At 65.3% G+C, this 57,671-nt stretch carries 47 protein-coding genes and 1 pseudogene (2 of these 48 cut by a window edge); 19 read left to right on the plus strand and 29 right to left on the minus strand.

Annotated elements, in window-relative coordinates:
* The 5 genes from GGR61_RS02210 to GGR61_RS02230 form a co-directional block, all read left to right on the plus strand.
* Positions 1–705: the 3' portion of a metal ABC transporter substrate-binding protein gene (locus GGR61_RS02210; protein ID WP_184620313.1), read on the plus strand. Its footprint begins 255 nt before the window's first position; only the last 705 of its 960 coding nucleotides appear in the window; the start codon falls outside the window, past its left edge; it ends in the stop codon at positions 703–705.
* Positions 702–1,667, plus strand: coding sequence for a GTP-binding protein (locus tag GGR61_RS02215; RefSeq protein ID WP_184620314.1), 966 nt, complete (start codon positions 702–704; stop codon positions 1,665–1,667). Before GGR61_RS02210 ends, GGR61_RS02215 begins: the two co-directional genes overlap by 4 nt.
* Positions 1,664–2,701 carry a WD40 repeat domain-containing protein gene (locus GGR61_RS02220; RefSeq protein ID WP_184620315.1) on the plus strand — a complete coding sequence of 346 codons (1,038 nt, stop codon included), beginning with the start codon at positions 1,664–1,666 and terminating at the stop codon, positions 2,699–2,701. Before GGR61_RS02215 ends, GGR61_RS02220 begins: the two co-directional genes overlap by 4 nt.
* A 110-nt stretch (positions 2,702–2,811) precedes the next feature.
* A complete protein-coding gene (locus GGR61_RS02225; RefSeq protein ID WP_184620316.1) occupies positions 2,812–5,007 on the plus strand; it encodes a TonB-dependent receptor in 2,196 nt (731 codons plus the stop codon).
* Positions 4,994–6,508: a hypothetical protein gene (locus tag GGR61_RS02230; protein ID WP_326520606.1), complete on the plus strand. Its 1,515-nt coding sequence runs from the start codon at positions 4,994–4,996 to the stop codon at positions 6,506–6,508. The genes GGR61_RS02225 and GGR61_RS02230 overlap by 14 nt, the downstream gene beginning before the upstream one ends.
* Here the strand turns inward: GGR61_RS02230 and GGR61_RS02235 are convergent, their stop codons facing one another.
* The gene (locus GGR61_RS02235; protein WP_184405688.1) at positions 6,509–6,958 is read right to left on the minus strand and encodes a nuclear transport factor 2 family protein; all 450 of its coding nucleotides are present in this window, start codon (positions 6,956–6,958) and stop codon (positions 6,509–6,511) included.
* Between the two features lie 575 nt (positions 6,959–7,533).
* On the opposite strand from GGR61_RS02235, the gene katG reads away from it, so the two are divergent.
* Complete coding sequence (gene katG / locus GGR61_RS02240; RefSeq protein ID WP_184405684.1) at positions 7,534–9,780, plus strand: catalase/peroxidase HPI; 2,247 nt, start codon at positions 7,534–7,536, stop codon at positions 9,778–9,780.
* A 965-nt stretch (positions 9,781–10,745) separates the two neighbouring features.
* On the opposite strand, the gene GGR61_RS02245 is transcribed toward katG, so the two are convergent.
* Entirely contained in the window at positions 10,746–11,153 is a 408-nt protein-coding gene (locus tag GGR61_RS02245; protein WP_184620317.1) for an RNA-binding S4 domain-containing protein, read from the minus strand.
* Between the two features lie 320 nt (positions 11,154–11,473).
* Here GGR61_RS02245 and GGR61_RS02250 point away from each other — a divergent pair, with 320 nt between their 5' ends.
* The gene (locus GGR61_RS02250) at positions 11,474–12,949 is read left to right on the plus strand and encodes an MATE family efflux transporter (protein ID WP_184620318.1); all 1,476 of its coding nucleotides are present in this window, start codon (positions 11,474–11,476) and stop codon (positions 12,947–12,949) included.
* A 336-nt stretch (positions 12,950–13,285) separates the two neighbouring features.
* Here the strand turns inward: GGR61_RS02250 and rplS are convergent, their stop codons facing one another.
* The 7 genes from rplS to ffh form a co-directional block, all read right to left on the minus strand.
* Positions 13,286–13,693: a 50S ribosomal protein L19 gene (gene rplS, locus GGR61_RS02255; protein ID WP_011036399.1), complete on the minus strand. Its 408-nt coding sequence runs from the start codon at positions 13,691–13,693 to the stop codon at positions 13,286–13,288.
* Between the two features lie 144 nt (positions 13,694–13,837).
* Complete coding sequence (trmD, locus tag GGR61_RS02260; protein WP_184620319.1) at positions 13,838–14,596, minus strand: tRNA (guanosine(37)-N1)-methyltransferase TrmD; 759 nt, start codon at positions 14,594–14,596, stop codon at positions 13,838–13,840.
* 65 nt (positions 14,597–14,661) lie between these two features.
* Positions 14,662–15,174, minus strand: coding sequence for a ribosome maturation factor RimM (rimM, locus tag GGR61_RS02265; protein ID WP_184408682.1), 513 nt, complete (start codon positions 15,172–15,174; stop codon positions 14,662–14,664).
* A gap of 43 nt (positions 15,175–15,217) precedes the next feature.
* Complete coding sequence (rpsP, locus tag GGR61_RS02270; protein WP_011036396.1) at positions 15,218–15,478, minus strand: 30S ribosomal protein S16; 261 nt, start codon at positions 15,476–15,478, stop codon at positions 15,218–15,220.
* A 110-nt stretch (positions 15,479–15,588) separates the two neighbouring features.
* The gene (locus tag GGR61_RS02275; protein WP_184620320.1) at positions 15,589–16,386 is read right to left on the minus strand and encodes an aminotransferase class IV family protein; all 798 of its coding nucleotides are present in this window, start codon (positions 16,384–16,386) and stop codon (positions 15,589–15,591) included.
* Positions 16,377–17,447 (minus strand): nitronate monooxygenase, encoded by a 1,071-nt coding sequence (locus tag GGR61_RS02280; protein WP_184620536.1) that lies wholly within the window; start codon positions 17,445–17,447, stop codon positions 16,377–16,379. The genes GGR61_RS02275 and GGR61_RS02280 overlap by 10 nt, the downstream gene beginning before the upstream one ends.
* A 324-nt stretch (positions 17,448–17,771) precedes the next feature.
* A complete protein-coding gene (gene ffh, locus GGR61_RS02285; RefSeq protein WP_184408686.1) occupies positions 17,772–19,148 on the minus strand; it encodes a signal recognition particle protein in 1,377 nt (458 codons plus the stop codon).
* A 291-nt stretch (positions 19,149–19,439) separates the two neighbouring features.
* Here ffh and ccsA point away from each other — a divergent pair, with 291 nt between their 5' ends.
* On the plus strand, positions 19,440–20,231 hold the full coding sequence (gene ccsA / locus GGR61_RS02290; RefSeq protein ID WP_184408687.1) for a cytochrome c biogenesis protein CcsA: 792 nt from the start codon (positions 19,440–19,442) through the stop codon (positions 20,229–20,231).
* A 183-nt stretch (positions 20,232–20,414) separates the two neighbouring features.
* Here ccsA and GGR61_RS02295 read toward each other — a convergent pair whose 3' ends face one another.
* Positions 20,415–21,464 carry an aldose epimerase family protein gene (locus GGR61_RS02295; RefSeq protein ID WP_184620321.1) on the minus strand — a complete coding sequence of 350 codons (1,050 nt, stop codon included), beginning with the start codon at positions 21,462–21,464 and terminating at the stop codon, positions 20,415–20,417.
* 247 nt (positions 21,465–21,711) lie between these two features.
* Between GGR61_RS02295 and GGR61_RS02300 the strand changes: the two genes are divergently transcribed.
* The gene (locus GGR61_RS02300) at positions 21,712–23,295 is read left to right on the plus strand and encodes an alpha-L-arabinofuranosidase C-terminal domain-containing protein (protein WP_184620322.1); all 1,584 of its coding nucleotides are present in this window, start codon (positions 21,712–21,714) and stop codon (positions 23,293–23,295) included.
* A 183-nt stretch (positions 23,296–23,478) separates the two neighbouring features.
* On the opposite strand, the gene GGR61_RS02305 is transcribed toward GGR61_RS02300, so the two are convergent.
* A complete protein-coding gene (locus tag GGR61_RS02305) occupies positions 23,479–24,450 on the minus strand; it encodes a LysR family transcriptional regulator (RefSeq protein WP_184620323.1) in 972 nt (323 codons plus the stop codon).
* A gap of 137 nt (positions 24,451–24,587) precedes the next feature.
* On the opposite strand from GGR61_RS02305, the gene GGR61_RS02310 reads away from it, so the two are divergent.
* Entirely contained in the window at positions 24,588–24,863 is a 276-nt protein-coding gene (locus GGR61_RS02310) for a DUF2798 domain-containing protein (RefSeq protein ID WP_184408691.1), read from the plus strand.
* Between the two features lie 638 nt (positions 24,864–25,501).
* Entirely contained in the window at positions 25,502–26,851 is a 1,350-nt protein-coding gene (locus GGR61_RS02315; RefSeq protein WP_184620324.1) for a glycoside hydrolase family 16 protein, read from the plus strand.
* Between the two features lie 29 nt (positions 26,852–26,880).
* Here GGR61_RS02315 and GGR61_RS02320 read toward each other — a convergent pair whose 3' ends face one another.
* A complete protein-coding gene (locus GGR61_RS02320) occupies positions 26,881–27,249 on the minus strand; it encodes a response regulator (protein WP_184408693.1) in 369 nt (122 codons plus the stop codon).
* On the minus strand, positions 27,242–28,405 hold the full coding sequence (locus tag GGR61_RS02325; protein ID WP_184620325.1) for a PAS domain-containing sensor histidine kinase: 1,164 nt from the start codon (positions 28,403–28,405) through the stop codon (positions 27,242–27,244). The genes GGR61_RS02320 and GGR61_RS02325 overlap by 8 nt, the downstream gene beginning before the upstream one ends.
* Positions 28,406–28,560: 155 nt before the next feature.
* Here GGR61_RS02325 and GGR61_RS02330 point away from each other — a divergent pair, with 155 nt between their 5' ends.
* The 6 genes from GGR61_RS02330 to trxC all read left to right on the plus strand — a co-directional run bounded on the left by GGR61_RS02330 (position 28,561) and on the right by trxC (position 35,468).
* The gene (locus tag GGR61_RS02330; RefSeq protein ID WP_184620326.1) at positions 28,561–31,695 is read left to right on the plus strand and encodes a response regulator; all 3,135 of its coding nucleotides are present in this window, start codon (positions 28,561–28,563) and stop codon (positions 31,693–31,695) included.
* Positions 31,668–32,519 (plus strand): CheR family methyltransferase, encoded by an 852-nt coding sequence (locus GGR61_RS02335; RefSeq protein WP_184408696.1) that lies wholly within the window; start codon positions 31,668–31,670, stop codon positions 32,517–32,519. The genes GGR61_RS02330 and GGR61_RS02335 overlap by 28 nt, the downstream gene beginning before the upstream one ends.
* Positions 32,516–33,103, plus strand: coding sequence for a chemotaxis protein CheB (locus tag GGR61_RS02340; protein ID WP_184620327.1), 588 nt, complete (start codon positions 32,516–32,518; stop codon positions 33,101–33,103). The genes GGR61_RS02335 and GGR61_RS02340 overlap by 4 nt, the downstream gene beginning before the upstream one ends.
* Positions 33,100–34,233, plus strand: a complete 1,134-nt coding sequence (locus GGR61_RS02345; RefSeq protein WP_184408698.1) for a hybrid sensor histidine kinase/response regulator — start codon at positions 33,100–33,102, stop codon at positions 34,231–34,233. Before GGR61_RS02340 ends, GGR61_RS02345 begins: the two co-directional genes overlap by 4 nt.
* Positions 34,234–34,474: 241 nt before the next feature.
* Positions 34,475–34,840, plus strand: a complete 366-nt coding sequence (locus tag GGR61_RS02350) for a DUF1428 domain-containing protein (protein ID WP_184620328.1) — start codon at positions 34,475–34,477, stop codon at positions 34,838–34,840.
* Positions 34,841–35,021: 181 nt separating this feature from the next.
* The gene (gene trxC / locus GGR61_RS02355) at positions 35,022–35,468 is read left to right on the plus strand and encodes a thioredoxin TrxC (RefSeq protein WP_184408699.1); all 447 of its coding nucleotides are present in this window, start codon (positions 35,022–35,024) and stop codon (positions 35,466–35,468) included.
* A 100-nt stretch (positions 35,469–35,568) separates the two neighbouring features.
* On the opposite strand, the gene GGR61_RS02360 is transcribed toward trxC, so the two are convergent.
* A complete protein-coding gene (locus tag GGR61_RS02360) occupies positions 35,569–37,938 on the minus strand; it encodes a TonB-dependent receptor (protein ID WP_184620329.1) in 2,370 nt (789 codons plus the stop codon).
* 265 nt (positions 37,939–38,203) lie between these two features.
* On the opposite strand from GGR61_RS02360, the pseudogene GGR61_RS02365 reads away from it, so the two are divergent.
* Positions 38,204–38,534: pseudogene (locus GGR61_RS02365) on the plus strand (family 43 glycosylhydrolase); the annotation flags it as partial.
* On the opposite strand, the gene GGR61_RS02370 reads toward GGR61_RS02365, so the two are convergent.
* The 10 genes from GGR61_RS02370 to GGR61_RS02415 form a co-directional block, all read right to left on the minus strand.
* Positions 38,512–38,742 carry a hypothetical protein gene (locus GGR61_RS02370; RefSeq protein WP_184620560.1) on the minus strand — a complete coding sequence of 77 codons (231 nt, stop codon included), beginning with the start codon at positions 38,740–38,742 and terminating at the stop codon, positions 38,512–38,514. The pseudogene GGR61_RS02365 and the gene GGR61_RS02370 overlap by 23 nt on opposite strands.
* Positions 38,743–38,819: 77 nt before the next feature.
* Positions 38,820–40,778, minus strand: coding sequence for a response regulator (locus GGR61_RS02375; RefSeq protein WP_184620330.1), 1,959 nt, complete (start codon positions 40,776–40,778; stop codon positions 38,820–38,822).
* A complete protein-coding gene (locus tag GGR61_RS02380) occupies positions 40,768–41,643 on the minus strand; it encodes an ATP-binding protein (protein ID WP_184620331.1) in 876 nt (291 codons plus the stop codon). The genes GGR61_RS02375 and GGR61_RS02380 overlap by 11 nt, the downstream gene beginning before the upstream one ends.
* Positions 41,640–42,650 carry an ATP-binding protein gene (locus GGR61_RS02385; protein WP_184620332.1) on the minus strand — a complete coding sequence of 337 codons (1,011 nt, stop codon included), beginning with the start codon at positions 42,648–42,650 and terminating at the stop codon, positions 41,640–41,642. The genes GGR61_RS02380 and GGR61_RS02385 overlap by 4 nt, the downstream gene beginning before the upstream one ends.
* Positions 42,641–43,036, minus strand: a complete 396-nt coding sequence (locus GGR61_RS02390) for an ATP-binding protein (RefSeq protein WP_184408704.1) — start codon at positions 43,034–43,036, stop codon at positions 42,641–42,643. Before GGR61_RS02390 ends, GGR61_RS02385 begins: the two co-directional genes overlap by 10 nt.
* Positions 43,033–43,395 carry an STAS domain-containing protein gene (locus tag GGR61_RS02395; RefSeq protein ID WP_184408705.1) on the minus strand — a complete coding sequence of 121 codons (363 nt, stop codon included), beginning with the start codon at positions 43,393–43,395 and terminating at the stop codon, positions 43,033–43,035. Before GGR61_RS02395 ends, GGR61_RS02390 begins: the two co-directional genes overlap by 4 nt.
* A gap of 1 nt (position 43,396) precedes the next feature.
* Entirely contained in the window at positions 43,397–44,239 is an 843-nt protein-coding gene (locus GGR61_RS02400) for an STAS domain-containing protein (protein WP_184620333.1), read from the minus strand.
* A gap of 721 nt (positions 44,240–44,960) precedes the next feature.
* The gene (locus GGR61_RS02405; RefSeq protein ID WP_184620334.1) at positions 44,961–47,285 is read right to left on the minus strand and encodes a hypothetical protein; all 2,325 of its coding nucleotides are present in this window, start codon (positions 47,283–47,285) and stop codon (positions 44,961–44,963) included.
* A 24-nt stretch (positions 47,286–47,309) separates the two neighbouring features.
* Positions 47,310–49,178 (minus strand): ATP-binding protein, encoded by a 1,869-nt coding sequence (locus GGR61_RS02410; RefSeq protein WP_184620335.1) that lies wholly within the window; start codon positions 49,176–49,178, stop codon positions 47,310–47,312.
* A 215-nt stretch (positions 49,179–49,393) separates the two neighbouring features.
* Positions 49,394–50,749, minus strand: coding sequence for a helix-turn-helix transcriptional regulator (locus tag GGR61_RS02415; protein ID WP_184408761.1), 1,356 nt, complete (start codon positions 50,747–50,749; stop codon positions 49,394–49,396).
* Positions 50,750–51,635: 886 nt separating this feature from the next.
* On the opposite strand from GGR61_RS02415, the gene GGR61_RS02420 reads away from it, so the two are divergent.
* On the plus strand, positions 51,636–52,421 hold the full coding sequence (locus tag GGR61_RS02420; protein WP_184408709.1) for a response regulator transcription factor: 786 nt from the start codon (positions 51,636–51,638) through the stop codon (positions 52,419–52,421).
* A 232-nt stretch (positions 52,422–52,653) separates the two neighbouring features.
* Here the strand turns inward: GGR61_RS02420 and GGR61_RS02425 are convergent, their stop codons facing one another.
* The 5 genes from GGR61_RS02425 to cyoC all read right to left on the minus strand — a co-directional run.
* Positions 52,654–53,040, minus strand: a complete 387-nt coding sequence (locus GGR61_RS02425) for a DUF805 domain-containing protein (RefSeq protein ID WP_184620336.1) — start codon at positions 53,038–53,040, stop codon at positions 52,654–52,656.
* Between the two features lie 273 nt (positions 53,041–53,313).
* Positions 53,314–54,705, minus strand: coding sequence for a DNA repair protein RadA (gene radA / locus GGR61_RS02430; RefSeq protein ID WP_184408762.1), 1,392 nt, complete (start codon positions 54,703–54,705; stop codon positions 53,314–53,316).
* 426 nt (positions 54,706–55,131) lie between these two features.
* Positions 55,132–57,012: a tetratricopeptide repeat protein gene (locus tag GGR61_RS02435; RefSeq protein WP_184620337.1), complete on the minus strand. Its 1,881-nt coding sequence runs from the start codon at positions 57,010–57,012 to the stop codon at positions 55,132–55,134.
* Positions 57,013–57,198: 186 nt separating this feature from the next.
* On the minus strand, positions 57,199–57,534 hold the full coding sequence (gene cyoD / locus GGR61_RS02440) for a cytochrome o ubiquinol oxidase subunit IV (protein ID WP_184408712.1): 336 nt from the start codon (positions 57,532–57,534) through the stop codon (positions 57,199–57,201).
* On the minus strand, positions 57,534–57,671 hold the 3' portion of the coding sequence (gene cyoC / locus GGR61_RS02445; RefSeq protein ID WP_184408713.1) for a cytochrome o ubiquinol oxidase subunit III. The gene runs 492 nt beyond the window's last position; 138 of the gene's 630 nt are visible here — the last part of the coding sequence; the start codon falls outside the window, past its right edge — the gene reads right to left on this strand; its stop codon occupies positions 57,534–57,536. Before cyoC ends, cyoD begins: the two co-directional genes overlap by 1 nt.

Below are 57,671 nucleotides of genomic sequence, written 5' to 3' on the forward strand. Positions count from 1 at the left end.
GGAACCAGCGACCTGGTCTTCGTCAACGGGCTCGGCTTCGAAGGGTGGCTGGACCGACTGGTCCACGCCTCCGGTTACCACGGCACCATTGTGGTGGCCAGCGACGGCGTGGCGCCGCGCCGGCTCGACACCAGTGGCGCGCACGCCGGTCATGCGCATTCCGCACTCGACCCGCACGCCTGGCAGAGCGTGCCCAACGTGGAGCGCTACGTGACCAACATCGCCGACGCACTGTCCAGGGCCGACCCCGGCGGTGCCCGGATTTACCGCGCCAATGCTGCCGCCTACCAGCTGCGCCTGCGTGCACTGCATGCGCAGATCCTGCGCAGCATCGCGGCGCTGCCGCCGCAGCGGCGCACCATCGTCACCTCGCACGATGCCTTCGGCTATTTCGCTGCCACCTACGGACTGCGTTTCGAGGCACCGCAGGGCGTGTCCACCGAGGCCGAGGCGTCCGCCCACGACGTGGCTCGATTGATCACGCAGATTCGGCGCGACGGCGCGGCGGCCTTGTTCGTCGAAGACATCACCGATCCACGGCTCTTGCAGCAGATCGCGCGCGAAACCGGCATCCGTATCGGCGGCACCTTGTATTCGGATGCGCTATCGCATCCGGGCGGGCCGGCGAGCACCTATCTGGACTTGATGCATCACAACCTCACCGCGCTGCTGCAAGCGCTCGATCCTTCCAGGAGTTCGCCATGACTGCCCCGCAGATTCCCGTCACCGTGCTGACCGGCTTCCTCGGCGCCGGCAAGACCACGTTGTTGAACCGCATCCTCACCGAGCCGCACGGACACCGCTACGCAGTCATCATCAACGAATTCGGCGAGACCGGCATCGACAACGATCTGGTGGTCAATGCCGACGAAGAAATCTTCGAAATGAACAACGGTTGCATCTGCTGCACCGTGCGCGGCGACCTGATCCGCATTCTCGATGGATTGATGAAGCGCCGCGACTTCGATGCGATCCTGATCGAAACCACCGGCATGGCCGATCCCGCGCCGGTGGCGCAGACCTTCTACGTCGACCCGGACGTCGCTGCCAGGACCCGACTGGACGCAATCGTGACGGTCGTCGATGCAGTCAATCTCGCCACCCACCTGGACGAGGCGCACGAGACCGCCGAGCAGATCGCCTTCGCCGATGTCGTATTGCTCAACAAGATCGATCTGGTCCAGCCCGCGCAACTGGAGACGGTCGAGGCGCGCATCCGCGGCATCAATCCCTATGCGCGCATCGTGCGCAGCCAGCGCTGCGACGTCCCGCTGGACGAGGTGCTCGGGCTGGCCGCGTTCACCCTCGAACGCGTACTGGAGCTCGAACCGGATTTTCTCGACGAAGCGAAGACCCACGCGCACGAAGACGACATCGGCTCGGTTTCGCTGCAACTGCAGCAACCGCTGGACCCGATGCGTTTCCAGCAATGGTTTGGTGCCCTGCTGCGCGACCACGGCACCGATATCCTGCGCTCCAAGGGCATCCTGGATCTTGCCGGCGAGCCGCGCCGCTACGTCATCCAGGGCGTGCACATGCTGACCGATGGCGACTTTCTCGATGCCTGGCCGCCGGGACAAGCGCGCGTGTCCAAGCTCGTGTTCATCGGCCGTGACCTGGAACGCATGCGCCTGCGCGAAGGATTCAGCGCCTGCGTGGCGGCATGAGCGCGCCGCTGCAACCGCAGGTCGCCGATCAGGAAGCACGGACATCGGCGTCCGGTCTGTCCTTGCGCATCTCCGCGGTCCCGGTTGCCGTTGCCGTCAGCGGTGGACGCCTGGCGACGGCCTGGGGTGACGGCTGTATCCGCAGCTTCGCCAGGCAGCAGGCACCGGACTGCGTGCAGGTGCACGACGGCGCGATCCTGGCCTTGGCCGCAGACGACGCGGGCGGCCTGCTGAGCGGTGGCGACGATGGCGTGTTCGCACGCACGGATGCCGCCGGCATGCAGGTGCTGGCGCGTTTTCCCGGCCAGTGGGTCGAGCATGTCGGCACCAGCGCCGATGGCGGGCATGCGTGCGCGGTCGGTCGCCGCGTGCATCTGTGGGACGCCGCCGGCGACACCCAGGTGCTGGAGCATCCCTCCACGGTAGGCGGCATGGCCTTCGATCGCAGCGGCCGACGCCTGGCGGTCGCCCATTACGGTGGGCTCACGCTGTGGACGCGCAATGCCACCGGCTGGAGCGCATCGTCGTTGCCGTGCCGTGGCAGCCACCTCGGAGTGATCTGGTCGCCGGACGACAGGTACGTGCTGAGCAGCATGCAGGAGCAGGCCGTGCATGGGTGGCGCGTCGCAGATCGGATGCAGCTGCATATCGCCGGCTACCCCGGCAAGGTCAGGCAGTGGAGTTGGGTCGAGCCCGCACCATGGTTGGCCAGCGGCAGCGCAACCGCCGCCTTGCTGTGGCCCTTCGACGGCAAGCACGGGCCGCTGCAGCGCACGCCCCTGGCGCTGTTCCAGGACGACGGCCAGGCCCTGGTGAGCGCCTTGTGCACGCTCCCAGGCCGGCCCACGGTGCTCGCCGGCAAGAGCGACGGCAGCATACTGATCGGCGAGGCGACCACACCGCAGCAATGGCATGTGCTCCGCCATGCCGGCGGCACCGCGCTGGCGCTGCTGGCGGTCCTCCCGCAGCCGTACTGGCTGCTGGCTGCACACGCCGACGGCTCGGTGCTGTGGATGCCCTTGCTGCCGCCATGAGCGCCATCTGCAGATCAACGGTGCCATGGCACGCCTTCCCGCTCGCTCCGCCTTGGCCCCGCGCAATCGCCTGGCCCATTCATCCCCTCGCTCCCATGCCTAGCTCCCCTATGACGCCCCGTTCCCGCCGCGCACACGCCTCGGCGCTGCCCGCCGCCTGGATTGTCTGCTTCGCCGTTGCAATCGCCCTGCCGCCCTGCACTGCCATCGCGGCACAGGGGCCCGATACCACTGCGCGTACGCTGGATGCGATCACGGTCCAGGCCGATGCTCCAGCCATGCCGTTTTTGCCCACTGCCGGGAGACTCGGCCTTTCGCCTGCGCAGACGCCGGCCACACTCGACGCGATCGATGCCGAGGCGATGCAGGCGCGCGGACTGCAAAGCGTCGAACAGGCGGTGACCACCCTGCCCGGCATCACCAGCGGCGGTTCGCCCGGCAACCTGTCCAGCCTGTCGATGCGTGGCTTCAGCGGCGGCCAGATCACGATGCTGCACAACGGCCTGTACCTGGGACCATCAAGCATGACCACGCGCCCGCAGAACAGTTTCAACCTGCAAAGCGTGGAAGTGCTCAAGGGGCCGGCGTCGGTGATCTACGGCCAGGGCGCGATCGGCGGTGCGGTCAACGTGATCGACAAGCAACCGGTCTTCGATACGCCCCGCTACGATCTGCTCGCCGGCGTCTCGCGCTTCGGTGGCCGCGAGGCCGGCCTTGGCGGCGGCGGCCGGCTCGACGATACATTGGCCTATCGCGCCGATATCAGCCGCGTGTCCTCGGACGGCTTCGTGCACGCCGCCGGCTCGGACACGCTCGATCTCAGCGCCGCACTGCTTTGGCGGCCCAGCGCCACGCTGCGCGCGCAGCTGTCGGTGGATTACGCCAACGACCATCCCAGCACCTATTTCGGAACGCCATTGCTGCCCGCCGATGCTGCGCGCGCACCGCTGCACGATGCGCTGCGCAGCGCCGACGGCCGGGTCGTGGACGCAGCCCTGCGCCGCAACAACTACAACGTCGTGGATGCCGACATCGCCTCGCGCCAACTCTGGCCGCAGGCCTGGCTGGAATGGTCGCCGAGCCAGGCCATCCGCGTACGCAGTCTGCTCTATGCCTTCGACGCCTCGCGCCGTTGGATCAACGCGGAGAACTATGCCTACAACGCCAGCAGCGGGCGGATCGACCGCGACCGCTTCTTCGTCTTCCATCGCCAACACCTGTGGGGCAACCAGACCAGCGCGACCATCGACCAGCCGGTGGGCGGTCACGCCAATCGCCTGGTGGTCGGGCTGGACTACAACCGCATGCACTTCGTCCGCGAGCGCGGCTTTCCCGATGGCGACAGCGTCGATGCCGATACGCTGGGGCCGAGCGGTCTCTTCGGCGAGCGCCAGCCGCGGCGCAGTCCGACCCGCTGGACCAACACCGCGCTGTTCGTGGAGGACGCGCTGGACCTGGACGCCCAGCTGAAACTGGTGCTGGGCGGACGCTGGGAATCGCTGGATCTGGACCGTCGCAACTTCACCGCCGACGGTCAGTTCCAGGCCGCCACCAGCTTTTCGCGGCGCTACCGCCCCAACAATGCCCGCGTCGGGCTGGTGTACGCGCTGACCCCGGCGTTGACCCCCTACCTCTCCTACACCACCGGCAGCGATCCGCCCGGTTCCAATATCCTGCTGGTCAATGCCGGCGAAGATTTCGGACTCAGCACCTCGCGCCAGTACGAAGCCGGCGTCAAGGCCGCGCGCAGCGATCAACGCGCCAGCGCCACCCTGGCGCTGTACGACATTCGCCGCGACAACATCCTGAGCCTGACCGCCCAGGACGTGCTCAGCAACATCGGCAGCCAGACCTCGCGCGGCGTGGAGCTTTCGGCGTCGGCCAAACTCACTGAGCAATGGGCAGTGGACGCCAACGTTGCCTATACCGATGCCCGCTACCGCGACTTCATCGACAGCAGTACCGGCACCGACGTCTCCGGCAATCGTCCGCCCAATGTCCCACGCACCGTGTTCAACCTGTGGACCCATCTGGACGCGGTCGGCGCGTTGCCGCTGGAACTCGGGCTGGGCCTGCATGGCGTGGGCACACGCTATGGCGATAACGCCAATACATTGCAGTTGGAGCGCTACGTACTGACCGATGTTTACGCCACCTATCGGCTGACGCCAGCGCTGGCGCTGAGCCTGCGAGCGGACAATCTGTTCGACAAGCGCTACGTGCAGTGGGCCGACATCTCCTATCCGCAGCAGGTGATGCTGGGCCAGCCGCGCAGTTACGCGCTCAGCCTGCGTGGCACGTTCTAGCCGGCGCCTGTGGGCGTGGCTGGCATGGCTGCACCGTTGGTTCGGCGTCGCACTGTGCCTGGCGTTTGCGGTGTGGTTCAGCAGCGGCATCGTGATGCTGTTCGTGCCGTTCCCCGCCCTGCCCGATAGCGCCCGTCGCGCCGGCAGCGACCCATTGGCGCTGGCGCGGGTGCATATCGCGCCGGCCACGGCCCTGTCCATCGGAGGCGGTGGCGACGGCATGCGCTTGATCTCGGTCGCCGGACGGCCGCGCTATGTAATCGATCAGGCCACACTGGTGCGCAGCATCGATGCGCGCAGCGGCGCCCTGCTCGGCATGCTGGACAGCGCGCAGGCACGCACCGTGGCCGCGCGCTTCGCCCATGCGCGGGTCCGCCGGCTGGTCGGCCCGCTGCAGGTGGATCAATGGAGCGTGCACCAGCATTTCGATGCCTGGCGTCCGTTCTACCGCGCAGAACTGGACGATGCCGCAGGCACCGAGCTGTACGTGTCCGCACGCAGCGGCGAGGTGATGCAGCGTACCCGCGCCAGCGAACGTCGCTGGAACTGGCTGGGCGCCATTCCGCACTGGCTGTATTTCACCGTGCTGCGCCACGACTTCGGTGCCTGGGATCGCACGGTCTGGTGGGTGGCATTGGCCGCACTGATCGGCGCGGCGTCCGGCACGCTGCTCGGCCTGTACCGGACATGGCAGATCCGGATGCGGCGGCGCGCGGGCTGGTCGGCCTTCGGTGGCGTGCTGCGCTGGCACCACGGCCTGGGCCTGGGCGGTGCGGCGATCGTGCTGGTGTGGATCTTCAGCGGCTGGCTGTCGATGGACCACGGCAGGCTGTTCTCGCGCGGTCAACCGTCACCGCAAGCAGTGAGGCGCTATGCGGCCGACTCGTTGCAACACGCACTGGCCGGCGTCGCGCCTGACGCACTGCAACCGCTGGACGGCAGCGGCGAGATCGCTTTCAGCGTCGTCGGCGGGCATGCATGGGCAAGCGGCCGTGGTGGAGCCGGCGACAACGCCACCCTGGGACTCGCCTCTGCCCCGGCGGCCACGTACCGCCTGTCGTCGCAGGCACGGCGCGCGGCGATTGTTGCCGCAGCGGCCCAAACATGGCCGCTGACGGCCGATCCAGGCGGCAGGCAGCCACGGCCCAACGAGACGCTCTATCGGGAGGCCGATGCCATTGCTGACGATGCCGTGCGCGTGGCACTGGCCTCGCCGCAGGGCGCCGCGCTGTACTTCGATTCGCAGACAGGCCGACCGCTGCTGCAACTGGACGCAAGCCGCAAGGCGTATGCATGGCTGTACTTCGCGCTGCACACCACCCGGGTACCTGGACTGATCGCCTATCCACGCTTGCGCCTGGCGTTGCAACTCACGTTGCTGGCAATCGGCTGGTGCCTGAGCATCACCGGCATCGTGCTGGCCTGCAAAAGGCTGCGTTTGTGTGCACAGCAGCGGTCGTCCACTGCCCCGAACGATCGTCGGGGACAGCAAGGGAACTGACTAGACGCCTTCGGACGCACGCGACGAGTGGTGACCGGTGATCAGCCACTGGCCATCGATCTCCTCGAAGGTAAACAGAAAGCGGGCATTGACCGGTTCGGACACGCCATTGCGTTCGAACACGAAGGTATACAGGCCGCCGATCACCACCGTGCCCAATCTGGCGCTGACCCGCTTCTTCTGCACGGTAATGCCACAGCTCAAGCCATCGACGGCCAGGAAGGATTCGAAATAGGCGCGGCGGTCCTCGTAACGACCGCGGATATCGTCGGACAGCGTCGGGACCAGGATGGCGTCGTCCGCGTAGAGCGCGAGCAATGCATCGATATCGCGCCTGCCCACGGTTTCCGCCCAACGCAGCAGCACCTTTCCGGCCTCGGTCAGGCAAAAGGCGGCAGTGCGTGCGGCAACGGCGGGTTGGAAGTCGGCAACGGCGGCATCGGTGGTCATCGGTGGTTCCTTTCGCAGCAAGGGCAGGGGCGGCCGGCAGTCGCCGGATACAATTGTTACATTATAACAATTTGACGTGAGCGCGATGCGAGGAACCGTGTCGTCTCGGCCGTACTCGTTCTATCCCCGCCTTTGCGACGCGCCAGACAGCTTTCCCCACCGAACCGGCGCCATGCTCCATCACGCAGCCGCCCTGAAGGGAGAGGCCCATTCCTTGCTGCAGATCGTCGCCGGTGTGCGGATTCGTGAAGGCATGCAGTGGATCGAACCAAATCGACGTGCTGCAATATGCAACGTCGATGCTGCGAATGCGCCGCGCCAAGCAGGCAGATCCATAGCTAGAAACTATCGAAGCAGTAATATCATTCTAATTCCGCAAATCGAGGCGACGTTTTATGGTGACCAGATGGACTAGAAGAGCCCGCCAGATGCGCCAACCCGCCCGATCGCTGCCCTTCCCGTCTTCACCACATCGCCGCTGATCTCGATCCATTCGTCCAGCGCTCTCTTCGCCCGCATGCGCCAGCCGCCTCGGCGCGCCACTCCCCAAGTGCACACGCACACAGGTAACCGCCATGACCACCGAAGCAAAGTGCCCCTTCAACCACGCCGTCGTCGGCACCGGCACCACCAACCGCGATTGGTGGCCCAAGCAGCTGCGCGTGGACCTGCTCAGCCAGCATTCGAGCAAGTCCAACCCGCTGGGCCAAACCTTCAACTACGCCGAAGCGTTCAAGCGCATCGATCTGGCAGCACTCAAGCAGGAACTGCGTGCGCTGATGACCGACTCGCAGGACTGGTGGCCGGCCGACTTCGGCCATTACGGCCCGCTGTTCGTGCGCATGGCCTGGCATAGCGCCGGCACCTACCGCATCGGCGACGGGCGTGGCGGTGGCGGTCGCGGCCAGCAGCGTTTCGCGCCGCTCAACAGCTGGCCGGACAACGTCAGCCTGGACAAGGCGCGCCGCCTGTTGTGGCCGATCAAGCAGAAATACGGCCAGGCGATTTCCTGGGCCGACCTGATGATCCTCACCGGCAACGTCGCGCTGGAAAGCATGGGCTTCAAGACCTTCGGCTTTGCCGGCGGCCGCGAAGACACCTGGGAACCGGATCAGGACCTGTACTGGGGCCGCGAAACCAAGTGGTTGGGCGGCGACGATCGCTACGCGCACGGCTCGCCCGGTGTGGACGAAGCGCATGGCGTGCTGGTGAAGGACGACGACAGCGAAGTGCCGCACACCCGCGATCTGGAAAACCCGCTGGCCGCCGTGCAGATGGGCCTGATCTACGTCAATCCGGAAGGCCCGGACGGCAAGCCCGACCCGATCGCGGCCGCGCGCGACATCCGTGACACCTTCGCGCGCATGGCGATGAACGACGAAGAGACCGTGGCGCTGATCGCCGGCGGCCACACCTTCGGCAAGACCCACGGCGCAGGCCCGGCCGACAACGTCGGCGCCGAGCCGGAAGCCGGCGAGCTGGAAAGCCAGGGCCTGGGCTGGCACAACCGCTACGGCAGCGGCAAGGGCGCCGACACCATCACCAGCGGCCTGGAAGTCACCTGGACCACCACGCCCGCGCAGTGGAGCAACGACTTCTTCGACCACCTGTTCAAGTTCGAGTGGGAGCTGAGCAAGAGCCCGGCCGGCGCGCACCAGTGGGTGGCCAAGAACGCCGACGCCATCATTCCCGATGCGCACGACGCGTCGAAGAAGCATCGCCCGACCATGCTGACCACCGATCTGGCGCTGCGTTTCGATCCCGCCTACGAGGCGATCTCGCGTCGCTTCCACCAACACCCCGACCAGTTCGCCGATGCCTTCGCCCGCGCCTGGTTCAAGCTCACTCACCGCGACATGGGCCCGCGCTCACGTTATCTGGGCGCGGATGTACCGAGCGAAGAACTGCTGTGGCAGGACCCGGTGCCGGCCGTCGACCACGCTCTGATCGATGCGCAGGACGCAGCCGCACTCAAGCAGGCCATCCTCGCCTCCGGCTTGAGCGTGGCGCAATTGGTGTCCACTGCATGGGCCTCGGCGTCGACCTTCCGTGGCTCGGACAAGCGCGGCGGTGCCAACGGGGCACGCATCCGCCTGGCACCGCAAAAGGATTGGCAGGCCAACCAGCCCGAGCAGCTCGCCAAGGTGTTGGCCGCGTTGGAACGCATCCAGGCCGATTTCAACGGCAGCCAATCCGGCGGCAAGAAGGTCTCGCTCGCCGACCTGATCGTGCTGGCCGGCAATGCCGCGGTCGAACAGGCTGCACACGCCGCCGGCCACAGCGTGACCGTGCCGTTCGCGCCAGGCCGCACCGATGCCTCGCAGGAACAGACCGATGTCGACTCCTTCGCCGTACTCGAACCGGTGGCCGACGGCTTCCGCAACTTCGCCAAGCGCCGCTACGCCGTGCCAGCGGAAGCCTTGTTGATCGACAAGGCGCAGCTGCTGACCTTGACCGCACCGGAGCTGACCGTACTGGTCGGCGGCCTGCGCGTGCTCGGCGCCAATGTAGGCGACTCCACGCATGGCGTGTTCACCACCCGCCCCGGCGTGCTGAGCAACGACTTCTTCGCCAACCTGCTCGACATGCGCACCGAGTGGAAGGCCACTTCCGAAGCGAAGGATCTTTACGAAGGCCGCGACCGCAGCACCGGCGAACAGAAGTGGACCGGCACGCGTGTGGACCTGGTGTTCGGCTCCAACTCGATCCTGCGCGCCGTTGCCGAGGTCTATGCAAGCGCCGACGCACAGGAGAAGTTCGTCCACGACTTCGTCGCGGCCTGGACCAAGGTGATGCAGCTGGATCGTTTCGATCTGGCGTGAGTCGCAAGGTGCGCGCTTTCATGCGTGCGCCTGCAGCTTTGGTGAACCACGCAAAGACATCGACTCAGCGCACTGAAAAACGCCCCGGAGCGCTGGGCAATGCTGATCACGGGGGAGCGGCTGACGAAACCATCTCGTGACCATCCGGCGGGCGCCGCCATCGCTAGATGCAGCGTGTGCAACGCGCACATGCCGCCTCTGTGTATGCCGGCGGCACCTATCTGTCCATTGTTCGCAACACATTGTCAGGCACTGCCACTTCAAGATCGTGAGATCTCGCGGGTCTTGAAGAGATTGGTCGGTGCGGAGAGTTCAATGGTAGAGCCGCTGATCTGCGGCTTGGCTGCATGGCTCTTGCGCCCGCCTACCATCGCGGGACACGCCGCCAGTACGTCTCTGTGGGCTCTTATGCGGCATCCATGCCGCATAAGAGCCCGCAACGGTAGGCGGGCAAGGACCGGCCTTGATGGTCGGTGCGCATCTGCAAGCAATGCAGCAACGGCTTTTATTCGCTTGCACTCATGGAGTTGTAGGCCTGCACATCAGGTCGAAGCAACCGCCAGATGCCGCTTTCCGCCCAGCAATCGACCACCTCTCTGGTGCGGTGTCCTCGCCGCTTGCGGGACCCTGTGGCGGCATGGATGCCGCCACGGAGCCTCCACGGACGGATTCACGGCGTGTCCCGCGAGCGGTGAGGACACCGCGCCCTCGACCAACGCGGCTTGGCCCCCCAGCCGGCACTAAACGTGGCCAACAAAACCTGCGTGACTGCTCGCCAGGTTTTGTTGGCAGCACTCAAGCATCTGATCGATGGTTTTCGCAACTGCATGCATTCGCAGAGCGCAATACAAATCGGCGCTTCCCATCGCGCTAGGGAAGCGCGATTTTTTCTTCAGTGAACAGCATGACCAGCACCCAAGATTTTTGTTTCTCTCATCCAATCGCAGCAAAACAACCACGCACCGCTACAGCGCGTCGATATCGCCCAGCGCGTTGATCAGCCGGCGGGCACGCTTGTCCGGCTTGCCCTCGGGTGCGCGATAGCCGGTGCGTTCGGCGGCGCGCTGCAGCCGCCATTGCGAGCGGGCTTCTCGGGAGGCATCGCTTTCCACGTACAGCGCCTGTGCGACCGGTGCAGAGCCGCGCACATCGCTCAACGCCGCGACGGTGATCTCGAAGATCTCGCCGCCACGGTCGATGCGCAATTGCTCGCCGCTGCGCAACGTACGCGAGGGCTTGGGTCGCTGGCCGGCGACATCCACCTTGCCGTTGTCCACCGCCGTCTTGGCCAGGCTGCGCGTCTTGAAGAAGCGTGCCGCCCACAGCCAGACATCCAGCCTGACCGTCGTCGCTTGTTCCACCAGTTGAGTCATCGGGTTGTGCTTGCCGTGGGTTCAATGGGCTGCAGGCCGGTGTGGTCATCGCCGCTGCATCGGCGCGTCATAACGGGCTGCACTGAGCGAAAAATATTTGGGCAACCTCGTCGAAACTCAAGCGCCACCGCCAGCCAGACCAAGCCTGCCTGCCACACACTGGCTGACCGATACAGGCAGAGCTGCATAGCGCGTGTGGTGCCCGTGGCATCGGCCTAGCGAGCTCGCTCTTCCATGGCTGTTGAGATTCGCAAGGCGACCGCACACCTCGCACATGCCAATGCTAGTGTTCGCAGCTTCCGCACCACGGCGTGTCTGCGATGCCCAAATCCGCTGTCCTGACCGAAGGCCCGATCGGCAAGAATCTGCTGCTGTTCGCGATGCCGATCCTGGCGGGAAACATCGCCCAATCGCTCAACGGTTCGATCAATGCGATCTGGGTGGGCCGCTACCTCGGCGAGGCGGCGCTGACTGCGGCCGCCAATGCCAACAGCATCATGTTCTTCCTGATCGGCTCGGTGTTCGGTATCGGCATGGCCTCGACCATCCTGATCGGCCAGGCGATGGGCGCGCGCGACATCGCCCAGGCGCGCAAGGTCATGGGCACCAGCGCCAGTTTCTTCGGCGGGCTGTCGGCAGTGATCGCGGTGCTCGGCTGGTTTCTGGCGCCGCATCTGTTGACCGCGATGGGCACGCCGGCGGCATCGCAAACGCTGGCCGAGGCGTACCTGCGGGTGATCTTCCTGGCCATGCCGCTGATCTATGTGTTCGCGTTCCTGTCGGCGGCGCTGCGCGGCACCGGCGATGCCCGCACGCCGTTCCGCTTTTTGTTGGTGTCGGTGGTGCTGGACATCGTATTCAACCCGCTGCTGATCTTCGGCCTGGGCCCGTTTCCGGCGCTGGGCATCGCCGGTGCGGCCTGGGCCACGTTGCTGGCGCAGGCGGTGGCGCTGGGCGGTTTGCTGCTGTATCTGCGCAGCAAACGTCATGTCCTGTGGCTGGGGCGCGGCGATCTGCGCCTGTTCCGCATCGCGCCGACGATCCTACGCGCGCTCATCGTCAAAGGCGTGCCGATGGGCCTGCAGATGGTGCTGATTTCCTTGGCCATGATCGCGATGATGACGCTGGTCAATGGCTTCGGTACCGACACCGCAGCCGCTTACGGCGCGGCGCTGCAGCTATGGACCTATGTGCAGATGCCGGCGATGGCGCTGGGCGCTGCGTGCTCGACGATGGCCGCGCAGAACGTGGGCGCCGGTCTCTGGAACCGTGTCGATGCGACCGCGCGTACCGGTATCGTCGCCAACGTCCTGATGACCGGCGTGCTGATCGGACTGTTGATCCTGTTCGACCGCTGGACGCTGGCGCTATTCCTGCCCGCCGACAGCCCGACGCTGGAGGTCGCGCGGCATCTCAATCACATCGGTATCTGGTCGTTCCTGCTGTTCGGCGTGAGCTTTGTGATTTCCGGCGTGGTGCGCGCCACCGGTGCGGTGATCCCGCCACTGCTGATTCTGGCGTTCGGCCTGTGGGGAGTGCGCGTACCGCTGGCGAACGTCTTGATTCCGCATCTGGGAGCCGATGGCATCTGGTGGAGCCTTCCGATCAGCTCGGTGTGCTCGATGCTGCTGTCGCTGGCGTATTACCGCTGGGGCGGCTGGCGCAAGGCACGCATGCTGGCCACGCCTGCAGATCCTTCGGCACTGGCTGCCGCCGCCGAAGTGCCGGCGCATCCGGCGTCACCGATTGCAGATACGGCGCCAATCACGGATGTGCCGCAGCCGCGCCAGCGCTGACGTCGGCTGGCAGCACGAGCGTGGCGCTGCCACAACGGCTGACATCACGCCTGGTCGAAAGCAGCAGGAGGATGCCCTGTTGAGATGATCGATGCAGCGTACAGGCGCTTGGTGGTTCATCGACGACCTGCCAGACCCAGGTAACGCTAGCGGGCAGCTGCCAGGAGGTCTTTCCCACTAGCAACAACCACGCGCTCGCCTACCCCGCGCACCTCACGCACGCACCACCGTCAAATCCCCAATCCCCAATCTCGATTCCCTAATCCCGATTCCCACAACGCAAACGGCCGCCCGAAGGCGGCCGTTTGGCAATGGCAGGACAAGCCTGCCAGTGACTTACTCAGCCTTGGCAGCAGCCTGGCGAGCGGCCTTGGCCTGTGCAGCGGCGGCCAGATCTTCCTTGATGCGGGCAGCCTTGCCTTCCAGACCACGCAGGTAGTACAGCTTGCCGGCGCGCACCTTACCGCGACGCTTCACTTCGACCGAGTCGATGATGGCGCTGTGGGTCTGGAACACGCGCTCGACGCCAAAGCCGTGCGAAATCTTGCGCACGGTGAATGCGGAGTTCAGGCCGGCATTCTTGGTACCGATCACCACGCCCTCATAGGCCTGCACGCGCTCGCGGTTGCCTTCCTTCACCTTGACGTTCACCACGACGGTGTCGCCCTGGTTGAACTCCGGCAGCTGGCGCTGGATCTGGGCGGCTTCGAAGTCAGCCAGGATGGTCTTGTTGAGTTTGCTCATGGTGGGCACCGCGTGTCTGGTGATATTGGACCGGCAGTCGCCGCACGGCGATTGCTCGAGGTTCGTAGGAGGGCCAAGCGCAGGGCTGGCCAGCAAGCCGCATATTGTACCCCAATCAATCTTGCAAGAGCTAGGGGTGAGCCCTTATTTCTCGTCGTCCGGGGCGAGTTCGCGGCGAAACTCGTCCAGCAGACGGCGATCGTTCTTGTCCAACCCGGCCTCATCGAACAGGTCCGGGCGACGCAGCCAGGTCCGGCCCAGCGACTGCTGCCGGCGCCAGCGCGCAATCGCGCCGTGGTTGCCCGAGCGCAGCACGTCCGGCACATCGCCCCAGTCGTGGGTCGACGGATGGCTGTAGTGCGGGCAGTCGAGCAGCCCTTGCGGGCCTTCGAAACTGTCCTGGGCTGCGGATTCGGCGTCGTTCAACACCCCCTCCTGCAACCGCGTCACCACATCCACCAGCACCGCTGCGCCCAATTCGCCGCCGGACAACACGTAGTCGCCGATGGAGATTTCCATATCCACCGCCTGCGCCAGAAACCGCTCGTCCACGCCTTCGTAGCGCCCGCACAGCAACACCATGCGTGGCAACTGCGCCAGCTCGCGAGCGAGCGGCTGGGTCAACGGCCGCCCCTGCGGGCTGAGATAGATCACCGGCGCCGGACGCGCGTCTGCCGCCTGCACCGCGTCCAGACAGGCCCGCAGCGGCTCGATCAACATCACCATGCCGGGCCCGCCACCGAACGGACGATCGTCCACCCGGCGGTAATTGCCCTGCGCATGATCGCGCGGATTCCAGCCCTGCAAGTCCAGCAAGCCACGCTCCTGCGCCCGCCCGACCACGCCGAACGCCGCGCATTGCGCGATGAACTCGGGGAACAGGCTGATGACGTCGATGCGCACTGGAGAATCGGGAATCGGGATTGGGGAATGGGTAGAGCAAGAGCGGAGCCGGGGCACCGCTTTGATCAGAAATCCGGGTCCCAATCCACCACGATCAAGTTGGCGTCGAAGTCGACCGACTTGACGAAATCCGGCAGCACGAACGGCACCAGCCGCTCGCGATCGCCGCGCACCACCATCACGTCGTTGGAGCCGGTGGAGAACAGATGCGAGACCGTACCGAGCTTGACGCCCTCGACGGTTTCCACCTGCAGCTCTTCCAGATCCACCCAATAATATTCATCGGGCTTGGGCGGCGGCAGCACGCTGCGCGAGACGTAAATCTCGGTTCCGTGCATGGCTTCGACGGTGTCACGGTCACTGACGTCGGGGAACACCGCAATCAGATTCTTGCCCTGATCGCGTCCACGTACGCCACTGACGACCGACTCCTGCCCCGAGGGCGTCCGCACGATCCACGGTTGGTACCGGAAGATCGCGCTACGCGGCTCGGTCCAGGATTCGAGCTTGAGCTCGCCCTTGACACCAAAAGCGCCGACAACCCTGCCCAGCAGGATACGGCGCTCGGTCGGTTTCATCTGCGTCAACTAGGCCGGGCGATACATGCCCGGCCCTCCCGGATCAGGCCGCAGCGGCCTGGGACTTGGATGCTTCGCGATACAGGTTACGCACCTTGTCGGTCAGCTGTGCACCCTGGCCGACCCAATGGTCGACGCGTGCGACGTCCAGCACGACGCGCGGTTCTGCGCCCTGTGCAACCGGGTTGTAGTAACCCAGACGCTCGATGTTGCGGCCGTCGCGCGCGCTGCGCACGTCGGTCACGATGATGTGGTAGAACGGACGCTTCTTGGCGCCGCCGCGGGTCAGTCGAATCTTGACCATGGTGTCGTTTTCCTGAGTTGCCCAGTCGCCAGAAGTGGCGCGGTAAGCCGGCGATTATAGCGGGCTCCGGCGGCGAAGCCAAGCCACCCGGCGCCCGCACGGCAGATCGCTCAGATCGCTTGCCAGGCATGGGTCTGCAGGGCCCGCTCCAGCAACGGCAACTGCGCGGCATGCGGCCCCCAACGCGCCGGCCCCAGCGCCACGATGGCCTGCTGCCCCCGTGCATTGCAGGCGAATGCGCCATCGAAACGCTCCAGCTCGCCCAGCTCCACCGGGCGGCTGATCTGGGCGATACCCAGCGTGTTCAGCCCGGACTGCAGCAACTGCTGCCGGGTCCCCAGCAGTGCCGGCCCCTGCGGCCAGACCAGCCCGCCGCGCTCCCACAGGCCCAGATTCCAGAACGCGCCCTCCAGCACCCTGCCCTGCCGGTCCTGCAGCGCCACATCGTCGTGGTCGGCCTGCATGGCCAGCCGGCGCAGATGCAGCAGCGGAAACGTGCCGACATGCTTGAGTTCCGGCCGCTCGCGTACGTAATCGGTCACCTGCACGCGCAGCCCGGTGTCGGGCATATCCGCCGGCGGCGAGATGGCGACCAGCACATCCAGTGCGACCTCGCGCAATGGGTCGCGGAAATCGTAGTCGGGCGCGAACACGGTGACGCGCAGGCTGGCATCGGCCATGGCCGATGCCAGCAGCGCGGCGTGCAACTGCACCCGCAGCTGGTCCGTTTCCAGTTCCTGGCCGAACAGCGCGCGGCTATCTTCCTGCAGGCGATGCAGATGCAGGTGCAGCCCCAGCGTGGCACCGTCGCGCACCTGCAGCGTGGTGAAGTGGCCGTAGTTGATCAGCGCGGCAGCGCCCAATTGCTGTGCCGTCGCCGGAGCGCCGTTGCAGAAGATCAGCGACATGACAGCACCTGTGCTTCCGCCCACCACTGGGCGACCAATTGCGCGGCCGGCTGTGCAGGCGCCATCCAGGCCGATTGCCCGGCCCAGGCCTGCATGGCGTCCAGGCGGTTGTCGCGCGTCGCGGCCTGACGCATCGGCGCGGTCACTGCGCGCTGTACCGGATACGGGGCTGGTGGCGGCGAATCCGCAGCAGCGGCAGCACGCACATACGGGGTGGCGAGCGCACGCCCCAGCCGGCCGGAAAATGCGCGGGTCGGCTGGGTCTGTTCCGGTTCGGCCTGGGCCAGGGCGTCGGCCCAGGCGCTCGGCAGCGCCGCCTCGGGGGTGCGCAGCAAGCCGGTGCCGATCTGTACGGCGCTTGCACCCAGCATCAGCGCTGCGGCAATGCCGCGCGCATCGGCGATGCCGCCTGCGGCGATCACCGGGATATCCAGGTGATCGACCAATCGCGGCAACAAGGCAAACAGCCCGGTCATCTGCCGCTCGGCACGACCGGCGTCGAACGCACCGCGATGCCCGCCGGCTTCGGCGCCCTGCGCGACCACCGCATCGGCACCGGCCGCCTGAGCCGCACGCGCTTCGTCCAGCGTCGTCGCGCAAGCGAACCAGGCGATGCCGGCGCGCTTCAGGCGTGTCACCTGATCGGGCCGAAAGACGCCCATGATCGAAGATGCGACCGCAGGACGAGCGGCGAGCAAGGCCTCGAACTGGGCATCGAAGTCGGCCGGTGTTGCATCGCCCGCCGCCTCGGGAACCGGCGGCCCCCACTGCGATAGAAACTCGCGCACGCGCGCCTCGGCATCGGCATCGCGTACAGGTGCCGGATCGGGAATCCACAGATTGATCTGTGCAGGCCCCGCACTCGCGTCACGAAACGCCGCCATCCACGCCACGATGTCCTGCGGCTGCGACAGCACCGCGCCCATGGCGCCCATGCCGCCAGCGTTGGCGACAGCGACCGACAACGGCACCGGGCAGGCGCCGGCCATGGGGCTGAGCAGGATCGGCAGGCCTAAACCGAAACGCTGCTGGAAGGCGTCGATATGCGAAAACGAACCCATCGTGCGCGGCCTGGAATGATGAGACGTCATGGTAACCGCCGGTGCATCCGGCGCGCGCGCAGCATGGCGATCGACCAACGTCCGTCAGTTACCGCAGTGGCAACGGCAGGACGCGACATAGCTTGATCGACAGCGTGTTGATCGACGACGCTTGCGCGTGCGTCGGCACGCTGATCGATCCGACCATCCGCATCATCACCAGCCACGCCACCGACACTGCCGGCAGCAGCACGATCTAGCCAGTGGTCGACTGCAGCGCCCGCATGATTGCCAGCGCGTGCGACGCAACGCGTGCCTGTCGAGGCACGCGTTGCCGCTTGAAACTCAACGGAACGGCATGCCGCCACGGCCGCCCATGGCGCCCATCATGCCCTTCATGTTGCGCATCAGGCCCTTCATGCCGCCGCCGGCCAGCTTGCCCATCATCTTTTCCATCTGCTGGTACTGCTTCATCAGCTTGTTGACGTCGGCCGGCTGCATGCCCGAGCCGCGTGCGATGCGGGCGCGGCGCGAACCGTTGAGCAATGTCGGGTTGCGGCGCTCTTTCTTGGTCATCGAATTGATGATGGCGATCATGCGCGGCACTTCCTTGCCGGTGACCTGCTGCTTGACGTTGTCCGGGATCTGGCCCATGCCCGGCAGCTTGTCCATCAGCCCATGGATGCCGCCCATGTTCTGCATTTGTTCGAGCTGCTCCTTCATGTCGTTGAGGTCGAACTTCTTGCCCTTGGCGACCTTGGCGGCGAGCTTGGCAGCCTTTTCCTGGTCGACGCTGTGCTCGACCTGCTCCACCAGCGACAGCACATCGCCCATGTCCAGGATGCGGCTGGCGACGCGGTCGGGATGGAACACGTCCAGGCCGTCGGTCTTTTCGCCGGTACCGACGAACTTGATCGGCTTGCCGGTGATGTAGCGCACGCTCAGCGCCGCACCGCCACGGGCGTCGCCGTCGGTCTTGGTCAGCACCACCCCGGTCAGCGGCAATGCCTCACCGAAGGCCTTGGCGGTGTTGGCCGCGTCCTGGCCGGTCATCGCATCGACCACGAACAGGGTTTCGGTCGGGTTGACCGCCGCGTGCAGCGCCTTGATCTCGTCCATCATCGCCGCATCGATCGCCAGGCGACCGGCGGTATCGACCAGCAGCACATCGACGAACGACTTGCGCGCGTCGCTGATGGCGGCACGCACGATATCGACCGGCTTCTGCGAGGCATCGGAGGCGAAGAACAGCACGCCGACCTGTTCGGCCAGGGTCTTGAGCTGCTCGATCGCGGCCGGGCGATAGACGTCGGCCGAGACCACCATGACCTTTTTCTTGCGCTTTTCCTTCAGGTGCTTGGCGAGCTTGCCGACCGTGGTGGTCTTGCCCGCGCCCTGCAGGCCGGCCATCAGGATGATCGCCGGCGCCGGCACGTTGAGGTTGAGGTCGGTGGCGGCCGCGCCCATGACCGCGGTCAGTTCGTCGCGGACGATCTTGATCAGCGCCTGGCCCGGGGTCAGCGACTTGAGCACCTCCTGGCCGACCGCACGCACCTTGATGCGTTCGATCAGCGCCTGCACCACCGGCAGGGCGACGTCGGCTTCGAGCAGCGCGATGCGCACTTCACGGGTGGCTTCCCGGATGTTCTCCTCGGTCAGGCGGCCGCGGCCGCGCAGGCGCTCCATGGTGCCGGAGAGACGTTGGGTAAGGGACTCGAACATGCGCAAGGGACCGCAAAGGGAAACGGGCACCGATTATAGCGGCACCGGCTGACGGCCTGCCCCGGCCAGCGCCGCTGCCCGGCACCCGCGGCCCTGTCCCGCCCGACAGGGTCAGCTCGCCCAAGCCGGCCGCGCCGCCGCCGCCAGCCCAACGAAGCGCCAGGTCGATGCCCGGCCCCACGACTGCTCGCTGCCAGTCCCCTCAACTCTCGCGACCCACAGCTCCTGCTTCACCGATTCCCGATTCACGATTCCCGAATCCCGGCCCCACCAATATGCGAAACTTCCACGATGACACTCATTCTCATCGCGTCCGCCTTGTATCTGCTGGCCACGGCACTGCTCACCCGAGCGGTAGTGCGCGATGGCAACCAGGCACCCGCGCGTTGGCTGGCGCCAGCATTGGCGGCAGTGGCGCTGCACGCCGGCTATCACGCGATGGTTGCGTTCCGTACCGCTGGCGGGCCGGACATGCACTTCTTCGCCGCGCTGTCGCTGTGCGGGCTGGGCATGGCGGCGCTGACGGCGGTGTTCGGCGCCCGCGGGCGCATGGCAGCAGTGGGCGTGGTGGTGTTCCCGCTGTCGGCCTTGCTGCTGGTCTGCTACCACGCCTACGGCCATGAGCCGAGCGCGGATCTGGGCTGGCGGCTGGAGCTGCACGCATGGATGGCGCTGTTGGCCTATGCCACGCTGGGCATTGCCGCGCTGCTGGCGATCATGCTGTGGCTGCAGGAGCGCGCATTGCGCAGGCGCGATTTCCATACCTGGCTGCGTGCGCTGCCACCATTGACCGAGCTGGAGACGCTGCTGTTCCGCACGATCACGGTGGGCTTTGTGTTGCTGAGCCTGACCCTGCTCACCGGCCTGCTGTTCGTGCAGGACTTCCTGGCGCAGCGGCTGCTGCACAAGACCGTGCTCAGCATCCTGTCGTGGATCGTGTTCGGTGCGCTGCTGATCGGCCGCTGGCGCAACGGTTGGCGCGGCACCAAGGCGGTGCACTGGACGCTGACCGCGATGGCGTTGCTGGTGTTGTCGTTCTTCGGCAGCAAGTTCGTGATCGAGCTGGTGCTGGGGCCGCGCTGATCGCGCTGGCTGCGCGTGCGTCCATGCACCCGGTAAGCGCCAGGCGCCTGTGCGCGCAGGGCTAGCACCGTCGCTGCCCCTGCTCAGCTCAAAGTAGACGACCACCGCGCCCAGCCGTCGCCGGCACGGCGGCAACGCTGCCCTGCCCGCCCGACGATCGCATGGCCGTTGCGATCGCCGCAGCTAGGCATCCAGCGCAGCGCTGACCTCCGCCCACGGCCGATCCGGTCCCAGGCTGGCGAAGCGATAGGCGATATGGCGGCGATAGGTCTGGCCGGGACGCAGGATCGTCGACGGGAAATGCGGATGATTCGGTGCATCCGGGTAGTCCTGCGGCTCCAGGCACACCCCGCGCCCCAGGCCGGGATGGTGGTCGTCCAGATGCTGGCCTTCGTACAGTTGCACTGCCGGTGCATCGCTGGTGATGCGTAGCGCCACGCCACTGTGCGGCGAGTACAGCTCGGCCACGCAATCGGCGTCTGCCGCCAGCACCAGGCACCGGTCGTAGCCTTTGCCAAGGATCACCTGCGGATGCGCAGCATCGCGGTTGTCGGCCAAGGCGGCAGCGTTGCGGAAATCGAACGGTGTGCCGGCGACCGGGGCGATCTCGCCGGTCGGGATCGATTCGGCATCCACCGGCAGATAACGATCGGCCGGCACCCGCAGCACCTGCGCGGCGGCGCGCTGATGCGGGTCGCCGGACAGGTTGAAATATGGGTGATGGGTGAGGTTCAACGGAGTAGCGGCATCGCACTGCGCCTTGAAGTCCAACTGCAGGTCGAGCCCTCGCAGTTGCAGCCGCGCGCGCACCTGCAGATTGCCGGGGTAGCCTTCTTCGCCATCGGGCGAGTCGTAGCCGAGCAACACCTGATCGGGCGCGTGCTCCAGCACGCTCCACACACGCCGCCCGAAACCGTGCAGACCGCCATGCAACTGATTACGCCCTTCGTTGGCCACCAGCGTGTGGGTCACGCCATCGAGCGTGTAACGCGCACCGCCGATGCGGTTGCCAAAACGCCCGACCAGGATATTGAGGCTATCGCCATCGGCGGCGTACGCGGGCAGATCCGGCAACGCCAACACCAGCGGCACCACGCCCTGCGCAGTGGTCAGCCGCAGCGCATGCAGAATGCCGCCGTAGGTGAGGATCTCCGCCTCCAGCCCGGCATCGCTGCGCAGCGTCAGCGCATGGATCTCGACCCCGTCTGGCAACCGCCCGAACACTCGCTGCATGATCGTCCCGCCGATACTGGAAGCTGGCGAGCATAGCCGCCCGACGTGGCTGCCGGCCATGCTGCTGCGCATCTCGTGGCGCAACGCATGTCGATTGCTCCAACCGCGCGCCGTCTGCATGCGGCGGTGTTCGCCTTGGTCGCAATGCAGCAATACAAGCAGGCAGTGCACGCACTACGCTAGGGCCACGCTTGCCCACTGGCTGTGCGTGACCACCTCCACCGACCAGCACAGGAGCACCCACCCGATGCAGTGCATTCCCCTCGCGTTGCGGCTATCACTCAGCCAGCTGTTGCGGTCGATCGTGGCAGTCGCACTGGCCACCAGCGCGCTCGCCGGCTCCGCTACCGAGGTCAAGGTGACCGGCACGCTGCAGGCGGACCAGCCCGGTGCGCAGGTATCGCGGCAGCTGTTCGGGCAGTTTGCCGAGCACCTGGGGACCGGCATCTATGGCGGGGTGTGGGTTGGCGAGGACTCGCCCATCCCCAATACACGCGGCTATCGCAACGATGTGGTGGCGGCGTTGAAGGCCATTGCAGTACCGAACATTCGCTGGCCGGGCGGTTGCTTTGCCGATGAATACCATTGGCGCGATGGCGTCGGCGCGCCGGCCAAGCGCCCGATCAGCGTCAACACGCACTGGGGCGGCGTGGAAGAATCCAACCACTTCGGCACGCACGAATTCATGGACTTCACCGAGCTGCTCGGCACCCAGGCCTATGTCGCCGGCAACGTGGGCAATGCGGCCCCGGACGAAATCGCGCAATGGGCCGAATACATGACAGCGCCGAGCCGGTCGACGTTGGCCAACGAGCGCCGCGCCAATGGCCGCGATGCGCCGTGGCAGGTGCCCTACTTCGGCGTGGGCAACGAGCTGTGGGGCTGCGGCGGCAACATGCGCGTGGAATACGCGGCCGACGTGTATCGGCGCTACCAGACCTTCGTCAAGGCACCGGCCAACCAGAAGATCCTCAAGATCGCGCCCGGCCCCAACAACGACGATTACCACTGGACCGAGGTGATGATGCGCGAGGCCGGCAAGCTGATGGACGGCCTGAGCCTGCACTACTACACCGTGCCCGGTGGCTGGCCGCCGCGCGCGTCATCGACCGATTTCGATGAGGCTGCGTGGATCGATACGCTGGCGCGCACGTTGGTGATGGATGAGCTGATCAGCAAACACAGCGCGATCATGGATCGCTATGACCCGGGCAAGAAAGTGGCCTTGGTCGTGGACGAATGGGGCACCTGGTACGCCGGCCTGCACGATGCCAACCCCGGTTTTCTGCATCAGCAGAACAGTCTGCGCGATGCGCTGGTGGCGTCGTTGAACATCGACATCTTCAGCGCGCATGCCGAGCGCGTGCGCATGGCCAACATCGCGCAGATGGTCAACGTGCTGCAGGCGATGATCCTCACCGACGGCGACAAGATGGTGCTGACGCCCACCTACCATGTGTTCGCGCTGTACAAGCCGTATCAGGACGCCACCCACCTGCCGCTGCAACTGCAGACGCCGCAGTACCGCCACGGCGATGCGCATGTACCTGCGGTGCACGGTTCGGCCGTCAAGGCCAAGGACGGCCACGTCTATGTGGCATTGACCAATCTGGATGCCACCGCAGCGGCAACCGTCGCCGTGCAGGTGGACGGCCTGCCGCTGCGCGGCGTGGCCGGACAGATCCTGACCGCTCCGGCAATCACCGCACACAACACGTTTGCACAGCCGCGTAACGTGGCGCCCAAGCCATTCAACGGTGCACGCGTACAGGGCAAGGCACTGACCGTGGCGTTGCCGGCGCACTCGATCGTGATGCTCAAACTGGAGTGAGCGCCAGGGTGCTGCGGCGTGGGTAGTGATCGATGGTGTCATGCATCGAAGACGATGACGTCGGGCACTTCGTGTTCTGGAGCCGCTTGGCAACCAGGCAGTTCGACACCCGGTTGCACGCAGGCATATCACGCCGGCGTACGCGTTGTTGCCAGGGCGCAACAAACGGCTTGAACATGTCGGCTACACACCGGTCACCGCTTCCGCAGGTGCGGCCAGCAACGCCGGCTCGGTGAAGCGCCACTGCGCCGGCAGGCGTTCGAGCACGTGGTCCATGAAGGCGCGCACCTTCGGGGTGAAGTCGCGGCGGTCGGCAACGCACAGGTAGATCCGCAATGGCTCGGGCAAGGCCTGGGCTGCCCTGCCCGCATCGGGGACGAACAGCGGCTGCAGCTGACCGCGCTGCATATAAGGTTCGACGACAAAGGCGGCCAGTCGCGTGATGCCGCCACCGGCAGCGGCCATGGTGGCGAGCGCATCGACATCGTCGCTGACCATCGCCTGGCCCAACTCCGGCTGGAAGCGCACGCCGTCGCGTACGAAGGTCCAGCGCAGGAACCGTCCGTCCACCGGATACCGCAGCAACAGGCAGTCGTGGTACTTCAATTCGTCCGCAGTCTGCGGCGTGCCGCGACGGGCCAGATACTCCGGCGCAGCGCAGACCACGAACGGGACCTGCGCAATGCAGCGCGCCACCAGGCCATCCTCCAGCTGCGCCTCGATCCGCAAGCTGACGTCCACGCTTTCCCTGGCGTGCTGCACCACGCGGTCGGTGCATTGCAATTCGATGTCCAGTTGCGGGTAGCGCTGGCGCAATGCGGGCAACATCGGCGCCAGCACATGGCGCGCGAACCCGGCGGTGCTGGCAACGCGCAGGCGTCCGGCCGGCGCCTGTTGCGGCCCGGCAACCGATTGCCGCGCGCGCTCCAGATCGCGCTCCAGCTGGCGCACCTGCTCGTAGTAGAGCGCTCCGCGCTCGGTCAGGGCCAGGCTACGCGTGGTCCGGTGCAGCAGACGCACGCCAAGGTGCTGTTCCAGGCGCGCGATGTTCTGGCTGACCGCCGCCGCGCTCACCCCCAGCAACTTGGCACCTGCGGCAATGCTGCCGGCATCGACCGTGCCGACAAAACTACGGATGGACTGAAGAATATTCATGGATGAGGCACAGCATTACCGAACGATTCGTAAGATTTGCTTATGTAAGCCGCAAGGCTACGCGATCTACCCCGATGTCGGCGGCGCTTCTACAGTGCCGCCCACGCCGCTGTGTTGCGGCATTCCGGGCACCTCCCATGTCGTCATCGCCACCCTCCTCGACCAAGGTGCGTCCGCGCTGGAAGCCGGGCGTCCGCGCCACCCCCTTTGTCTTCGCGTTCTACATGGCCACGATCATGGCGCTGCTGATGTGCCTGGTGATCACCGGCGCCAACACCGGCCTGGCGCCCGGTTATCTGTGGCGCGTACTGGATGCCTATCGCATCGCGATGCCCACTGCGTTCTGCTGCGTGCTGGTGGTGCGGCCGTTGGTGATTCGGCTGGTGGCATGGACCGTGCACGCAGGCCACTGAGAGACACCCGGGCCGCTGACCGATCACCCGGCAGGAGCAGCCGTCATCCAGCTCACCATCGCTCGTTCGCTCCGGCTCTCACGCATAGCCTACGCTACCGGTTGTCCGCGCCAGCGCGTCACCGCAGGTTGGTCGGCAGGCAGCGAACACTGCACTGATACGTGCGTTGCCGCAGGCGTCACTGCATGCCAACGATAGGCAGCCCGCGCATCTGGCGGACGACCGGTCAATGGCTTGCTTACCTGCTCGACCGCACCACAGGTATTGAATCCTCCGTCTACTCGCCTTGCATCGGTTAGACCCTAGCGAGCAGCCCTTCCGCTGGCGTGGACGGCGCGGAGAACGCGCAGCGTACGAACAGCAACATGCCGATCCCGAACAACGGCCGCGCCCGCCTGGCGCCTGCGCAGTCGTTTTTGTTGGCCGCTCTTGATTGGGCCGTGCCGTCGGCGGTAAGCCGCTGCTGCCACGCAGCATGCAACCGACGACGTTTGCGACCGGCGTCATATCGCGACGCACTCATTTCGGAATGAACACCACGAAACTGAAACACACCAGGAAATTGCGTTGACTGTGCGGGGCCAGCTACGCAGCGTCGCTTCTCCAAGGACTCAGGTCCGCACCTGGAGAGGCGTGCAATGAACACCTTACGCAGTGTTGCTGTGCAGTTCGCTGTGTTGCTTGGCGTGGGGCTGGCACCCGGCGCGCACGCACAGACCCTGGTGTGGGAAGACAACTTCAACGGCCCGAGTATCGATGGCAACAAATGGATTTACGACGTCGGCAACGGCTGCCAGATCGGCCTGTGCGGCTGGGGAAACGGCGAATTGCAGTACTACACCAGCCGTCCGGAAAACGCGCGCATCGAAAATGGGCGCTTGGTGATCGAAGCGCGACGCGAAACGTTTCAGGGCATGCCGTTCACCTCCGCGCGGCTCAAGACCGAAGGCCGCATGCATTTCAAATACGGCACGCTGGAAGCACGCATCAAGACACCGGTGGTCGGCAACGGGCTGTGGCCGGCGTACTGGATGCTGGGCACCATCGGCGTCTGGCCCGGGCGTGGCGAGATCGACCTGATGGAAGCCGGCATGGCCGCAGCGATCGCCAATGGCACCGTCAACCGCCGCATCGGCGCGGCGGTGCATTGGGATTACAACGGCGCGCAGGCCGACTACGACACCAGCTACACCCACCCGGTGGATCTGCATACCGATTTCCACGTGTACCGCATGACCTGGGACCCGCAGTTCATCCGCGTGTCGATCGACGGCCAGCAATATTTCGAATTTGCGATCTCCAATATCGATGGCGCATCGCTGCACGAATTCCATCAGCAGCAGTATCTATTGCTCAATCTGGCCGTCGGTGGCACGTTCACCGGCATCAGCTCACCCGCTGCGGTCACCGCGCCATTGCCAGGCAAGATGGAGGTCGATTACATCCGCCTGTACCAGAATCCCGGCTCGGCGTTGTACGTGGGCGCGCAACATGCCGCACCCGCCGGGCGCTTTGGTGTGTTCACCGAACAAACCGACACCAGCGCGCGGCTGACCTTCGGTCAGGATGCCGAGCTGTATCTGTGGAACAACCTCACACCGATAGCGCAGTCGCCGTTCGAAGGAGGCAGCGTGATGGCGTACCGCGCCAACGCCGGCGCGTGGTACGGATTGGGCATCCAGACCGATTATCGCGATCTGTCTGCGTATGCGGGCGGCACGTTGAAGCTGCACATGAAAACCAGCACGCCTTCGACCTTCAAGATCGGCATCAACACCAGTTTTGGCGACAGCTGGGTGGACTTTGTCGCTGGCGGCAATCATTACGGCCTGGTGCGCGATGGCGCCTGGCACGAGGTGAGCATTCCGCTCGGTGCGTTCTACGACCTGGATCTGCAGGCGGTCAAACAGGCCTTCATGCTGGTGGCCGACCCGCCGGCTGCACCGGTGGAGATCGCCATCGACAAGGTGCACTACCAAAGTCGCTGATGAGTGCCTGGCGTTGAAGCAGCCAGCGCTTACACGCTGGCTGATGCGCCTTTCAACATGTCGATGAGCTGACGCAGGCGGTAGGGCTTGGGCAAGAAGTCCACCTGTGCCGGCAACGGCGGCAACTGCGCCTTGGCAAAACCCGAGGCCAGGATCACGCGCGCCTGCGGCAGTAATTGCGCTACCTGCTCGCTCAACTCGATTCCCGACATGCCATTGGGCATGCGAATATCGCTGAACACCACATCATACGGACCCTGCTCGCGCAGCATGCGCAAGGCACTGTGGCCGTCGTCGGCGGTATCGACGCTGATGCCGGCATCGCGGAGCGCTTCACCAATCAAGTCACGCAGTTCTTGTTGATCTTCCACCATCAGCAGGCGCAGGGAATCAGTCATGCTCGGCCTCCTCGATGGCCGGGAGAAACAGGGTCACGGTGGTGCCACGGGCGGGTGCAGTTTCGAGCTCGACAAAGCCGCCGGACTGGGAAGCAAAGCCGTATACCTGGCTCAAGCCAAGGCCGGAGCCCTTGCCGACATCCTTGGTTGTGAAAAACGGTTCGTTGGCATGCTGCGCCACGTGCTCGGACATGCCCGCGCCATCGTCGCGCACCGAGATACTCACGTACCGTTGGGGCAGGCCGCACGGATCCGACGGCGCGAGCCGCTGTTGCGATGCCGTCGCCACCACGATGCTGCCGCCAGCGGGCATGGCATCGCAGCTGTTGAAGACAAGATTGAGCAAGGCCGCTTCCAGTTGACTGGGGTCCACTTGCACGTCCGGCAAGGCCTGCGCAAAGTCGAACGACAGTGCAACCCCTGCCGGGCAGGAGCGCCGCAACAATTCCAGCGCACGCCCCACCACGTCGTTGGCCGGGTGCCGTTCCGGGACCAGACGTTGTCCACGCGCAAAGCTGAGCAACTGGCGTGTCAGCAGGGTGCCGCGATCCACCGCAGTCTGCGCGGTTTCCACCAGCATGCGGGTGCGTGCGTCATCGCCGGCGCGCAGCGCGATCAACTCCAGGCTGGTCACCATCACCGTCAGCAGATTGTTGAAATCGTGCGCGATGCCCAGCGTCAACCGGCCCAGCGCATCGCCTTTCTGCGATTGCATCAACGCGTGCTGCGCCTGCTGCAACAAGCGCTGCGCTTGATGCCGGTCGGTGACATCGCGGGTGATCTTGGCAAAGCCGACCAGCACGCCGAATTCCAGCACCGGTTCGATCACCACGCTGGCCCAGAACCGGCTGCCATCCTTGCGCACACGCCACCCTTCGGCAGCAAAGCGGCCTTCGCGTCTTGCGATGTCCAAATTGTGCGCCGGCTCACCACGCTGCGCGTCTTCGGGCAGGTAGAAACGCGAAAAATGCGCACCCAGGACTTCGTCCGCCGTATAGCCCTTGATACGCTCGCCGCCGGGGTTCCAGCTACGCACGTGGCCACCGGTATCGAGCATATACATGGCGTAATCGGACACGCTTTGCACCAACAGCTGACATTGCCGGCTGTCGTGAGAAAGCGGCCCCGCATTGTCGACGGCCGTTTCCGCATCCATGACGCGCGCTTCCCCGGAAAAGCGCGCGACCATAGGCAGCGCCGCGTGAAGGTGACGTGCAAGCCAACCCGACTGCAAAGCGCCAAAATACCGGCGATTTGCGCCTGAAACTTATCGGCTACCATGGCCGCCCTCCAAGTTTGGTTCGCGCGCCTATGCAGAACATCTCGACCACACGCGACCGCTGGGTCTGGGTCATCGCGGGGGCGTTGATGGCCGGAACGCTTGGCGCAGAATTGGTCACTCCGCTCGGCTACGCCGTATGGCTGACCTACTTCGTCGCGGTCGGGGTGACGGTGTTTCAGAATCGGCCGCAGGTCCCGTTGATCGTGGCCGTGCTGTCGTGCGGGCTGTTGGCACTGGGTTTCCATTGGGCGCCGACCAGTACCAGTTCGAGTTTTTCTTCGATCAATCGCAGCATCGGCGGAGTGTCGTTTCTGGCGATGGCGCTGGTGGTGATGCAGGCCATCCGCGCCCGTCGCCAGGCCGAATTCGCGCTATGGCTACAGCGGGCCGAAAACACCGTCGAAGCCAGTCTGCGCGGCGATCAACGCCCCGAAGCGCTGGCCGATGCCGCAGTGCGTGCGCTTTGCGACACGTTGAACGCGCAGGTCGGCGCGCTGTATCGCATCGACGGCCAGGACTTGCGCCTGATCGGCGGCGCGGCGCTACCGGCGGACCTGCCCCGGAAACTATCCACCACTGCCGGCCAGTTGGGCGAAGTCCTGCAACGTGGCACGGTGCGCCGCGTACGTGGCGTGGATGCCGGCCATCTGCAGGTCGCCTCGGGCCTGGGCCAGAGCGGCTGCCTGGAACTGTGGCTGGCGCCAGTCACTGCCGATGGCCGGGTGATCGGCATTGTGGAACTGGGCCGGGTGGCAGACCCGCGCACGAGCGGCGCGCGCGAGGAAGAATTGCTCGCCCGTTGCGGCGAAAACATCGGCCTGGCCTTGCGCACTGCGCTGCTGCGCGCGCAGCTGGTGGCCTTGCTGGAACAGACCCAACGCCAAAGCGAGGAACTGCAGACCCAGCAGGAAGAGCTACGCGTGGCCAACGAAGAGCTGGAAGAACAGAGCCGCAGCCTGCAGCAATCGCAGAGCGATCTGGAGCAGCAACAGGCCGAGCTGGAACAGACCAATGTGCAACTGGAAGAACGCACCCAGGCGCTGGAGGCGCAGAAACAGGCCTTGCTGGTTGCGCAATCGCAGCTGGTGCGCAACAGCAACGCGTTGTCCACCGCTTCGCGCTACAAGTCCGAATTCCTGGCCAACATGTCGCACGAGTTGCGCACGCCGCTCAACAGCGCGCTGATCCTGGCCAAACTGCTGGCAGACAACAAGGACGGCACGCTCAGTGCGGAGCAGGTCAAATACGCGCAGGCGATCCTGTCGTCCAACAACGACCTGCTGACATTGATCAACGACATCCTGGATCTGTCCCGGATCGAGGCCGGGCATGTGGAACTGGCCGACGAAACCGTGGCCACCGGCACGGTGATGCAACGGCTGCGCGAAACCTTCGAGCCGATGGCGCGACAGAAAGGTCTGGCGCTGGACATCGCCGCCGATGCCGAGGCGCCAACGCAACTGGTGGTCGATGGCCAGCGTCTGCAGCAGATCCTCAAGAACCTGCTGGCCAACGCAATCAAGTTCACCGAGCACGGCGAGGTGAGTCTGTCGATCCAGGCGCATGCACCGGGCCGGGTGGTGTTCAAGGTCAACGACACCGGCATCGGCATCGCGCGCGAACAATGCGACGTGATCTTCGAAGCGTTCCGCCAGGCCGATGGCAGCACGCGGCGGCGCTATGGCGGCACCGGATTGGGCCTGTCGATTTCGCGCGACCTGGCACAACGCATGGGCGGCAGCATCCGCGTGGACAGCGAGCCTGGCCGTGGCAGTTGCTTCACGTTGGAATTGCCGACCGATGGCGCACCCGCAGAGGCGACCAGCGCGCCCCCGGCAACGCCCGCACCGGCGCAGCAGCGCGGCGTCACCACCACGCGCTTCGGCGAGCCCGCTGCCGCTGCGCTCGACGTACCGCCTCCACCCGTGGTGGCCCGCAGCGCGGCGCCGATCCAGTCCGCCGACGACGACCGCGATCAACGCAGCCGTCCCGGCCGGCTGATTCTGGCGGTGGAAGACGACACCCGCTTTGCGCAGGCGCTGGTGGACCTGGCGCATGAACTGGACTTCGATTGCGTGGTCGCCCCGACTGCGGAACAGGCGCTGCGTCTGGCCGCCGAGCTGCGCCCCAGTGGCATCCTGCTGGACATCGGCTTGCCGGATGCATCCGGCCTGAGCGTGTTGGAGCGTCTCAAGCGCGACCCAGCCACCCGCCACATTCCGGTGCATGTGGTCTCGGCCATGGAGCGCAGCCAGATTGCGCTGGAACTCGGTGCGGTGGGCTATTTGATCAAGCCGGCCACGCGCGAGCTGCTGGCCGGCGCAATCCGCCAGCTGGAAGACACCAATGCCCGCGCCGTGCGCCGCCTGCTGATCGTCGAAGACGACAGCGCGCTGCGTGCCAATCTCGAACTGCTGCTGGCGCGCGATCAACTGGAGATCGTTGCGGTGGGCAGCATTGCCGATGCGATGCAGCAACTGGCCGGCTCCACCTTCGACTGCATGGTCACCGATCTGGCATTGCCGGACGGCAGCGGTTACGACCTGCTCGAACGCATGGCCGGCAACGATGCGGTGGCCTTCCCGCCGGTGATCGTCTACACCGGGCGTGCACTCACGCGCGATGAAGAACAGCGTCTGCGGCGTTATTCCAAGAGCATCATCATCAAGGGCGCGCGGTCGCCGGAGCGCCTGCTCGACGAAGTGACGCTGTTCCTGCACAGCGTGGAAGCCTCGCTGCCGACCGACCAGCAACGCCTGCTGCGTGAAGCGCGCCGCCGCGACGCCGTGCTCGATGGCGCCACCGTGCTGCTGGCCGAAGACGATGTGCGCAACATCTTCGCGCTCTCCAGCGTGCTCGAGCCGCTCGGCGTGACGCTGGAAATCGCGCGCAATGGCCGCGAAGCGCTGGAGCGCCTGGCCGAGCGCGAGGTGGATCTGGTGCTGATGGACATCATGATGCCGGAGATGGACGGCATCACCGCGATGCGCCAGATCCGCGCCAACCGGCAGTGGCAGGATCTGCCGATCATCGCACTGACCGCCAAGGCGATGGCCGACGATCGCGAACATTGTCTGGACGCCGGCGCCAACGACTACATCGCCAAGCCCATCGACGTGGACAAGCTGGTGTCGCTGTGCCGGGTGTGGTGCTCGCGGCAATGAACGCAGTGGAATTGTTCGACCTGGAGTTGCGCGTGCTGCTGGAAGCGGTCTACCAGCGCTATCACTACGACTTCCGCGATTACGCTGTGTGCTCGTTGCGCCGGCGCATGCGCCACGCGATGGCCCGCTTCGAATGCACGCGCGTGGCCGACCTGCAGCATCGCCTGCTGCACGAACCGGACAGCTTCGCGCAGGCCATGCAGTTCTTCACCGTGCAGGTGTCGGAGATGTTCCGCGACCCGGCGTACTTCCGCGTGTTGCGCGAGCATGCGGTACCGGTGTTGCGCACCTATCCGTCGATCAAGCTGTGGGTGGCCGGTTGCAGTACCGGTGAAGAGGTCTGGTCGCTGGCGATCCTGCTGCACGAAGAAGGCCTGCTGGAAAAGGCGGTGATCTACGCTACCGACATCAATCCCGAAGCGCTGAACATGGCCGAAGCCGGCGCTTACGGCATCGACCGGATCGCACAGTTCAGCCGCAATTATCTGGAGGCCGGCGGCCGCGGCTCGCTGTCGGACTACTACACCACCGCTTACGACGGCGCGGTGCTGGATCGCCGGTTGAAGCGCAATATCGTGTTCGCCGATCACAGCCTGGCCACCGACACGGTGTTCTCCGAGGTGCATCTGGTGTCGTGCCGTAACGTGCTGATCTATTTCAACCGCAGCCTGCAGGATCGCGCGGTTGGGTTGTTCCACGATGCGTTGGTGCATCGCGGTTTTCTGGGCCTGGGCAGCAAGGAATCGCTGCAGTTCGGCGCGCATGCGCAAGCGTTCGAGTCGGTGGCGCGCGAGCAGCGCCTGTTCCGCAAGGCGGCGGCATGAACGTCCTGCACAACCCTGCGCAACACGTCGAGGCGATCGTGATCGGCGCCTCCGCCGGTGGCGTGGCCGCGCTGCAGACGCTGATGTCCAGCCTGCCTGCGGGGCTGCCGATGCCGGTGCTGGTGGTATTGCACCTGCCCCGCGACCGCACCAGCCATCTTGCCGAGCTGATGGATGCGCGTTGCGCCTTGCCGGTGCGCGAGGCCGAAGACAAGCAGCCGCTGCTGGCCGGCAACGTGACCATCGCCCCGCCCGACTATCACCTGCTGGTGGAAACCCGCGACAGCCTGGCGTTGTCGATGGATGCGCCGGTGCTGTTCTCGCGCCCGGCGATCGATCCGTTGTTCGAGTCGGCTGCCGACGTGTTCGGGCCGCACCTGCTGGCGATCCTGCTCACCGGTGCCAGCACCGATGGCAGCGCCGGTGTGGCGGCGGTGCGCGCGGCCGGCGGCAATGCCTGGATCCAGCATCCCGACGATGCCGCCTCTCCCCTGATGCCCGCCTCCGCGCTTGCCCATGCCGGCGCCGACGCGGTCCTCACCCTGCAGGCGATCTGCAGCCGATTGGAAGCCTTTCACCCATGAACCTCACCGCGACCGGCCTGGCTGCAACCCGCAACGACGACGAGCCGGCCAAGCTGCTGATCGTCGATGACGTGCCGCAAAACCTGGTGGCGATGGAAGCACTGCTGCAGCGCGAGGGCATCCGTGTGCTGTGTGCCTCTTCCGGTGCGCAGGCGCTGGAACTGCTGCTCGAACACGACGTGGCGCTGGCGCTGCTGGACGTGCACATGCCGGAGATGGACGGGTTTTCGCTGGCCGAACTGATGCGCGGCTCGCAGCGCACCCGGCATGTGCCGATCATTTTTTTGACCGCATCGCCCAGCGATCCGATGCGTGCGTTTCAGGGCTATGAAACCGGCGCGGTGGATTTTCTGCACAAGCCGATCGAGCCCCACGTGATCCTGAGCAAGGTCAACGTGTTCATCGAGTTGTATCAGCAGCGGCGCCTGCTCAAGACGCGCAATGCCTCGCTGGAACGGGCGCTCACGCTCAACGAAACCATGATGGCGGTGCTCACCCACGACCTGCGCACGCCGCTGTCGGTGATCCTGCTGTGCGCCGACAAGCTCGGCCTGGATGTCCCGCAGGACGGCCCGGCCGCGCGCACCTTGGACCACCTGGAAAACAGCGCACGGCGTATGGCCCGGATGGTCGAGCAATTGCTGGATTTTTCGCGTCTGCGCAGCGACGGCCTGTCGATGCAGTTCGGCCCCTGCAACCTTGGTGAGGTGGCCCACAGCGTGGTGGGCGAAGTGGCGCAGGCCAATCCGCACACCATCATCGACCTGCGCACCGAAGGCGATCTCGACGGCGATGGCGATGGCGACCGCCTGGCCCAGGTGGTGTCCAACCTGGTCGGCAATGCGGTGCTGCATGGCGGCCGTCATCCGGTGCAGGTGCATCTGGACGGCAGCGAGCGCGACACCCTGCGTCTGTCGGTGCGCAACAGCGGGCATATCCCGGACAGTCTGATGCCGCGTCTGTTCGAGCCGTTCAAGGCCAGCTTTCACACCAGCCAGGGGCTGGGATTGGGGCTGTTCATCGCCGACCAGTTCGTCAAGGCGCATGGCGGCACGCTGCAGGCGCGCAACGAAGCCGACGCGGTGGTGTTCGAAGCGACGTTGCAACGGCGTCACCTGGCTGCGTCATAACGGCCATGAGGACGTCGGCCCGCTATGCTGGGTCGGCACTCTCAGGTGCGGGGACACAGCACGTCGGGCAGTTGCGCACACGGATCGTCCGAGCCATGGCGGTGACGACGAACGAGCCCATCCGTGCACGCAGGCTTTCACGCAGACGGCGCCACGCGCCGATCTGCGTATCGCTCCCGGCCCCGCCTGTTCGTCGTTTCTACAAGGCGCACGCCGTGCGTCATGCCAGCGGAGGTGGTTCATGTCGTACATCGATGGTTTCGTCCTTGCGGTGCCCACTGCCAACAAGGACAAGTTCCTGGAACACGCCCGCATGGGCGACAGCATGATCATGGAATACGGCGCATTGCGCGTGGTGGAGTGCTGGGGCGATGACGTACCGCACGGGCAGCAGACCGACTTTTATCGCGCGGTCGAGGCAGCCGCGGACGAAACCGTGCTGTTCTCCTGGATCGAATGGCCGAACAAGGCCACGCGCGATGCCGGCATGCAGAAGATGATGGACGACCCGCGCATGGACCCGGCGGTCAATCCGATGCCTTACGACGGCAAGCGCATGATCTTCGGCGGCTTCGTGCCGGTGCTGGACCTGGCCCGGTCGGCCTGATCGGTGCACCGCCTGGCGGCAGGAATGGACGCACCTGCCACCAGCCGTGCAGCCCCGCAATCATCGCCTCCGCACGCAGGCCTTGCGTCACCCTGGCTACACTGACAACCGCCCACGCACGCGCGGATCGCCACCGGCGCAACCTGCGATGCACCGTCTCTCTTGCCTGCGGAGATCACCGATGACCATTGCGCCGCTGCTGGTGGCCTGCCCGAGCTGCACTGCGATGAATCGCATCGCGCGCGCGCGCCTGCGCGATGCGCCCAACTGCGGCAGCTGCCATCGGCCATTGTTTCTGGGTGCGCCGGTGGCGCTGTCCACGGCCGATTTCGACAAGCATGCGGTGCGCAGCGAGCTGCCGTTGGTGGTGGATTTCTGGGCGCCGTGGTGTGGGCCGTGCCTGACCATGGCGCCGCAGTTCGCGGCAGCCGCCCCGCTGCTCGAACCGCAGGTGCGGCTGGCAAAGGTGGATACCGACCTGCACCCGGCGCTGGGCACGCGCTTCGGCATCCGCAGCATTCCCACCCTGCTGGTCATCCGTGGTGGCAACGAGATTGGACGTCATTCCGGCGCAGTGAGCAGCACACAGATCGTCAGTTGGGTCGGCTCGGTATTGCGCAATCGTTGAAACGACAACCGGCCGGCTGCGCGCAAACGCAGCCGGCTCACGATTCCATCGGCTCACTGCGACGCGCGCGCCGCAACGATGCCTTCGGTAGTGCTCTAACTCACTGCCAGTTGACGTTGACCGAGACGCCCACGATGCGCGGCTCGTTATAGACCGCCGCCATGTAGTTTTCGATCACACCCTTGACGTTCTTTTCGTTGGTGATGTTGCGCGCAAATGCCGCCACTTCCCACGCACCGTAACCACCGGTGTAGCCCAGCTTGAGGCCGCCTTCGAAATTGCCATCGGCGCGGAACTCGGTGGCGTCGTACAGCACGAAGCTGGTCTGGCCCTGCTTGTTCCAGTCGGTGGAGACGAAGAACGCACCCTCGTTGCCGACGGGAATGTCGTAACGCACCGCCAGGTTGAGGTTGTACTTGGGCGCGTTGGGCAGCGGGTTACCGTCGATCTGCGCGAAGGTATTGGCGCCGACGCGAATGGTCGGGTCGTTGACCGTGCACACCACCACGCCGTTGAGCGCGCAGGCCTGCGCAAACACACGCTTGTCCTGAATTTCGCTATGCAGCAGGCTCAGGCCGGCGGTCAGCGACAGGTTGGAGATCGGGCGCCAATCCAGGTCCGCTTCCAGACCGTAGGCCTTGGCCTTGTCGGCATTGAACAGCACGCCATTGCCATCGGAATCGTTGCCGTTGAGCTGGATGTCGTCGACGGTATAGGTGAAGCCGCTGACATTCAGACGCAGGCGATTGTCGAACAGGCTGCTCTTGATGCCGGCTTCCCACGACAGGATGGTTTCCGAATCGGCGGTGGTGAAGTCCGAATTGAACACCGCGCTGCGGCCCTGGATGGTGGGGCCACGGAAACCGCGTGCCACACGCGCATACACGCTCAGCTCCGGGTTGAGTTCGTACATCGCGCTCACATCCCAGCTGGGCTGGGTGTCGGACATGCGCACGTCGCGTCGGCCGCGATAGGTCACCGCACCGGCCGCGGTATCGGCGGTCTTGAGCAGACGGGTTTCCTTGCTGTCCTTGGTCTGGCGGATGCCGGCGGTCAGCGTCAGCGCATCGGTGGCCTTGTAGCTGAGCTGGCCGAAGCCGGCCCACGAGGTATTGGTGTTGCGCAGGCGCACCCAGTTGTTGGGATTGCGCGCGGCAGTGCGCAGGAAATACGCACGCTGATAAAAATCTGTGGTGTCGCGGCCATCGAAATAGAACGCGCCCACCTGCCATTGCAGTGCGTCGTCGCCCTCGCTGGCCAGGCGCAGCTCCTGGGTGTACTGATCCAGGTCGCGGATCTGCCCCATCGACTGACCGAAGCCGTTCGGCACGCCGTTGATCGGGTAGTTCGCCGCTGCGCCGCCATCTGTGTCGCCACGGCTATAGCCGGAGGTGGTTTCGTAGGCGGTGATCGAGGTCAGCGACACGCCGCCGAAGTCGTAGATCGCCCTGATCGAGCCGCCGTCGGTCTGATACGCCTGCGGGTTATCGTGCGCCTCGTCATAGGCCACGCGGTCGCGCGGCACATCCACCTTGTCGCTGCCGCGCGTCACCGCATTGCGCAAGAACAGCGTGGAGGTACCGTCGTAATCGCGGGTGTGCACCGAGCCCAGCAGCGAGAACGCATCGTTGGGCTTGAGCAGCACCTGCAGGCGCGCATTGCGGTCGTTGTAGCCGCCCATCGCGTCCTTGCGCGGGGTACGCGTGCCATCGGCGCTGCTACCGGCAAAGGTATTGTCCACCCAGTCTTCGCGGTGCTGGTACAAGGCCGAGACGCGGAAGGACAGCACGTCGTTGATCGGGCCGCCGAAGCCGCCATCCAGCGACACCGTGTTGTAGCTGCCGTAGCTGGCGTTGGCGCGGCCGGTGTAGGTGTCGCTGGGCTTGACCGTGTCGAACTTGACGATGCCGGCGGTGGTGTTGCGACCGAACAAGGTGCCTTGCGGGCCGCGCAGCACTTCGACCTGGTCCAGGTCATAGACGGGATTGGACTTGAGCACCACGTGCTCGAGCACCACGTCGTCCTGGATGATGGACACCGGCTGCGAAGCGCCGAGATAGAAATCGATATTGCCCAGGCCTCGGATATAGAAGCGCGGGAAGATGCGCCCGGTAGTGGTCTCGGCATAGAAGCCCGGCACGCGTCCGGACAGCGCCAGCAGCGTGTCGTCGCCGCCGGCGGTGTACTCGCGCATCGCTGCGCCCTGCACCACGCCCACCGACACCGGCACCTCCTGCAGGTTCTGCTCGCGGTGCTCGGCGGTGACGGTGACGGTATCCAGCGCGGTCGGGCTGCCCTCGCCCTGGGTCGTCGGCGCTTGCTGCGCCGACGCGGCGGCGGCCATCGAAGCAAGCAACAGGCCGGCGCAGGCGCGCGCAAGCGGCGTGCGCTGCAAGGTGGCGCGACGGCGTGCAGGTGCGTGCGTAGCGGCGGACGTCAGGGACGCGAAGACAGACAAGTACAACGACATGCGAGGTGATCCTTGGGTAGGTAGCGCGAGGTGTCGTCCATCGGCACAGGCATGCCGGACGAAGGCGCAAGGTGGCGCCGCGCGCACGATATGTCAGCAATGTTGCAGCGCCATGGCACGCGTGTCGCCGCGTACATGCACAGCCATGCCGTTGCGTACACCAGACATGGCGAGACGGCATGCCCGGACTGGCCGAGTGCTGCCATGCTGGCGCCGTGTGGAAGCACTCAGCGTAGAGAAACATGCCTTGAAACGACTTGCGTGGATGACCGCCCTGCTGGCTGCACTGAGCTGTCCGCTGGCGCATGCCGGCAGCGCGGTGATCGCCTAATCGACTACCAGCGCGATGACGGCGGCCCGGTGCCGACTGCCGCGCAGTACCGCAACCGGGTGCTGGCCGGTTTCTATCCGAACCCGTCCGCGATCCGCGTGGACAATGACTTCGACCTAGTCAATTCCACGTTCGGTTACTTCCCCGCTTGCCGGCGTTCAAGAGCAGCGATCTGGTGCATTGCGACCAGATCGGCACCGCGACCGATCATCCAGGCCAGATCAACTACGGCAACGATGCACTCACCCGAGGAGTGTTCGCTGCGATGCCAGCATGCGCGTCACCGACACGGCCGGTGGTTTCCCGGGCGCTACGTTGAGCCCGTACGCGTATTCGCGCTGAGCGCGAGCAAACGCGCGCACCCTGTGCGCTGCATCGGTATCGAACAACAGGCCACGCACCTTCGCGCGCAAACCGGCTTGTGACGGGAGGGAAAGCGCGCGCACGTAGATGCGCTTGGGTGTCTTCAACACGACCGGGGATCGCAAGGACATCGTGATCGCACGATACGGCGGCATTCGCCGCTGGCGCGCATGGGCATCGACGCGCCCTACGCGCGGGTGGCCAACACGCTGCTATCGAGCATCTGCCCGACCATGTTGAGCAGATCGTTGAGACTGAAGGGCTTGGGCAACAGCGCCATGCCTTCGGCCAGGAATTCCTGGCGGGTGGCGGCGCTTTCGGCGTAGCCGGTGATGAACAGGATCGGCAGGCCCGGCCGCAGCGCGCGCGCCACATCGGCCATGTCGCGCCCGTTCATGCCAGGCAGGCCGACGTCGGACACCACCAGGTCCACCTCCACGCCGGCACGCAATTGATTCAGCGCGCCATTGGCATCCTCGGCTTCGATCACGTGGTAGCCGGCATCGCTGAGTACCTCGCTCACCATGATGCGCACCACATCGGTGTCGTCCACCAGCAGGATGCGCTCGTTGCGCGGGCGCTGCGCGCTTGGTGCCGGCGCCAGCGGCAACTCGCTTGCAGCCAGCCCGCGCGGCAACAGCAAGGTCACCGTCGTGCCGCGCCCCACGGTGCTGGCGATGCGTGCGGTGCCGCCGGACTGGCGCGCGAACCCGTAGGTCATCGACAAACCCAGGCCGGTGCCTTCGCCGATCGGCTTGGTAGTGAAAAACGGCTCGAATACCTGATTGAGGATCGCCGCCTCGATGCCGCTACCGTTGTCGATCACGTTCACTGCCACGTAGTCGCCATCGTCCAGCTCCGAATCGTCGAGCGCGGTATAGGCCGCGCTCTGGATGCGGATGGTGCCCTGCCCCTTCAATGCATCGCGCGCATTGATCACCAGATTGAGCACCACGTTTTCGAGCTGGTTGGCATCGGCCACCGCGACCAACGGCGTGTCTGCCAGGTCGAGTTCCAGCACGATGTTTTCGCCGATCGAGCGGTGCAGCATGTCTTCCAGCGAGCGCACACGCTGATTGACGTCGAAAGGCTGCGCATCCAGCGATTGCTTACGCGCAAACGCGAGCATGCGCTGGGTCAACGCGGCGGCGCGATGCGCCGAGCCGGTGGCGATTTCCGCCAGCCGCGGCACCCGCTCGATGCGGTTGGATTCCACCGCCAGCTGGATCATGTCCAGCCCGGAAATGATGCTGGTCAGCAAGTTGTTGAAGTCGTGCGCGATACCGCCGGTGAGCTTGCCCAGCGCCTCCATCTTCTGCGCCTGCAGCAACTGGATTTCGGTGCGCTGGCGCTCGGCGATCTGGTGGGCCAGCTCGCTGGTGGCGGTGTCCAGTTCCTGGCGCTGCTCGCGCTCGCGCAGGCGCTGCTCGGTAACGTCCTCCACCAGCAGCAAGCCCAGGTCCGGCTCGCGATACGGCGACACGCGCCACTCGGTTTCGCACACCTTGCCATCGCGCAGGATCGACAACGCACCGCTCCAGCGCGCGCGTTGCGCCAGCGCGTTGGTCAGCGCGAGCACGGTGGCGGCCTGGTCCACCCCAGGCACGGCGATCGCTTCGCCCGGCGTCGCGGTGCCGATCAGGCGCTGGAACGCCGCATTGGCTTGATGCGTATGCAGGCTGGCATCCACCACCGCGATCGGCGCACTGATGTGCTCGAAGATCTCGCGGAAGCGTGCCTCGCTGATGCGCAAGGCCTCTTCGGCCTGGCGCGCGCGCAACAGGGTGCGCAGCGTGGCGACCAGCACGCTGGGATCGACCGGATGAATCAGGTAGGCATCGGCGCCGGCCTCCAGGCCGGTGATCATGTCACCAGTGGCGATCGATGCGGCCGACACATGCACCACCGGCAGCAACGCGGTACGCGGCGCGTCACGCAGCGTGCGCACGATGTCGAAGCCGCTCATGTCTGGCAGGTTGACGTCCAGCACCACTGCGGAAAACGCCTGCGTGGCCAGTTTGGCCAGCCCGTCGGTGCCGGTGCCGGCTTCTTCGACCTCGAACTGGTGATGTTCGAGCACGCGCCGCACCGAATACCGTGTCACCGCGTTGTCGTCGACCACCAGAATGCGATGACTACTGCCCACGTGCGTCCTCCGGCGCCAGTTTCACCGGCAGCACCACGAAAAATTCCGATCCCTGCCCGACCACGCTTTCGATCCCCACCCGCCCGCCGAGCAATTCGGCGAACCGCTTGCAGATCGACAGCCCCAGGCCGGTACCGGTGAGGCGTTTCTGCAGCGGCGAGTCCACCTGTACGAAATCCTCGAACAAGGCCTCGTGAAGCTCGGCCGGAATGCCGATGCCGGTGTCCTGCACGCTGAAGCGCACCTGGTCGACGCCTTCCAGCTGCGCGAACACGCGCACATGGCCTTGTGGGGTGAACTTGAGCGCGTTGGAGATGAAGTTGCGCAGGATCTGCGCCAACTTCTTGTCGTCGGTGTAGAGCATCGGCAGAACGGGTGGATCTTCGAAGATCAAGCTGGTGCTGCCGGTATCGGTGAGCGGACGAAACATGCCGCGCAACGCCGCAAACAGGTCCATCAGATCGAACCAACCCGGCGAGATGGTGATGCGGCCAGCCTCGATCTTGGCCAGATCCAGCAGGTCGTCGACCATCTCGGTGAGTTCGCGCGCCGAGGCGCTGACAAAGCGCACCTGCTTGGACTGCTCGGCATTGAGCGGCCCGTCCATGCCGTCTTCGAGCAGCCGGGTGATGCTCAGGATCGAACTGAGCGGGGTGCGGAACTCGTGGCTCATGTACGACAGAAACCGGCTCTTGAGCTCGGACACATCGCGCAGCTGCTCGGCCTGCTGGTCGAGCTCGGCATACAGCGCCAGCACGCCCTGGTTGGTTTCTTCCAACTCTTCGCGCAGGGCCTGATTCTGTTGCCGCAGTGCATCCAGTTCGGCCATCGGATCGATGGCAGGTGCGTCGCCGGACGTCTTCATTGCACGCCTCCCAAGCGCATCACAAACACACCGCAATCGTCGCGGCCGCGCGTGTAATCGCGCAACAGCACCGCCGCCACGAGACGTGCATGGCGCGACAGCAGGCCCGGATGATCGCGCAGATTCCAGCGCGACTGCAGGCCGTCGCTATGCATCACCAGCAGTTTACCGGCCGCCTGCGGGAAATCGAACGGCTGCGCCTTGCGGAACTGCACGCCGACAATGCCTGGGTGCGAGGGCATGCCGCGCACGCCATCGCCATCGCACAACGAGGCGACGATATTGCCGACACCGGCAAACCGTACCTGCCCGATGCTGCTGTCGAACTGCATCACTGCCGCCGCACCGCCCCGTGTGCCGGACATACCGGCATGCAGCTGGGCGATGCGCTCGCCGGGCGCGCCGCCGGCCTTGGCTGCGGCGCGGGTGCCGGCATCGGCAGCCTCGGCCGCACCGGGCCCATGGCCCAGGCCGTCGATCACGGTCACGCTCGTCCGCTGCTCGCCGATCGCCAGATGCCAGGCATCGCCACATACCACTTCGTTGTGCATCGGCACGCGCAGGGCGCCATACGGCAGGTCCAGTTCGGCGCGTTGCTGGGCGAACAGTCGCGCCATCACGATCGCACCCTTGGCATCGGAATAGGCGTCCAGCACCTGCGCCTGGCGCTTGATCGCGCCCAGCCCGGTGCCTGGCGTGCCGGCGGTGGAATAGCCATCGCGCAGACCGTTCTCGAGCGCGAACCCCGGACCGTTGTCGATGGCGCAGATCTCTACCCCCATGCCCTCGCGCGTGGCCACCGCCGACAGCTGCAGGCAGCCGCCACCGCCATGCTTGACCAGGTTGGTGGCAAGCTCGGTGGCAACCAGCGCGACGCGGCCGCAGGCGGATTCATCGAAGGTCAGGATCTGCGCCAACGCGACCGCCTCGCGACGTGCCTGGCCGACCTGGCTGGTTTCGTCGACACGAAACGCACGTGTGACCTCGCCAGCGACGTTCACTTCCATTTGGTGATGGTGATGCGCGTGCCCTTGCCGGCTGCAGTGTCCAGGACGAAGTCATCCACCAGCCGACGGCTGCCGGACAGGCCCAACCCCAGTCCACTGCCGGAGGTCCAGCCATCGGTGAGTGCCAGATCCAGATTGGGGATGCCTGGACCTTCGTCGCGGAAGGTCAGCTGCACGCCCTTGCGGATGCCGCTTTCCACCATTGCCCAATCCATGTCGCCGCCACCGCCGTAGATCACGGTGTTCCGCGCCAGTTCGCTGGCGGCGGTCACCAGTTTGGTCTGGTCGACCAGACGCAAGCCGCACTGCACCACCAGCTTGCGCACCACCTGCCGGGCCAGCACCACATCCTGTTCGGTGCGTACCGGTTGCGAGCCGGTCGTCATGGAGCGCGATCGGGTTGCTGCAGCAGACGCATGCCGCGCTCCACATCGAGTGCGGTGCGCACCGATGGCAAGGTCAGGCCCAACTCGACCAAGGTGATCGCCACCGCCGGCTGCATGCCCACCACCACCGTTTTCGCATCCATGACCGCCGCCAGCCCGGAAATGGTGCTGATCATGCGGCCAATAAACGAGTCGACGATATCCAGCCCGGAAATATCGATCAGCACGCCACGCGCGGAGATGGCGCTGATCTTTTCCGACAGGTCTTCCTGCAGGGTCAACGCGAGCTGGTCGTGCATGTCCACCTGGATGGTGACCAGCAACAGATCGCCCATCCGCAGAATCGGGATGCGCTCCATGTCAGCTCGCCTTGCTCACGGCCACGCCAATGCGCTTGAGTGCCAGCGCCAGCGCATCGGACAGGTTGGCCTTGGTGACGATGCCCTGCAGGTCCAGCCCCAGATGCACGATGGTCTGCGCAATCTGCGGGCGTACGCCGCTGATGATGGCATCGGCGCCCATCAGGCGGATCGCGGTGACCGTCTTGAGCAAGTGCTGGGCGACCAGCGTGTCCACGGTCGGCACGCCGGTGATGTCGATGATGGCGATCTCCGAACCGGTATCGACAATGCGCTGCAGCAGCGACTCCATCACCACCTGGGTGCGCTGCGAATCCAGCGTGCCGATCATCGGCAGCGCCAGCACCCCGTCCCACAGCTTCACCACCGGGGTGGACAGCTCCAGCATTTCTTCCTGCTGACGCACGATGATTTCTTCGCGGGTCTTCTGGAATGCCTTGACGGTGTAAAGGCCCAGTCGGTCCAGCAACTCCGACAGCGCCCACAGCTGCTGGCCCAGGTCCTCCGGCGTATCGGCATATTCGCGCTGCACCAGCGCGAACAACACCCGCTTGAGCGAGAAGATGAAGTTGGCGGTTTCCTGCGAATCGAAGCCACGAGTGGCGCGGTCGCGCGACAGGTTCTCCAGGAAGCGACGGACCTCGCTCCAGTCGGCACTGTCCAGGCTGCTGCTGCCGTCCTTCAACGCGGCGGCCAGCAAACTCAGAAATTGCGCACTCTGGGTTTCGACTTCCTGCCGGGAAATACGCGCGTCGCTGCCCAGGCTGGCGTCCAGCCACGCAGTCAACAACGCACCTTCCTGGCCACGAATCGCATCAATCGAGCGCTGCTGCAATGCCACCATGAGATCACCCGCCGAAATAAAATTAATGAGAAGGCTGGGCATGCGGGCCGAACTGCGCCCCTTGATCGGCGCGGCGCCCCCACGCCGATGCGAAGCAGAGTAAAGCAATTCAGATTCAGCAACCAGCGGCCAAACCTGTAGCAGTCAGAGGCTGCCGCCCAGCGCAGTGTGACATTGCCGCGCACGCGTCGAACGTGAGCCGGTCCACGCCTGGGCAGATGCGCGTCATTGCATGTCGCGCTGGCTGGGAATCCGCACGGCGGGCCCGACCACCGCAGGGGGCTCGGGTGCAGCGTGTGCGTTGCGGCGGATCACCGCGCTGCTGCGGCGCGCGCTTGCCAGCTACCGGATCACCCCGCTGCACGGCTCTCAAATCGCGGCATCACCGCCATGGCGGTGAACTCGCAGCGTCAACGCCGGCAACGCGGCATTTCTTATCTCAGCAGCCGCTAAGAGTGGGAGCGCGGCGGCACAGCCGGGGGCGAGACCACGTGCCGGCATGCAGGCCGCCGCCGAGCCTTGTCTGTTCGGATTTCTGTCAGGCTGGGTGTGGAGAGCCGACGTGCTTGCAGCGCAGACCAGGCCTTGCAACACATCACTGGTCGCCACCGCCGCCTGAGCGTCTGGCATGCAGGCCATGCATGCCGATCCCGAATATCCAATCACTGATCCCGGCGACAACCGCATCGACAGCGGCTGCACGCAGGCATCGATTGCCGCCTTACAGCCGATATCGCTCCACCGCGTCCAGATGCGGCTGCGTGTCCTGATCGCAGGCTTCGGCCAGGCGTAACCAGCACATCGGATGCGGCCACTGCGCGGTTGCGGCAAGCAAGGCGCGGTGCAATTCCAGCGCAGCGACCGTTTCCGGCAAGGCCACCGTGAACAACACGCCGGGCAGGCCCGAACCCGCGTCTTCGGCATCGAACGCATCCGGCTGTTGCGGGTCGGTCACGCGGTAGTCGTCACGACTATGCAGCCACAGCGTCCAGCCACGCGCTTCGATGTCTTCGCGCAAGGCATCGATCGCCTGCTCACCAGGATGCACGCCATCCACCAGCCAGCTGTTGCCGTAGCCGCCGGGCTGCAGCACATGCACTTGCGCATAGGTCGGCACGAAGCGCTCGCGCTCGGCCTCATCCTCCGGCGGCGGATAGAGCAATTCGGCATCGAACACGACCCAATCGCGGACATGCTGACGTCGATGGGCGGGGGCGTTTTCGACGATACGCGCAGTCACCGGGCCGGTGCGGCGGGCATAGTATTCGGCCATCTCGCCGTCGTCCACGCAACGTACGATCACCCAGCCCCAGTTTTCCTCGACCACGCCGCTGGTACTGCTCAGCTCCATCCCGATCGCCTGCGCCGACGCACGCACCGCATCCCAGTCCTGCGCAGCACTGGCGGCGGTCATGTGATCCCAGTACGCAGCGCGCGGTTCCTCCATCGACGCGATCAGCTGCTGCTGCACGGCGGCGGCCTCGGCAAACCGGCCGGTGTTGAGATACATGCGCGCCAGCAGGCCACGCGCGCCATGCGAGCCAGGCGACAGTTCCAGCAACGCGACGCAGGCCTGCTCCAACGCCGGCCAATCGGCCAGGCGCTGCGCCAGCTGGGCATCGCACCACAGCGCCGCCACCGGCACCAACGGACGATACAGCTGCGCCAGGCGACGCATGCCGGCATCGTCGCCGCTGCCCAGCAGCAGATTCATCAGCCGGAAGGTCGGGCTGGTTTCGCGATCGGCATGCCGTTGCACGAATGCCCACAGCAGCGTGATCGCTTCATCGTCCGCAGCGCAGGCGCTCAGGGCCGACGCGGTCGCATCCACCAGGTCGGCATCGTCCGGCTGCTCGGCCACTGCGTGCAGCAACCACTGCGCCTCGCGCTCCGGGTCACGCACCACGTCGTCGGCCTGCCCGTCCAGCCATTCCAGCAATTGCGCGGTCGGCACCGGCGCCGGCTCGCCGGCCGGTGCGGTGTCGATGCGCACGGCCAACCGCTCCAGCAACTGCGTCGCACCACGGTCCTGCTGCAACTTGGGCAGATGCGCACGCGCTAGCGCCAGATGCCGGCGCGCGGTCCAGACCGCGCCGCGCTGCAGTGCAAGGTCGACCGCCATCTCGGCGGTGTCGATCAGGATGCGGTGGGCACCAACCTGCGCGTAATGGTCGAGCATCACCTGCAAGCGGCTGCCCAGCAGCCAGTTGTTGCGCTCCGGTGCATGCGATACCAGCACCACCACCGCACGCAACCAATGCATACGATAACGCGGCGCGACCTCACGCCACGGCAGAAAGGCTTCCAGGGCTTCTTCGTCGCGATGGAGCAGCGCCAATGCGCGCGCCTTTTGCAGGCGACGCGGCTGACTGCAGTTGGCCCACTCGGCACCCTCGCGCGCGGCCTCGCGTTCGCGCTCTTCCACCAGCGCCAGCGCTTCTTCTGCGCGGCCGAGCGCCAGCAGGATCGAGATGCGCATGTCCGGCACACCGTCATAGATCTGGCCGCCGTGCGCAACGATGGTCTGCGCCTGCTGGTCCAGATAACTCAGCGCCGCCTCGCCGCGCCCGTCATCGAGCAGTGCGTCGGCCTTCTCGCAACTCAGGCACTGGAAGCACGACCAACTCGGGTCGATGCGGCCCAACGTTTCTTCGCAAACCTCGATGCGTTCCTGCACCCAGCCGGGACCGTCGATATTGGCGTAGCACGCGGCCAGATCCTGGGTGACGCATACCGATTGCGGGCACTCCACCGCATCGGCCCGGTGTGCGCGTTCGAACAACGCCACCGCATCGCCCAGCGCACGCTCGCCTTCGCACAGGTTGCCGACCCGGTTGCGCATTTCCCAATGCCCGACGAACACCTCCAGCCACGGATTGGCCAGCGTCTTGCCCAGCGCACGCGCTTCCGGCAGCAACGCTTCGGCGCGTTCGATCTGCAGATCGCAGATATGGTCGGTCAGGCGCGTCAGCAATTGCGCGTTCTGCGGCTGGCCGGCCTGGCCGAGATCGTCCTGCAGCTTTTCTACCCAGTTCCAGATTTCCATGCAGTTGTTCCTTCGATGCAGCGCTCAGCGCGCCAGCAGTTGGGTCACGGCCTCGGCGAGATCGCCGAAGGCCTTGTTGAGATCGCCGCCACCGGATTCGCTGCCGCCGGGCTGCGGTTGCGTACGCCCCTGCGCCGACACGATCACCTTGAGCGAGCGCAGCAAGCGCGCCGCCACCGCCGCCTGCGCATTGCCGGCGCGCTGTGCGGCCAGCAACGCCTGCAGCGCCGGGTTATCCAGATTGAGATACAGCCGCTGGGTCTGGCGCGCCTCGATGCGTGCGGTGAACTGCCGCGCCAGACGCAACGCAGCGGTGGACACGCGCTTGTCGTTCTCGTCCTGCTCCAGGCGCCGTTTGAGTTCGGCCTCGCGGTCGGGCACCACCACCAGCGGCAACGCCTCCGGGCTGAAACGCGCCGGCACCAGCGCTTCGCCGTCGCCCAGGTGCTGTTCCAGCCAGGCCAGCTCGTCGGCCGGCAACGTGTCCAGCCGGAACAGCTGCCGGTTGCCTTGCTCGGTGCCCAGTTCGACCAGGCGCACGCCCTTGGCCTGCGCCCAACGACGCAGGAACGGCACCACCGCATAGCGGTTTCCGTAGGCCACCGGCACGCCCATCGCGCGGAACAGCATCTCTTCGAAGCCACCGTCGCTATCCAGGATCACGTGGACCGCACCGCGTGCCGGCAACTGCTGTGCAGGCAGGTCGCCCTGCGAGGTCGGTACGCGTACATGCTCCATCAGCAACGCGAACAAGCGCTCGTCGCACAGCGCCGCGCCCAGCAATGCTTCGTTGTGGCGAAGCAGGATGCGGCGCCACGCCTCGGGCTGCTGACGCGCCACATCGGCCAGACCTTGCACCAAGGCCTCGGACAGCGTGTGCTGCACCGAGCTGTAGGTCGTATCGCGCTGCAGATCCTCGCGACTTGCGGTCGGCGTCAAACGATTGGATTCGATCACGCCACCGATGAAACCTGCCCACGGCGGCAGCAGTTCGCGCGCGTTGTCGTCCAGCAACATGCCGCGCAGGAACACCGACAGGTTGCGGTTGTCGCTGGTGCCGTAGGTCGCCCCATCCTGTACCCAGAGCAAGCCGACCGCGTCGCTGTCCTCTCCCGCCTGCACCGGCATGCAGCACAGCGGTTCGAAGTTGCGCTCGAAGCGCGCAGCGAACTCGCGTTGACGGCGCCAGGCCTGCACCGGATGCAACGGCACCGCATCGTTGACGCGCCACGGCGGCGGCTCGGGATTGATGGGCTGTGTATCGGCGCCGATCCAGATCGGCTCGCGCAGCAACGCGCAATAGCGCGACAGGATCTCGCGCAGCCGCCCTTCCTGGGCCAGCGACAGATAGTCGTTGTGCAGTTCCAGCACCACTTCGGTGCCGACCTGCGCGCGCGCGGCGATCGGGGTCACCGTGTACTGTTCGGCATTGCTGGAGACGTAGCAATGACCCAGCGTTGGCGTCTGGTAGGAAGTAGTGCGCACGGTGACGCGGCGGGCCAGCACGAAGGCCGACAGAAAGCCCAGGCCGAACATCCCGATCAGGCCGCTGTCCTCATGCCCGCCCTGACGCAGCCCGCGCGTATAGCCCACGCCCACGGTGGCCAGGTAGTCGTGGATTTCCTGCTGGGTCAGCCCGGCGCCGGTATCGACGATCCGCACGATGCCCTGGGCGGGGTCGGCATGCACGTCGATGCGTGCCTGGTCCTGCCAGTCGGGCTGTTCCAGCCGGCGACGCAGGATCGAATCGTGTGCGTTTTGCACCAGTTCGCGCAGCGCGACCACCGGGGTGGAATACAGGTGTTTGCTGAGCACGGACATCAGCCCGTTGAGATCGACGCCAGCGCGGCGGATCTGGGAGGCGTCCGTCGCCTCGAAGGTGTGATCTTGCATGATCTTGTCGTTTCCTTGGCGGCCACGCCCGTCCTCGGACGTGCCTTCCTGGGTGGCAATGCGAGCCGGAGAGCATAGCCGCAAGGCCTCTCGCGCGCACGCCTGCACCACCGCTGCGCTTGCACTGCGTACAGCCGAAAACTGCTATGCCAGCGCATCGGAAACAACCCGTCACGGCCCCCGTCATCTCCGGGCCGTGACGTGCAGCGCAGCGCTCAGCGCTGCAAGGTTTGCATCGGTGCTTCGTTGAAATGCTGGCGATAGCCCTTGGCCAGCGCCGAACGGCTACCCACGCCCCAGCGACTCGCCGCCTGCAGCACACTGCCGCATCCGCCCTCGGCCAGCAGCTCGTCGCGGATACTCTGCATCCGGTACCGCCGCAGCACCTGAGTCGGCGACAGACCGGTGGCGGACTTGAACGCCTGCTGCAACGCGCGTCCGGTGACGCCAACCTGTGCTGCCACTTCGTTGATCGACAGATCCGAGCGATGCGCGTTGGCGATCATGTAGGTGTAGGCACGCCGGTACTTGGCCGGCAGGCGCGCGGAGATATCGTCGCTGACATGCGACGGCGTGCCGCTTTCGAGCAAGCGCGGCGCCTGCACCTCGCTACGCAGGCATTGCACTGCGCCCAACGCGTAGCGGTTGTACAGCAACAGCGCCTGCTCGGTCTTGCCCAACGCCTGGCTGATCTTGGCCTGGCAGTATTCGAACTCCAGATTCCAGCGTGGCGCGTGATGCCGGCCGGCGCCTGCCAGCGCACGCTCGGCCAGATCGGCCCGCCCCACCGCCAGCGCCGCCAGCGCCAACTCCACCTGCGCATCCTGCCGGGCGCACGGCGGGCAACCGGTCGCTGCGGCCGGCAACGCATCGATCTGCGCATCGAAACCGAAGGTGTCGCCGCCGGCAATGCGCAGCAGGTTGCGCACATGCCGCATGCGTTGCGCGAGTACCGGCATGCTCTCGGCAAGATCGGCAATGCAGGCGCGCAGCTCGTTGGGCTCGAACGCATGCACCGCCTCTTCCTGGCGCAGCGTGGCCTGCCAGAACACGTGATCGCTCATGCGCTCGCTGCGACGGATACGCAGTTGCGCAAGCATGTCCAGGCGCAGTGCGGTGGCGATGCGCAGCCATTCGGTGGCGCCACTATCCAGCTCGCCAAGCGCTTCATGCGCGCGCTCCAGGGTTTGCAACGCGAGCGTGCTCTGGCCCAGATGGAAATGCGTCAACGCCATGCCGAGCAGGCTTTCGCCGCACAGGCAGGCCGGTGTTTGCCGGTCCATCGCCAGCTGCACGAAGCAGTTCAGCGCAGCACTCAAGCGCCGCTGACTCAGCATCAGCCAGGCGGTGTTGCGACACGACAACAGGCGTAGTTGTCGCTGATGGCCCCGCATCGCCTTCAAGGCTTGGCGATACGCGTCTTCGGCATCTTCCTGATATTCGAGGATCAACAGTGCATCGCCACTGGCGCCGAGCAGGCTGACTTCATCCTCGGCAGCATCCTGCGCTATCTGTCCGTCCCGGCGTTGTTGAAGATGTTGCAGACCTTGCGGCCAGGCACCAACCAGCATCCTGCTTGTGTAGGTAGGAAGACGGTCTGCGTACGACAACGCAGAGATCGCCGAAAAATAGGTTGAAAGGATCATGCCGGGCTCTCTCGTAGGGATGAGCTAAAAAAACAACAAATGCGCCGAACCTGCTGGCGCAAACGATTGTATGCAGCGCATCCAACGGAATTTCTTACTCGCAGGCATCAAGAAATTCAAAAAACCTCACTCTGTTCCGCACTGCCCGCGCGGTGCATTCCGCATATGCAGAGCACTTCTGGCATACCGCCAACGGTGTCGTGGACAGGACATCGCAAGCCAGGCGAAGACGCACGCAAGACAGCGTCGCAGGCAACACGGCCTTATTTGCAGCCGTGCGATGTCCCAGAACGCCCGGCAGCCCAAGGCATTGGCGCGTGCCATCGCATGTCTCGGCGATGGCCGCGTGGTCGCTCCGGTTGGTGCGATGCAATGGTTGCGACGCCACCGCAGTGCACCGACAAACGATCGACATATTCCATCCGCACCGCCTGCAATATACCAATCGTAATAGGTCGACCTCGATCTGCGCGATTAAGTGCGCAAATTCAGCCAGGCCATACGCAGCCCGAAATGTCGTAATCCCGTTATTTGAAGCCGGTGCGTGCAGGCGATGTCGGAACTTTGTTAGGACTATATGAGCGCGCGCTAAAGCCAGCCCTCGCAAACCCGAAGAAAAGTCCGCAGCAGTGAAACTTTGCAGCTTTGCAATGGTACATACCATTGCTCCGATCTGGGTCGGATTCCCCTGGTAGCAGAACGGTATGGCAATGCGCTCATCGAGATATGCAGAATTCCTTGTGGCCACCGCTGACGGCGATAGACACCAAACGTCCACGGGCGGCGTGCGCTGCTGCGGGAAGGCCGGCTGATGCACGGCAATCCTCCCGGCAAGCAAGGGTCTGCTTTCCTGTTGACGCAGGACGCGCTTCTGGCATCGCAGGTCAATGCCAGCCTCGGATCGCTGGCGCCGATGTTTGCGGTGTTTTCCGACGAGCTGGAGCTTCTGCGTTCGCTGCGGCACTCGCCGTGCGAGCTGCTGGTGTTCGATGCGACCTGTGTCGCCTCCAATGACAGCTCGTTACTGGCCTGGCAGCGCTGCCACTGCGGCCAGCCCACCCCCTTGATCGTGCTGGGGCGTTTCGATTGCGCCGACGACATCCTGGCCTGGTACCGCGCCGGCGCACACGATGTGCTCGCCCTGCCGTTCAATCCACACGAGTTGCATGTGCGTGCAGCGCTGGCGCTTTCGCCGGCAGCCCAGGCATGCCCCGAATCCCGGCAACTCAGTGTCGGCCCTTATCAATTGATCCGCGAGGACAACACCGTCTACCTGCATGGCAAGCCGATTGCCTTGACCGCGCGCGAATTTTCGATCGCCTGGCTGCTGTTTTCCAGCCCTGGCGTGTGCTTTCGTCGCTGCCAGTTGGCCAAGGCGGTATGGGGCAGCCACACCGAATTTACCGACCGCACCATGGAACAGCACATCTACAAGCTGCGCAAGAAACTGCAGCTAAGCAGTCACAGCAGTGCGGTGCGTATCCGAACCATCTATTCGCACGGCTACAAACTGGAGCTGGCCTTGCAGGACAAGGAGACATCGGCACCTGGCAAGGCAGGAAACCCGGCAATCGTCCATCATGCCGCCGCCTGCTGACCAAGCGAGCGCGGAGCAGAACGCCTGGAGAGAACCGCAGCACGGCTGCGTGCCCGTTGCGGCACATCGATGAGGTGTCAATTGGCGGTACGGCAGCAATCGGCTCCGATCAGGAGCGATATCCCTCAACGCTGACCGTCGCCCACCTCTTCGCCCGCAAAGCCATGCCGCATAAACGACAACGGCGCAGGAATCGACCTGCGCCGTCGTGCGATCGATTGGTGCGGAACCGTTACTGCTTGGGGTTCTCGCCGTACTCGTTCGGGCCTGGCGTGCCTTCCATGCACATGAACACCAGCACGATCAAAGCGCCGACGCAAGGCACCAGGTTGATCAGGTAGAACCAGCCAGACTTACCCTGGTCATGGAAGCGACGCACGGTCACCGCAATGGCCGGCACGATCAATGCCAGGCCAACGATCAGCATGACGGCAAGCACCAGCCACGCCACCACGCCCGGACCATTGTCGCCGCCCATCAACGCCGCTGCGATGGCGAAAATGCCACCCAGCACCAGAAAAATGATCGCCTGCAACAACGCGAACATCCAGTATTCCTTGCGACGCGAGCGACCAGTGAAGTCGGCATAGCGCTTGAGCGGCAGCAACATCCATTCCATTGTGATTCTCCTGAAAACGGGGCGTGAGCGGTCTCTGTGATCCGCTGCACAGCGCAACGGGCCGCGCATGGTGCCATAGCGGCAGCGCGGTGAAAACGTTTTCTGCGGGGAAAAACGTAGATCGCCGGGTGCTATCCGATAAACGGCCTGCGACCAGTCAGCCCAAGCAAGCACCGCAGCTGGGCGGGCCGGACCCACCCGCAGCACCCAGACCTGGCGCGACGGCAACGACCGGCTGCCCCTTGCCCGCACATACCCCGCGCCATCCCAAGCTCAATCGGCCGCCGCCTCCAGGGCCTGGCTCAAACGCTCCACCGCGACGATCTCCATGCCCTTGATGCTGGTGGTCTTGGGTGCGTTGGCCTTGGGCACGATCGCACGCTTGAAGCCATGCGTGGCCGCTTCCTTCAATCGGTCCTCGCCGTTGGGAACGGGACGGATTTCGCCGGACAACCCGACCTCGCCAAACGCGATCGTCTTCTCGGACAATGGCCGGTCGCGCAGCGACGACAGCACCGCCAGCAGCACCGGCAGATCGGCAGCGGTTTCCTGCACACGGATGCCGCCGACCACGTTGACGAACACGTCCTGATCGCCCACCACGATGCCGCCATGGCGATGCAGCACCGCCAGCAACATCGCCAACCGGTTCTGTTCCAGGCCCACCGCGACACGACGCGGATTGGACAGCGGCGAGGCATCCACCAGCGCCTGCACCTCCACCATCAGCGGCCGGGTGCCTTCGCGGGTGACCATCACGCAACTGCCGGGCTGCTGCGTGCTCCCGCCAGAAAGGAAGATCGCCGACGGGTTGGAGACCTCCTTGAGGCCCTTCTCGCCCATCGCGAACACGCCCAGCTCGTTGACCGCACCGAAGCGGTTCTTGAACGCGCGCAACAGCCGGAACCGGCTACCGCTCTCGCCTTCGAAATACAGCACCGCGTCGACCATATGTTCCAGCACGCGCGGCCCCGCGATGCCGCCTTCCTTGGTCACATGGCCGACCAGAAACACCGCCGTGCCGGTTTCCTTGGCATAACGCACCAGCCGCGCGGCGCTCTCGCGCACCTGGCTCACCGAGCCCGGCGCTGCGGTCAATGACTCGGTCCACAGCGTCTGCACCGAGTCGGCCACGATCAGCTTCGGCCGCGCCACGCTGGCGTGCTGCAGGATGTTTTCGATGCCGGTTTCGGCCAGCGCATTCAAGCCGTCCAACGGCAGATCCAGACGCACCGCGCGCCCGGCCACCTGCGCCAGCGATTCCTCGCCGGTCACGTACAACACCGGCAGCGTGCTGGCCATGCTCGCCAGCGCCTGCAACAACAGCGTCGACTTGCCGATGCCGGGGTCGCCGCCGATCAACACCACCGCACCTTCGACCAGCCCACCGCCCAGCACCCGATCGAACTCGCCGATGCCGGTGGACACGCGTGCCTGCTCGGACTGCTGCACGTCCTTGAGCGCGGTGATCTTGGGTGCCTCGGTCTTGCCGGCCCAGCCGCTACGCCGCGAGGCCGCCGGCGAAGCCTTGCCGCCGGGCGTGGCGCTTTCCAGCACGATTTCGCTGAGCGTATTCCACACCCCGCATTCGGTGCATTGCCCTTGCCACTTGGTGTACTCGGCGCCGCACTCGCCGCAGACATAGGCCGTTTTCGCCTTCGCCATCGTCATCTAGCCACTTGTTTCCGGAGCCACAGCATAGTCGCCGGCGGTCTCAGGATGCGCGACGCGGGCTTGGGAATCGGGAATCGGGAATCGGGAATCGGGAATCGGGAGTCGGGAATCGGGAATCGGGAATCGGGAGTCGGGAGTCGGGAGTCGGGAATCGGGAGTCGGGAGTCGGGAGTCGGGAATCGGCCAGGCTGACGGCACTGACGGATGGCATGCAACTGCAACATTGCACCACGGCGTTCTGCGTGGGACATATCGCCGGCGTCGAACACCTAGATCGCGTATTGGATCTCGATCGATCCGTCTGCACCGGTGCCGACGAAAACCAACGTCTGGAGCTGCATGATCGATCGCAACCGGTCATGCCGCTCCAGGTGTTGCCACTGCCCGCTCGCACACCTGCAAGCGGGCAACCGCGACTCAACGCGCCTTGTACAACTCGCTCAAGCGATCCGGCTTGCCGGGAATGCGCTCAAGATGTGGATACAGCAGACCGCCGTGGTAATCGATGCGCACGGTGTCGTAGCGATCCAGGCGCTTGACCAGCAGTTCGATCGGTGCGGTGGTGCCTTTGGCCGCCTTGATCGCGTCCTTGATCACCTCACTACTGAAGGCCCGTCCGTTGACCGCAACAATCGTGTTGCCGGCGATCAGGCCAGCATTGAATGCAGGGCTGTCCCACAGCACTTCGTTGATTTCACCCGAGCTCTCCAGCGACACGCCCAGCGACAGGCCGAGGCTGACGTCGTTCTCGTTGCTTTCGTAGGTCTTGGTGGCCAGGTTCGGCTCGTCGTTGTAGACCAGCTTCCAGCCATTGGCTTCGATGCCGCCGTTCAACGAGCCGTGGCCGTCCATTCGGCTGCGCAACAGGCTCGCCCAGTCGTAGGCAGCGATGCCGTTGAGCGTGGCGACGATGTCGTCGAAGGTGTACGGATTGACGTCCCAATCGCCGTTCTTCATGCCGAAGAAGGCCTTGCCGAAATCGTCGATGGAGCGCTTGTTGTTGGTCAGCGCGCGCAACTTGCTGTCCACTTCCAGCCACATCATCTGGCCGCCGGAGTAATAGTCTTCGGCCATCTGATAGCTGCGATACGCCTTGGGCCGGCGCATCGACATGGTCGGGTCGTTGGTGGTGTCCTGCACGGTGCGCCAGGCCATGCCGGGGCGCCCGCGCTCGTAGGTCGCCGCCACGCCGGCCAGCATGTCGCGCGCCTGCTCCTGCGTCCACAGGCCCGAACGCGCGGCCATCACTTCGCCCCAGAACTGGGTCTGGCCTTCGTACAACCACAGCAGGCTGTCGCCCATCGGCACATTGAAATTGGGCGTCGCCAGATCCGCGCCGCGGCGGTACTTGCCGTTCCAGGAATGGTTGAACTCGTGTGCGAGCAGGTCGCGGCCGGTCCAGCTCTTGTCCCACTCGGTGAAGTAGTTCGGCGGGCCGCTATTCTCGCTGGAACGGTGATGCTCCAGGCCGATGCCGCCCAGCTTCTTGGTCAGCGCCAGCAGGAATTCGTAATGATCGAAATGGCGCGCGCCATACAGTTTGTCCATCTGCTGCACCAGCGACGCATGTGCCTTGATCTGTTCGGGCTTGGCCTCCAGCGACTTGGCCTCGTCGGCGAACACGTTGAGGTAGACCGGCTGCTTGCCGCCGCTCAACTCCACGCGCTTGTAGTACTTGCCGGCGAACATCGGCGAGTCGACCAGGTCGTCGAAATCGATCGGCTTGAAGGTCACCGTGTCGCCGACGCGACGGTCGGTTTCCAGCGCGGTGGCATAGCTCCAGCCGGCCGGCAGCGTGACGCTGGCCTGCGCCTTGATGTTGCGTACGAACACGCCGGCCGGATACAGCGCGGTGGTGTTCCACTGCAGGTTGAGCATCTCCGGGGTCATCATCACCCGGCCCTGGTTAGGGGCCTGCGGCGAGAGAAACTTGAACTCGGCCACCAGCTCGGTGGCGCCCTGCGGCACGTCCACGGTGAAGGCGTACACATCGAACTGGTCGCGCTTCCACGGCACCACCTTGCCATCGACCTTGATCACCAGCCCGGCGAGCTTGTCGATCGGCCCGGTCGGCGAATGGTTGCCGGGAATCCACTGCGGATACAGCAGCGTCATCGGGCCCGGCTTGGCCGGCATGGTGGTCTTGACCTTGAAGATGCGGTGCGCCAGGTCGGTGGCGTCGACGTCGATCTTCACGGTGCCGTCGAACGGCACGTCCTGCGGTGGTGCGGTTTGTGCGGCGGCAGGCAACGACAGCGCCGCCAGCAGCGACAAGGACAGGACGGTGGGGATCTTCATTGCAACTCCGCGGTGACCTGGAAACAGGCAAGTCCCCGATGCTAAGCGCCCGCCAGCACTTCCCCGTATGCCATTGGTCATGCCACAGGCGAATTCATGCGCAAAAAAAAGCCGCCAATGACTTGGCGGCCTTGTTTAACCCAGCATGCGTCGATCCGACGTGCCGCGATCCGGCACTGCGCGGTGTCAATGCATCATGTTGACGTTCATGTTGTGCAGCACCCACAGCGAACCGACGATCACGATGCCGATGATCAGCAGCGAGAACAGGCCCACCTGTACGTTGGAGCGCTGCTCGGGCGAGCGATCCATGTGCAGGAAGTACACCATGTGCACCAGCATCTGCACGGCGGCCATCACCGAGATCACGATGACGGTGACGCCCTTGGAGAACGCCCCGCTCATTACCATCGCAAACGGGATAACGGTGAGGACCACGGCCATCACAAAGCCGATCAGATAGGACTTCAAGCCGCCGGCATGTGCGTCGGTGGCGGTTTCATGCGCGTGGTGATTGGCCATTACAGCGCTCCCAGCAGATAGACAACGGTGAACACACCGATCCAGATGATGTCCAGGAAGTGCCAGAACAGGCTCAGGCAGGCCAGACGCGTGCTGTTGCGCGCAGTCAGGCCGTTCTTGGAGATCTGGATCACCAG

It is taken from the genome of Xanthomonas sp. 3058, from assembly GCF_014199765.1.
GTDB classification, from domain to species: domain Bacteria; phylum Pseudomonadota; class Gammaproteobacteria; order Xanthomonadales; family Xanthomonadaceae; genus Xanthomonas; species Xanthomonas campestris_B.

Bases quoted from the DNA above. Each gene is read 5' to 3' on its own strand.
- GGR61_RS02330 (WP_184620326.1), top strand. From the start codon at position 28,561: ATGCAGAACATCTCGACCACACGCGACCGCTGGGTCTGGGTCATCGCG.
- GGR61_RS02425 (WP_184620336.1), bottom strand. From the start codon at position 53,040: ATGGAATGGATGTTGCTGCCGCTCAAGCGCTATGCCGACTTCACTGGT.
- cyoD (WP_184408712.1), bottom strand. From the start codon at position 57,534: ATGGCCAATCACCACGCGCATGAAACCGCCACCGACGCACATGCCGGC.
- rpsP (WP_011036396.1), bottom strand. From the start codon at position 15,478: ATGGTCAAGATTCGACTGACCCGCGGCGGCGCCAAGAAGCGTCCGTTC.
- GGR61_RS02295 (WP_184620321.1), bottom strand. From the start codon at position 21,464: ATGCAGCGAGTGTTCGGGCGGTTGCCAGACGGGGTCGAGATCCATGCG.
- radA (WP_184408762.1), bottom strand. From the start codon at position 54,705: ATGGCGAAGGCGAAAACGGCCTATGTCTGCGGCGAGTGCGGCGCCGAG.
- GGR61_RS02405 (WP_184620334.1), bottom strand. From the start codon at position 47,285: ATGGAAATCTGGAACTGGGTAGAAAAGCTGCAGGACGATCTCGGCCAG.
- GGR61_RS02325 (WP_184620325.1), bottom strand. From the start codon at position 28,405: ATGGATGCGGAAACGGCCGTCGACAATGCGGGGCCGCTTTCTCACGAC.
- rplS (WP_011036399.1), bottom strand. From the start codon at position 13,693: ATGAGCAAACTCAACAAGACCATCCTGGCTGACTTCGAAGCCGCCCAG.
- GGR61_RS02315 (WP_184620324.1), top strand. From the start codon at position 25,502: ATGAACACCTTACGCAGTGTTGCTGTGCAGTTCGCTGTGTTGCTTGGC.
- GGR61_RS02345 (WP_184408698.1), top strand. From the start codon at position 33,100: ATGAACCTCACCGCGACCGGCCTGGCTGCAACCCGCAACGACGACGAG.
- GGR61_RS02250 (WP_184620318.1), top strand. From the start codon at position 11,474: ATGCCCAAATCCGCTGTCCTGACCGAAGGCCCGATCGGCAAGAATCTG.
- trxC (WP_184408699.1), top strand. From the start codon at position 35,022: ATGACCATTGCGCCGCTGCTGGTGGCCTGCCCGAGCTGCACTGCGATG.
- GGR61_RS02320 (WP_184408693.1), bottom strand. From the start codon at position 27,249: ATGACTGATTCCCTGCGCCTGCTGATGGTGGAAGATCAACAAGAACTG.
- rimM (WP_184408682.1), bottom strand. From the start codon at position 15,174: ATGAAACCGACCGAGCGCCGTATCCTGCTGGGCAGGGTTGTCGGCGCT.
- GGR61_RS02275 (WP_184620320.1), bottom strand. From the start codon at position 16,386: ATGTCGCTGATCTTCTGCAACGGCGCTCCGGCGACGGCACAGCAATTG.
- GGR61_RS02385 (WP_184620332.1), bottom strand. From the start codon at position 42,650: ATGGAAGTGAACGTCGCTGGCGAGGTCACACGTGCGTTTCGTGTCGAC.
- GGR61_RS02215 (WP_184620314.1), top strand. From the start codon at position 702: ATGACTGCCCCGCAGATTCCCGTCACCGTGCTGACCGGCTTCCTCGGC.
- GGR61_RS02340 (WP_184620327.1), top strand. From the start codon at position 32,516: ATGAACGTCCTGCACAACCCTGCGCAACACGTCGAGGCGATCGTGATC.
- GGR61_RS02225 (WP_184620316.1), top strand. From the start codon at position 2,812: ATGACGCCCCGTTCCCGCCGCGCACACGCCTCGGCGCTGCCCGCCGCC.
- GGR61_RS02300 (WP_184620322.1), top strand. From the start codon at position 21,712: ATGCAGTGCATTCCCCTCGCGTTGCGGCTATCACTCAGCCAGCTGTTG.
- GGR61_RS02435 (WP_184620337.1), bottom strand. From the start codon at position 57,012: ATGAAGATCCCCACCGTCCTGTCCTTGTCGCTGCTGGCGGCGCTGTCG.
- GGR61_RS02410 (WP_184620335.1), bottom strand. From the start codon at position 49,178: ATGCAAGATCACACCTTCGAGGCGACGGACGCCTCCCAGATCCGCCGC.
- GGR61_RS02420 (WP_184408709.1), top strand. From the start codon at position 51,636: ATGCACGGCAATCCTCCCGGCAAGCAAGGGTCTGCTTTCCTGTTGACG.
- GGR61_RS02245 (WP_184620317.1), bottom strand. From the start codon at position 11,153: ATGACTCAACTGGTGGAACAAGCGACGACGGTCAGGCTGGATGTCTGG.
- GGR61_RS02220 (WP_184620315.1), top strand. From the start codon at position 1,664: ATGAGCGCGCCGCTGCAACCGCAGGTCGCCGATCAGGAAGCACGGACA.
- GGR61_RS02395 (WP_184408705.1), bottom strand. From the start codon at position 43,395: ATGGAGCGCATCCCGATTCTGCGGATGGGCGATCTGTTGCTGGTCACC.
- GGR61_RS02400 (WP_184620333.1), bottom strand. From the start codon at position 44,239: ATGGTGGCATTGCAGCAGCGCTCGATTGATGCGATTCGTGGCCAGGAA.
- GGR61_RS02280 (WP_184620536.1), bottom strand. From the start codon at position 17,447: ATGGGTTCGTTTTCGCATATCGACGCCTTCCAGCAGCGTTTCGGTTTA.
- ccsA (WP_184408687.1), top strand. From the start codon at position 19,440: ATGACACTCATTCTCATCGCGTCCGCCTTGTATCTGCTGGCCACGGCA.
- ffh (WP_184408686.1), bottom strand. From the start codon at position 19,148: ATGTTCGAGTCCCTTACCCAACGTCTCTCCGGCACCATGGAGCGCCTG.
- GGR61_RS02305 (WP_184620323.1), bottom strand. From the start codon at position 24,450: ATGAATATTCTTCAGTCCATCCGTAGTTTTGTCGGCACGGTCGATGCC.
- GGR61_RS02415 (WP_184408761.1), bottom strand. From the start codon at position 50,749: ATGCTGGTTGGTGCCTGGCCGCAAGGTCTGCAACATCTTCAACAACGC.
- GGR61_RS02310 (WP_184408691.1), top strand. From the start codon at position 24,588: ATGTCGTCATCGCCACCCTCCTCGACCAAGGTGCGTCCGCGCTGGAAG.
- GGR61_RS02360 (WP_184620329.1), bottom strand. From the start codon at position 37,938: ATGTCGTTGTACTTGTCTGTCTTCGCGTCCCTGACGTCCGCCGCTACG.
- GGR61_RS02235 (WP_184405688.1), bottom strand. From the start codon at position 6,958: ATGACCACCGATGCCGCCGTTGCCGACTTCCAACCCGCCGTTGCCGCA.
- GGR61_RS02390 (WP_184408704.1), bottom strand. From the start codon at position 43,036: ATGACGACCGGCTCGCAACCGGTACGCACCGAACAGGATGTGGTGCTG.
- GGR61_RS02380 (WP_184620331.1), bottom strand. From the start codon at position 41,643: ATGAAGACGTCCGGCGACGCACCTGCCATCGATCCGATGGCCGAACTG.
- katG (WP_184405684.1), top strand. From the start codon at position 7,534: ATGACCACCGAAGCAAAGTGCCCCTTCAACCACGCCGTCGTCGGCACC.
- GGR61_RS02350 (WP_184620328.1), top strand. From the start codon at position 34,475: ATGTCGTACATCGATGGTTTCGTCCTTGCGGTGCCCACTGCCAACAAG.